This window comes from Ignavibacteriales bacterium, assembly GCA_015709675.1.
Lineage (GTDB): Bacteria > Bacteroidota > Ignavibacteria > Ignavibacteriales > Ignavibacteriaceae > H2-BAC3.
Genome location: CP054182.1, coordinates 2,537,543 through 2,595,213 on the forward strand (window position 1 = coordinate 2,537,543; position 57,671 = coordinate 2,595,213).

44 protein-coding genes (2 of these 44 running past the window's edge) are annotated in these 57,671 nt (G+C 42.0%); 28 read left to right on the forward strand and 16 right to left on the reverse strand.

Translation table 11 applies throughout. The features are described 5' to 3' along the window. The 11 genes from HRU80_09555 to HRU80_09605 all read right to left on the reverse strand — a co-directional run. Positions 1–2,780, reverse strand: partial view of a hypothetical protein gene (locus HRU80_09555; protein ID QOJ29116.1) — the 5' portion only. 256 nt of this gene lie to the left of the window's left edge; only the first 2,780 of its 3,036 coding nucleotides appear in the window; the start codon lies at positions 2,778–2,780; its stop codon lies off the left edge, out of view. Between the two features lie 3 nt (positions 2,781–2,783). After that, positions 2,784–3,044 carry a hypothetical protein gene (locus tag HRU80_09560; GenBank protein ID QOJ29117.1) on the reverse strand — a complete coding sequence of 87 codons (261 nt, stop codon included), beginning with the start codon at positions 3,042–3,044 and terminating at the stop codon, positions 2,784–2,786. Between the two features lie 81 nt (positions 3,045–3,125). Next, positions 3,126–3,980, reverse strand: coding sequence for a hypothetical protein (locus tag HRU80_09565; GenBank protein QOJ29118.1), 855 nt, complete (start codon positions 3,978–3,980; stop codon positions 3,126–3,128). After that, positions 3,914–6,199 carry a hypothetical protein gene (locus HRU80_09570; protein ID QOJ29119.1) on the reverse strand — a complete coding sequence of 762 codons (2,286 nt, stop codon included), beginning with the start codon at positions 6,197–6,199 and terminating at the stop codon, positions 3,914–3,916. Before HRU80_09570 ends, HRU80_09565 begins: the two co-directional genes overlap by 67 nt. Before the next feature lie 3 nt (positions 6,200–6,202). Then, positions 6,203–6,487: a hypothetical protein gene (locus HRU80_09575; protein ID QOJ29120.1), complete on the reverse strand. Its 285-nt coding sequence runs from the start codon at positions 6,485–6,487 to the stop codon at positions 6,203–6,205. Positions 6,488–6,506: 19 nt separating this feature from the next. Then, positions 6,507–6,863: a hypothetical protein gene (locus HRU80_09580; GenBank protein ID QOJ29121.1), complete on the reverse strand. Its 357-nt coding sequence runs from the start codon at positions 6,861–6,863 to the stop codon at positions 6,507–6,509. A gap of 156 nt (positions 6,864–7,019) precedes the next feature. After that, positions 7,020–9,746, reverse strand: a complete 2,727-nt coding sequence (locus HRU80_09585; GenBank protein ID QOJ29122.1) for a hypothetical protein — start codon at positions 9,744–9,746, stop codon at positions 7,020–7,022. A 312-nt stretch (positions 9,747–10,058) separates the two neighbouring features. Further along, positions 10,059–10,319, reverse strand: coding sequence for a hypothetical protein (locus HRU80_09590; protein ID QOJ29123.1), 261 nt, complete (start codon positions 10,317–10,319; stop codon positions 10,059–10,061). An 81-nt stretch (positions 10,320–10,400) separates the two neighbouring features. Next, on the reverse strand, positions 10,401–13,427 hold the full coding sequence (locus HRU80_09595; protein QOJ29124.1) for a hypothetical protein: 3,027 nt from the start codon (positions 13,425–13,427) through the stop codon (positions 10,401–10,403). Positions 13,428–13,440: 13 nt separating this feature from the next. Further along, positions 13,441–13,713 carry a hypothetical protein gene (locus HRU80_09600; protein QOJ29125.1) on the reverse strand — a complete coding sequence of 91 codons (273 nt, stop codon included), beginning with the start codon at positions 13,711–13,713 and terminating at the stop codon, positions 13,441–13,443. Between the two features lie 14 nt (positions 13,714–13,727). Continuing rightward, a complete protein-coding gene (locus tag HRU80_09605; protein QOJ29126.1) occupies positions 13,728–14,090 on the reverse strand; it encodes a hypothetical protein in 363 nt (120 codons plus the stop codon). Positions 14,091–14,253: 163 nt separating this feature from the next. Here HRU80_09605 and HRU80_09610 point away from each other — a divergent pair, with 163 nt between their 5' ends. After that, positions 14,254–16,599 carry a TonB-dependent receptor gene (locus tag HRU80_09610; protein QOJ29127.1) on the forward strand — a complete coding sequence of 782 codons (2,346 nt, stop codon included), beginning with the start codon at positions 14,254–14,256 and terminating at the stop codon, positions 16,597–16,599. Further along, entirely contained in the window at positions 16,599–17,411 is an 813-nt protein-coding gene (locus HRU80_09615; protein ID QOJ29128.1) for a hypothetical protein, read from the forward strand. The genes HRU80_09610 and HRU80_09615 overlap by 1 nt, the downstream gene beginning before the upstream one ends. 40 nt (positions 17,412–17,451) lie before the next feature. Here the strand turns inward: HRU80_09615 and glmM are convergent, their stop codons facing one another. Both glmM and HRU80_09625 read right to left on the reverse strand, forming a co-directional pair. After that, positions 17,452–18,801: a phosphoglucosamine mutase gene (glmM, locus tag HRU80_09620; protein QOJ29129.1), complete on the reverse strand. Its 1,350-nt coding sequence runs from the start codon at positions 18,799–18,801 to the stop codon at positions 17,452–17,454. Between the two features lies 1 nt (position 18,802). Then, positions 18,803–21,970: a hypothetical protein gene (locus tag HRU80_09625; GenBank protein ID QOJ29130.1), complete on the reverse strand. Its 3,168-nt coding sequence runs from the start codon at positions 21,968–21,970 to the stop codon at positions 18,803–18,805. Between the two features lie 382 nt (positions 21,971–22,352). Here HRU80_09625 and HRU80_09630 point away from each other — a divergent pair, with 382 nt between their 5' ends. From HRU80_09630 to HRU80_09690, 13 genes are all read left to right on the forward strand, one after another. Next, entirely contained in the window at positions 22,353–25,193 is a 2,841-nt protein-coding gene (locus HRU80_09630; GenBank protein ID QOJ29131.1) for a TonB-dependent receptor, read from the forward strand. Positions 25,194–25,205: 12 nt separating this feature from the next. Further along, entirely contained in the window at positions 25,206–28,775 is a 3,570-nt protein-coding gene (locus HRU80_09635) for a hypothetical protein (protein QOJ29132.1), read from the forward strand. A 26-nt stretch (positions 28,776–28,801) separates the two neighbouring features. Beyond that, positions 28,802–29,833 carry a PorV/PorQ family protein gene (locus tag HRU80_09640; GenBank protein ID QOJ29133.1) on the forward strand — a complete coding sequence of 344 codons (1,032 nt, stop codon included), beginning with the start codon at positions 28,802–28,804 and terminating at the stop codon, positions 29,831–29,833. Positions 29,834–29,906: 73 nt separating this feature from the next. Further along, a complete protein-coding gene (locus tag HRU80_09645) occupies positions 29,907–30,614 on the forward strand; it encodes an endonuclease III (protein ID QOJ30507.1) in 708 nt (235 codons plus the stop codon). 10 nt (positions 30,615–30,624) lie between these two features. Continuing rightward, positions 30,625–31,482, forward strand: coding sequence for an EamA family transporter (locus HRU80_09650; GenBank protein ID QOJ29134.1), 858 nt, complete (start codon positions 30,625–30,627; stop codon positions 31,480–31,482). A 43-nt stretch (positions 31,483–31,525) separates the two neighbouring features. Then, entirely contained in the window at positions 31,526–32,278 is a 753-nt protein-coding gene (locus tag HRU80_09655; protein ID QOJ29135.1) for a CPBP family intramembrane metalloprotease, read from the forward strand. Beyond that, entirely contained in the window at positions 32,275–32,994 is a 720-nt protein-coding gene (locus HRU80_09660; protein ID QOJ29136.1) for a pyridoxine 5'-phosphate synthase, read from the forward strand. Before HRU80_09655 ends, HRU80_09660 begins: the two co-directional genes overlap by 4 nt. A 76-nt stretch (positions 32,995–33,070) precedes the next feature. Further along, positions 33,071–34,636 (forward strand): response regulator, encoded by a 1,566-nt coding sequence (locus HRU80_09665; protein QOJ29137.1) that lies wholly within the window; start codon positions 33,071–33,073, stop codon positions 34,634–34,636. After that, positions 34,636–35,061: a tRNA (adenosine(37)-N6)-threonylcarbamoyltransferase complex ATPase subunit type 1 TsaE gene (gene tsaE, locus HRU80_09670; GenBank protein QOJ29138.1), complete on the forward strand. Its 426-nt coding sequence runs from the start codon at positions 34,636–34,638 to the stop codon at positions 35,059–35,061. Before HRU80_09665 ends, tsaE begins: the two co-directional genes overlap by 1 nt. Continuing rightward, complete coding sequence (tsaB, locus tag HRU80_09675; GenBank protein ID QOJ29139.1) at positions 35,051–35,710, forward strand: tRNA (adenosine(37)-N6)-threonylcarbamoyltransferase complex dimerization subunit type 1 TsaB; 660 nt, start codon at positions 35,051–35,053, stop codon at positions 35,708–35,710. Before tsaE ends, tsaB begins: the two co-directional genes overlap by 11 nt. Further along, positions 35,707–36,432, forward strand: a complete 726-nt coding sequence (locus tag HRU80_09680) for a DUF1573 domain-containing protein (GenBank protein QOJ29140.1) — start codon at positions 35,707–35,709, stop codon at positions 36,430–36,432. The genes tsaB and HRU80_09680 overlap by 4 nt, the downstream gene beginning before the upstream one ends. Beyond that, a complete protein-coding gene (locus HRU80_09685) occupies positions 36,432–37,271 on the forward strand; it encodes an acetyl-CoA carboxylase carboxyltransferase subunit beta (GenBank protein QOJ29141.1) in 840 nt (279 codons plus the stop codon). The genes HRU80_09680 and HRU80_09685 overlap by 1 nt, the downstream gene beginning before the upstream one ends. A gap of 7 nt (positions 37,272–37,278) precedes the next feature. After that, entirely contained in the window at positions 37,279–38,130 is an 852-nt protein-coding gene (locus HRU80_09690) for a pantoate--beta-alanine ligase (GenBank protein ID QOJ30508.1), read from the forward strand. Here the strand turns inward: HRU80_09690 and HRU80_09695 are convergent. After that, on the reverse strand, positions 38,119–38,844 hold the full coding sequence (locus tag HRU80_09695; GenBank protein ID QOJ29142.1) for a type III pantothenate kinase: 726 nt from the start codon (positions 38,842–38,844) through the stop codon (positions 38,119–38,121). The two genes, HRU80_09690 and HRU80_09695, sit on opposite strands and share 12 nt — an antisense overlap. Continuing rightward, positions 38,841–39,623: a biotin--[acetyl-CoA-carboxylase] ligase gene (locus HRU80_09700; GenBank protein QOJ29143.1), complete on the reverse strand. Its 783-nt coding sequence runs from the start codon at positions 39,621–39,623 to the stop codon at positions 38,841–38,843. The genes HRU80_09695 and HRU80_09700 overlap by 4 nt, the downstream gene beginning before the upstream one ends. Positions 39,624–39,847: 224 nt before the next feature. Here HRU80_09700 and HRU80_09705 point away from each other — a divergent pair, with 224 nt between their 5' ends. Both HRU80_09705 and dnaK read left to right on the forward strand, forming a co-directional pair. After that, on the forward strand, positions 39,848–40,282 hold the full coding sequence (locus HRU80_09705) for an Hsp20/alpha crystallin family protein (protein QOJ29144.1): 435 nt from the start codon (positions 39,848–39,850) through the stop codon (positions 40,280–40,282). Between the two features lie 67 nt (positions 40,283–40,349). Beyond that, entirely contained in the window at positions 40,350–42,269 is a 1,920-nt protein-coding gene (dnaK, locus tag HRU80_09710; GenBank protein ID QOJ29145.1) for a molecular chaperone DnaK, read from the forward strand. 46 nt (positions 42,270–42,315) lie between these two features. On the opposite strand, the gene HRU80_09715 is transcribed toward dnaK, so the two are convergent. After that, on the reverse strand, positions 42,316–43,212 hold the full coding sequence (locus HRU80_09715; GenBank protein QOJ29146.1) for a histone deacetylase: 897 nt from the start codon (positions 43,210–43,212) through the stop codon (positions 42,316–42,318). Between the two features lie 243 nt (positions 43,213–43,455). Here HRU80_09715 and HRU80_09720 point away from each other — a divergent pair, with 243 nt between their 5' ends. The 11 genes from HRU80_09720 to HRU80_09770 all read left to right on the forward strand — a co-directional run. After that, a complete protein-coding gene (locus HRU80_09720; protein QOJ29147.1) occupies positions 43,456–45,636 on the forward strand; it encodes a UvrD-helicase domain-containing protein in 2,181 nt (726 codons plus the stop codon). A 41-nt stretch (positions 45,637–45,677) separates the two neighbouring features. Then, positions 45,678–47,534 carry a family 10 glycosylhydrolase gene (locus tag HRU80_09725; GenBank protein ID QOJ29148.1) on the forward strand — a complete coding sequence of 619 codons (1,857 nt, stop codon included), beginning with the start codon at positions 45,678–45,680 and terminating at the stop codon, positions 47,532–47,534. Positions 47,535–47,556: 22 nt separating this feature from the next. After that, positions 47,557–48,924, forward strand: coding sequence for a 6-phosphofructokinase (locus tag HRU80_09730; GenBank protein ID QOJ29149.1), 1,368 nt, complete (start codon positions 47,557–47,559; stop codon positions 48,922–48,924). A gap of 269 nt (positions 48,925–49,193) precedes the next feature. Then, complete coding sequence (locus HRU80_09735) at positions 49,194–49,859, forward strand: GDSL family lipase (protein ID QOJ29150.1); 666 nt, start codon at positions 49,194–49,196, stop codon at positions 49,857–49,859. Positions 49,860–49,873: 14 nt separating this feature from the next. Next, on the forward strand, positions 49,874–51,232 hold the full coding sequence (locus tag HRU80_09740; protein QOJ29151.1) for a hypothetical protein: 1,359 nt from the start codon (positions 49,874–49,876) through the stop codon (positions 51,230–51,232). Between the two features lie 22 nt (positions 51,233–51,254). Beyond that, positions 51,255–52,952: an AMP-binding protein gene (locus HRU80_09745; GenBank protein ID QOJ29152.1), complete on the forward strand. Its 1,698-nt coding sequence runs from the start codon at positions 51,255–51,257 to the stop codon at positions 52,950–52,952. Position 52,953: 1 nt separating this feature from the next. Next, complete coding sequence (locus HRU80_09750; protein ID QOJ29153.1) at positions 52,954–53,190, forward strand: acyl carrier protein; 237 nt, start codon at positions 52,954–52,956, stop codon at positions 53,188–53,190. A 21-nt stretch (positions 53,191–53,211) separates the two neighbouring features. Then, positions 53,212–54,702 carry an MBOAT family protein gene (locus tag HRU80_09755; GenBank protein ID QOJ29154.1) on the forward strand — a complete coding sequence of 497 codons (1,491 nt, stop codon included), beginning with the start codon at positions 53,212–53,214 and terminating at the stop codon, positions 54,700–54,702. A gap of 39 nt (positions 54,703–54,741) precedes the next feature. Beyond that, entirely contained in the window at positions 54,742–55,890 is a 1,149-nt protein-coding gene (locus HRU80_09760) for a C40 family peptidase (GenBank protein ID QOJ29155.1), read from the forward strand. Continuing rightward, positions 55,887–57,020, forward strand: a complete 1,134-nt coding sequence (locus HRU80_09765; GenBank protein QOJ29156.1) for a dipeptide epimerase — start codon at positions 55,887–55,889, stop codon at positions 57,018–57,020. The genes HRU80_09760 and HRU80_09765 overlap by 4 nt, the downstream gene beginning before the upstream one ends. Positions 57,021–57,028: 8 nt before the next feature. After that, positions 57,029–57,671 carry the beginning of an insulinase family protein gene (locus HRU80_09770; GenBank protein QOJ29157.1) on the forward strand. It continues 683 nt past the right edge of the window, so only the first 643 of its 1,326 coding nucleotides appear in the window; the start codon lies at positions 57,029–57,031; its stop codon lies off the right edge, out of view.

Sequence of the window (57,671 nt, forward strand, 5' to 3'; positions counted from 1 at the left end):
CGGTTGGAGGCAATATACGGGTTCGGATAAACACTAATCTCTCCGGTTTTCTGCTGTGCCGTGGTCTTATCACTAAAGTCAGCAGCTTTCAGCTCAATGGTAAACTGATCTCCCTCCATCAGTTGTTTATAGGTATCTATCCTGATAACCGTACCCTCCGGAGGAAGACTGCCTCTTAGGGTAATCTCACCAAAGAGAATATCACTTTTGCTAAGCACCCCTGAGGAAGAAGCCAATGGCTCAGCATAGATGCCATCGGGTTCAAGAAAACAGTAGAACCTCTCCCAGTCCTTAGTGCTGTTGCGCTGAGTCCAGAGAGTATCTCTCGGGGTAATGTTATCATAAATCTTAATCTTCAGCCGTTTCCCCCTGGTAACATCCCACACCTCAAAGGGGACTCTGCCTTTTGCCAGGGGGTCATTGCTCAGCAGAAACTCCAGCCCGCCAGAGTAACCGGAAGAATAATACTGACTACCCTGAGCGGTGAAACGAATCTCATAGTCACTCTTGCCAATGTTGTTATACAAATCAATCAACTGGATATTATTACTGCGCAGCTCCCACCCACCCAAAGCAGCAGCCCCGGTGTTCACAATGGAATCTCTCTGCCCTGAGGGGGAAAGAGAGTAAATCTGAGAGATACCAAAAGGTCTCTGCTCAGGAGGGAGGCGGTTCATCTGTGTTCTGTCAGGGTCATTAACCAGAACCATCCACCCCTGCTGAATGGATTTCTTAAGAGTGTCAGCAGAAAAATCAGCAGAGGAGCTTAGCACCAGTTCATTGGTAGTGGTGTTGGTAACAGAGTAATAGACAGAGTCCTTAGGGTTACCGGAGAAGGTGATATGGTAAATGCCGTCCTTAACGCTTGCCGGGTCAATAATTTTGAAAGAAACCTGGGCATTGTTTGAAGAACCCAGAGTCTGCACTGCCTGGAGAGATTCTCCCTGAGAGTAAGGAGATGAAAAATCAATCTTCTTTCTTCCTGGAAAGACGGTATATACCTTAACCGGGCTTTCGGTAAAGGAGGGGGAGGAGAAGGGGTTATGAGAATAAGCAGTAACCCCGAAGTAATAGGGGAGCCCGGGGATGAGGTTACCGCCTGAGAAGATATCCTTAGTGACAGAGGTATATCTTCTGATACCGTTATCCTTACCGATAATAACAGGAGCTTTAACGGCCAGACCGTTGGCGATAATGTTATCTTCAATAACGGTAACCCCGTTAACCAGATCAAACAGGGCAATTTCTCTTGGTTCAGAGCCGAGTGAGTCAGCAAACTGCCAGACGCGGTAACCTTCGAATGAGTAGGTAGTATCGTTCAGGTTCTGCCCGGTAATCATAAAATCCTCAATATCATAACTCTCAGCGGAGTCATTCCACCAGAGAGTAACTTTTCCTTCTTCTTCATAAATTTTAACCTCCGGAGAAGCAGGAGCAGGGGGAGTGAGGAAGTTATTTTCGTAGGCACGTTTAAGGAGTTTAGCTCTTTGCCGTAACAACTCAAGACTATTCATATTATCAGTACCCTGTGCAGCAATAACCGCAAGAACAATATGAATGGTATCTGAAGGGTTGAAGGTTACGGGACCGAGGGAGTATCTAAAAGTTGAACCGATTGACCAATTTTCAATTCCTTGAGCTATACCTTGTTTGGCAAGCCATCCTTCATTTAGTTCTGGGTATCCAGTAAAAAGATGGCGTGTTTTTTTGCCAGTTATTGGATTTATAATAGGAGAACCGTTATCAAACAATCCTCTGGACATATTATAGTATTGCGTGGCAGGTTTGATACCATAAAATGAAAAATAATTTGTGTCATATACAAGCGGCATAGTAAAAGAATATAGCCCTAATTCAGTACTCGCATCCGAATTTATTTTAGAAGAGAGCACTAATAGCCCCCCCGCCGGTGGAGGAGTGCCGTAAAGATAGTGACGATTAGTTTTATTATAACCATACATAAGGTTCAGCAGAGTATCAACGCCGCAAAAGGGTTTGTTTATTGAATCATCTCTTGAATAAGTTAAAAAATGACCGGCTGATAATATAAAGCAAGAATCCAGAGGAGAAGAATCTTTATTAATATATTTTAAATCAATAATTGCTACATTATTCAGAAAATTAGAACGGTTAAAAGCATATACAAGTGTGTGCTGCTCAATTTTTAACGAAGCATCACCATAAAACAAATCGGGGAAAGGGAAAAAGGTTGAATCTGCAAAATTAGAAACATGCCAAAGTTGTTCATCACCATAATATTTTGGAAGGTCCAGGTTTCTTGTAAAAACTCCGTCATTATTCCTGTCCTCCCATGGGGCTCCAAATTCAACTGGCCACTCATTATAGTCAAGTTCAAATTGATCACGGATGGTTCCAAAAGGAAATTTTTCCCAGTTTTTTCTGACTTTATATATTCTGAATCTTGTGTCATCTGGCTTTTCACTAATAAGTTCAACCGGACCTGGTTTAAGAAATTTTCTTAATGCATATCGTGGCATAACAAAATTATTGTTGAGATTCCCAACCCACATCGTAGCATGATATCCGCTGAATAATTTATTTGCATATTCACCAGAGGGCCAAAACAACCCACCTCTATCTCCATAGTTTTTATCTGGTGCAAGAAACTGATTACCATCATTGCTTATCCATAGCTTGAACTGATTGATGCTGAGATAATTGAAGTGGTGACCATAAGAATTATATTCACCGCCCGGCTGTGATAGCAAGGCGGTGTTAAAGAATGTTAAAAGAAAAATTGCCTTAAGAGGTTTCAACATAAATTACCAACAATACAGATCAAGACAATTATTGTACTGTGGACATTTTTCTCTTGAAGTTAATCTACAACATCCTTCTGATTGATCACCTTCAAGATCCCAGCACCTGAATTCAGTTGCCTGAAAGCATTCCTGGTATGTATCCGGGCAATGACTTGCCAGCAACACTTTATCTTCTCTGAGATAGCTGATTGTGGTAACTGAGCTGAAGATTGCAAGAGCAATTACAGCACCAATTATCAGGTTGAACAATTTGTTTTTCATAGTGGTCTCCTTCTTGTTAGTTTATGGTTATTCCCGGTATTGTGATACCGGGTTAAGTCATCTTCTCTATGAACGGACAAATTAAAACTCCTTCTCCGGAATAACCGCCAGTTTGAGGACTTTAGAGCCGATACCGGGCATATCAACATGGGCGATATATATACCACCAGCCACTCTCTGCCCCTGCTCATTGGTCAGGTTCCAGTCAAGATACTGGTTATACAGATCATCATGCCGGAGTGTGGTAACTAATCTTCCAGCCACCGTATATATCCTGATAACCGCCTGCTCCGGCAGACCGGTAAAGCGCATCACTCTGCCCAGCCCCCACTCTGCCCTGTTGGAGGCGATATACGGGTTCGGATAAACACTAATCTCTCCGGTTTTCTGCTGTGCCGTGGTTTTATCACTAAACTCAGCAGCTTTGAGCTCAATGGTAAACTGATCTCCCTCCATCAGTTGTTTATAGGTATCTATCCTGATAACCGTACCCTCCGGAGGAAGACTGCCTCTGAGGGTAATCTCACCAAAGAGAATATCACTCTTGCTAAGCACCCCTGAGGAAGAGGGCAACGGCTCAGCATAGATGCCATCGGGTTCAAGAAAACAGTAGAACCTCTCCCAGTCCTTAGTGCTGTTGCGCTGAGTCCAGAGAGTATCTCTCGGGGTAATGTTATCATAAATCTTAATCTTCAGCCGTTTCCCTCTGGTAACATCCCACACCTCAAAGGGAACTCTGCCTTTTGCCAGGGGGTCATTGCTCAGCAGAAACTCAAGCCCGCCTGAATAACCGGAAGAATAATACTGACTCCCCTGAGCTGTGAAACGAATCTCGTAGTCACTCTTGCCAATGTTGTTATACAGATCAATCATCTGGATATTATTCGACCTGATTTCCCATCCGGTTCCTGCCGAACCTGCACCGGTATTAACCACAGAATCTCTCTGCCCTGAGGGGAAAGAGAGTAAATCCGAGAGATACCAAAAGGTCTCTGCTCAGGAGGGAGCCGGTTCATCTGTGTTCTGTCAGGGTCATTAACCAGAACCATCCACCCCTGCTGAATGGATTTCTTAAGCGTGTCAGCAGAAAAATCAACAGAGGAACTGAGCACCAGTTCATTGGTGGTGGTGTTGGTAACTGAGTAATAGACAGAATCCTTAGGGTTACCTGAGAAGGTGATATGGTAAATGCCGTCCTTAACGCTTGCCGGGTCAATAATTTTGAAAGAAACCTGGGCATTGTTTGAAGAACCCAGAGTCTGCACTGCCTGGAGAGATTCTCCCTGAGAGTAAGGAGAGGAGAAATCAATCTTCTTTCTTCCGGGAAAGACGGTATATACCTTAACCGGGCTTTCGGTAAAGGAGGGGGAGGAGAAGGGGTTATGAGAATAAGCAGTAACCCCGAAGTAATAGGGGAGCCCCGGAATCAGGTTACTGCCGGAGAAGATATCCTTAGTGATGGAGATATATCTTCTGATACCGTTATCCTTACCGATAATAACAGGAGCTTTAACGGCCAGACCATTGGCGATAATGTTATCTTCAATAACGGTAACCCCGTTTACCAGATCAAACAGGGCAATTTCTCTTGGGTCAGAGCCGAGTGAGTCAGCAAACTGCCAGATGCGGTAACCTTCGAATGAGTAGGTAGTATCGTTCAGGTTCTGCCCGGTAATCATAAAATCCTCAATATCATAACTCTCAGCGGAGTCATTCCACCAGAGAGTAACTTTACCTTCTTCTTCATAAATTTTAACCTCCGGAGAAGGAGGAGCAGGGGGAGTGAGGAAGTTATTTTCGTAGGCGCGCTTAATTAAATCAGCTTTTTTACGAAGTACTTCAATGCTGTTTATATTATCAGTCCCTTGTGCGGCAAGTTCACATAGAACTATATCAAGTGTATCCATATCTGCCATATAAAGGGGACCAAAGGAAAAGTACATAACAAAGGATGGACCTGAAATTCCCGCAGGAAGGGGTGTTCCTTCATTCCAACCATTGCCTGTAACCGGATCTCCGGTAAAAAAATGTTTTGTATCATTACCGGTAACCGGATTATAGAATTTTGAACCATCCGGCGCCAAACCAGTATATCTGTTCATCAGAATTTTTCTTGGGTCAAGATTCCTGATTGGGAAATAAGCAGTGTCAAAATCAAATTTTGGTCTGAATGAATAGATTTCTGAATTTTTGTAGTCGGGTATTTTCCCTGTGGTTGTCAGTGCGGAATGACCAGGAGAGTACTTCTTAGGTGATACAAGAACCAGAGTACCGTATGCAGGGGGTATATCAAAATGAAATACACTTGAACGGATGTTATAAGATATAAGCATCTGTCGGAGAGAATCGAATGATTTGTATTCCCCGACTACTCCTCCGCCAATCTGATGATGAATTCCGATAAAAAAAGAATCGAGCGCAGTCCCGGATTTATTTATGAAACGATATTCCCTGAAAATAGCATCTGCCAGAATATTGCTTCTGTTAAAACCATACCCTGACATTTGCACTTCCAGTTTAACACCTTCGTCCCAATGGTTATTGGCGGGTATCAGTGGATAAAAACTGGTGTCTGCTGTATTTCCGGAAAACCAAAGCATTTGGTCCCCTTTGATTTTTGGTTTGTCTATACCTTGTGTATATATTCCATTACCGTCAGTATCCTCCCAGGGAGCACCTTTATTTACCGGCCACTCATTGTAATCAAGTTCATAATAGTTTCTTAGCTCACCAATAGGCATTGTTTCCCAACCCCGCTGCAGCTTAAAAACTCTGACCGAGGGATTGTTTCTGTCTTCTGAGGTTCCATTTGAGGTTATAACCCCTGGTGATAGATAAATTCCTGAACTAAAACGATTTACGATAAGTTCGTCATTCATTTTACCAAAAAAGGTAAAACCTGATGGACCACCATAGTCCTTAAATGCATATCTTCCGCCTGGCCAAAACAGACCATATTGATTTGTTGGATTGTAATAAAAATGAGTACCTGAAGTTGAAAACCATGCAAGGTAATTATTGATATCAAGTTTGTGATAGTATTGTCCATTATCATCCTTGATAGTCTGTGTTAAAAGAACTTCAGAACCAGCAGATAAAATAAAAAGTATTAGTATAAGGGAGCTTTTAGCTCCCTTATAATTAATTTTCGTCATTTGCTACCAGCAGTAAAGAGTTAAACAATTGGAATATAGTCCGTCACATGTTGTAGGTTGCTGGGGTGTTCCGACATTTTTACGAACGCAACAGTCATTCTCGAGTTTCCAGCAGCCATCTTCAGTTTCTAAATATATTATTTCCTGACAGGCCTGATAAGTTTCAGGGCAGTTGCCCGTCGCCAGCAACACCTTATCTTCTCTGAGATAGTTGATTGTGGTAACTGAGCTGAAAATTGCGAGGGCAATAACAGCACCAATTATCAGGTTGAAAAGAAAGTTTTTCATAAGGAAGTCTCCTTTATTATTAGGCAATTTTTTTCCGTAATAATTTAATGGTGGGATAATTAGAAAAAAAAATAGCGTTGGCTGCGAGGAACAGAACAAAAAGGGATAATGCGGAGATTACAGAAATAAACTCAGTCGGTTTAAAAATCAGCAACAGACCGATAATAGACTCTGATGTGATAACCAGAAAACTAATTTCAGAGATAAAACCAGCACCGAAATGAATCGAAGTTGTCAGCCCGATCAGGACAGACGCCAATTCATCTGGTGAATATAATTTGAGAAAAGCAGTACCCAGCAATATCAACCCGAGGAACCTCAAAACAAGGGGTTCTGATTTTCTAAAAAACTTGTTCATAGAAGCCGTAATGGTCATTCTTCCTCCAGATTTACCAAAATTTAATAGATTCAGGGAAAAGTTTAGTCAAAAGATAACACTTTGTCAAGGAAAATCTTTCGGACCAGGCAAATTGTATTCTCCACCTTAATTTTTCTTGATGCACCGCTGAATAATGAAAAACCATGGAAATTCTTAAAACTCCTTCTCCGGAATAACCGCCAGTTTGAGGACTTTAGAGCCGATGCCGGGCATATCAACATGGGCTATATATATACCTCCCGCTACTCTTTGCCCCAGTTCATTTGTCAGGTTCCAGTCAAGATGCTGGTTATACAGATCATCATGCCGGAGTGTGGTAACTAATCTACCTGCTACCGTATATATCCTGATAACCGCCTGCTCCGGCAGTCCGGTAAAGCGCATCACTCTGCCCAGCCCCCACTCTGCCCTGTTGGAGGCGATATACGGGTTCGGATAAACACTAATCTCTCCGGTTTTCTGCTGTGCCGTGGTCTTATCACTAAACTCAGCAGCTTTCAGCTCAATGGTAAACTGATCTCCCTCCATCAGTTGTTTATAGGTATCTATCCTGATAACTGTACCCTCCGGAGGAAGACTGCCTCTTAGGGTAATCTCACCAAAGAGAATATCACTTTTACTGAGCACCCCGGAAGAAGAGGGCAATGGCTCAGCATAGATGCCATCGGGTTCAAGAAAACAGTAGAACCTCTCCCAGTCCTTAGTGCTGTTGCGCTGAGTCCAGAGAGTATCTCTCGGGGTAATGTTATCGTAAATCTTAATCTTCAGCCGTTTCCCCCTGGTAACATCCCACACCTCAAAGGGGACTCTGCCTTTTGCCAGGGGGTCATTGCTCAGCAGAAACTCCAGCCCGCCAGAGTAACCGGAAGAATAATACTGACTACCCTGAGCTGTGAAACGAATCTCGTAGTCACTCTTGCCAATGTTGTTATACAGATCAATCATCTGGATATTATTACTACGCAGCTCCCACCCACCCAGAGCAGCAACCCCGGTGTTCACAATGGAATCTCTCTGCCCTGAAGGGGAAAGAGAGTAAATCTGAGAGATACCAAAGGGTCTCTGCTCAGGAGGGAGGCGGTTCATCTGTGTTCTGTCAGGGTCATTAACCAGAACCATCCACCCCTGCTGAATGGATTTCTTAAGCGTGTCAGCAGAAAAATCAACAGAGGAGCTGAGTACCAGTTCATTGGTGGTAGTGTTCGTAACTGAGTAATAGACAGAATCCTTAGGGTTACCGGAGAAGGTGATATGGTAGATGCCGTCCTTAACGCTTGCCGGGTCAATAATTTTGAAAGAAACCTGGGCATTGTTTGAAGAACCCAGAGTCTGCACTGCCTGGAGCGATTCCCCCTGAGCGTAGGGGGAAGAGTAATCAATCTTCTTTCTTCCGGGAAAGACGGTATATACCTTAACCGGGCTTTCGGTAAAGGAGGGGGAGGAGAAGGGGTTATGAGAATAAGCAGTAACCCCGAAGTAATAGGGGAGCCCCGGAATCAGGTTACTGCCGGAGAAGATATCCTTAGTGATGGAGATATATCTTCTGATACCGTTATCCTTACCGATAATAACAGGAGCTTTAACGGCCAGACCATTGGCGATAATGTTATCTTCAATAACGGTAACCCCGTTTACCAGATCAAACAGGGCAATTTCTCTTGGGTCAGAGCCGAGTGAGTCAGCAAACTGCCAGATGCGGTAACCTTCGAATGAGTAGGTAGTATCGTTCAGGTTCTGCCCGGTAATCATAAAATCCTCAATATCATAACTTTCAGCGGAGTCATTCCACCAGAGAGTAACTTTACCTTCTTCTTCATAAATTTTAACCTCCGGAGAAGGAGGAGCAGGGGGAGTGAGGAAGTTATTTTCGTAAGCGCGTTTCAGGAGTTTAGCTCTTTGCCGTAACAACTCAAGACTATTCATATTGTCAGTGCCCTGAGCAGCAATAACCGCAAGAACAATATGTATGGTATCTGAAGGGTTAAAGGATACGGGACCGAGGGAGGTTCTGTATGCGGAGGTAATACTTGAATTGAATATTCCTTGCGCTACTCCCTGTTGAGCAATCCATCCGGATCGTGTTACAGGATCTCCTGTAAAAAGATAGCGTGATTTTTCGCCAGTTATTGGATTGATAATAGGAGACCCGTTATCAAACAAACCCCTGGAAAAATTATAGAATTGTTTTACGGCTGAGACACCTGCAAAAGAAAAATAATTAGTGTCATACCAAAGCGGAGCTGTGAATGAATAAATGTCAAAATATTCTCTTTGATTATTGTTAATTGATGTGGAAAGGAACAGATGACCGCTTGCAGGCGGGGGCGAACCATAAAAAAAGTTGTTATTGGTTTTATTATATCCATAAACCAGATTATTGAGAGTATCTATTCCTGCAAAAGGTCGATTTGATGAATCTCGGTCACTAAAAGGGACATTATTTCCATAGAATAAAATGAAAGTTGAATCTGTGGAATAAATATCTTTATTTATAAACTTTAAGTCTATTATCACCACATCCTGTAAAAAATTTGATCGGTTAAAACCATAGATCAGGGTTTGCTGTTCAATCTTCAGGTATGCATCACCAAAGAATAATCCGGCATAAGGAATAAAATTTGTATCTCCAAAATTTGAAACAAACCATAATTGTTCATCACCTAGAAATTTTGGATTGTCCAAATTTCTTGTAAAAACTCCGTCATTATTCCTGTCCTCCCATGGGGCTCCAAATTCAACGGGCCATTCATTATAGTCAAGTTCAAAATTATCTCGAATCGTACCATAAGTAATGTTTTCCCAATTTTTCCGGATTTTGTATACTCTGAATCTGGGGTCGGTAGCATTTTCATTAATTAATTCGATTGGGCCGGGTTTCAAAAATTTTGACCAGGAATAACGGGGCATCAAAAACTTGTCCTGTCTATTTGCAACCCATATTGTGCTTAACTGTGCACTTAATGGTTTATGTGCATTTTCTCCGGCTGGCCAGAATATTCCACTCCTGCCAGTAAAATAATCATCTGGTGCAGCGAATATAAGACCTGAATTACTGCACCAGATTTTGAATTGGTTAATGCTTATATAATTATAATGATGACCATAATTATTATAAACTCCGCCCGGTTGTGCAAACTGGGCGGTGCTTAAAAAAAGCAATAATGCAATGAGTTTTATAATGACCACTAAAAATTACCAGCAATACATCTCTAAACATTGATCGGAATTGCAGGTGCTGTTCTCGGTATTCTTGATACAACAGCCAACTGACTCGTCGCCGACTAACTGCCAGCACCAGTTCTCGGTTGCCTGTCTGCATGCTTCATAAGTTGTTGGGCAATGACTCGCCAGCAACACTTTGTCCTCTCTGAGATAGTTGATTGTGGTAACTGAGCTGAAGATTGCAAGGGCAATAACAGCGCCAATTATCAGGTTGAACAGAATGTTTTTCATATTGGTATCCTTTTTATTAGTTGAGGATTATTCCCGGTATTGCAATACCGGGTTAAGTCATCTTCTCTATGAACGGACAAATTAAAACTCCTTTTCCGGAATAACGGCAAGTTTGAGGACTTTAGATCCGATGCCGGGCATATCAACATGGGCGATATATATACCACCCGCCACTCTCTGCCCCTGCTCATTGGTCAGGTTCCAGTCAAGATACTGGTTATACAGATCATCATGCCGGAGTGTGGTCACTAATCTACCTGCCACAGTATATATCCTGATAACCGCCTGCTCCGGCAGACCGGTAAAGCGCATCACTCTGCCCAGCCCCCACTCTGCCCTGTTGGAAGCGATATACGGGTTCGGATAAACACTAATCTCTCCGGTTTTCTGCTGTGCCGTGGTTTTATCACTAAACTCAGCAGCTTTCAGCTCAATGGTAAACTGATCTCCCTCCATCAGTTGTTTATAGGTATCTATCCTGATAACCGTACCCTCCGGAGGAAGACTGCCTCTTAGGGTAATCTCACCAAAGAGAATATCACTTTTGCTAAGCACCCCTGAGGAAGAAGCCAATGGCTCAGCATAGATGCCATCGGGTTCAAGAAAACAGTAGAACCTCTCCCAGTCCTTAGTGCTGTTGCGCTGAGTCCAGAGAGTATCTCTCGGGGTAATGTTATCATAAATCTTAATTTTCAGCCGTTTCCCCCTGGTAACATCCCACACTTCAAAGGGGACTCTCCCTTTTGCCAGGGGGTCATTGCTCAGCAGAAACTCCAGCCCGCCAGAGTAACCGGAAGAATAATACTGACTCCCCTGAGCTGTGAAACGAATCTCGTAGTCACTCTTGCCAATGTTGTTATACAAATCTATCATCTGGATATTATTCGACCTGATTTCCCATCCTGTTCCTGCCGAACCTGCACCGGTATTGACCACAGAATCTCTCTGCCCTGAAGGGGAAAGAGAGTAAATCTGAGAGATACCAAAGGGTCTCTGCTCCGGAGGGAGGCGGTTCATCTGTGTTCTGTCAGGGTCATTAACCAGAACCATCCACCCCTGCTGAATGGATTTCTTAAGAGTGTCAGCAGAAAAATCAACAGAGGAACTGAGCACCAGTTCATTGGTGGTAGTGTTGGTAACTGAGTAATAGACAGAGTCCTTAGGGTTACCGGAGAAGGTGATATGGTAAATGCCGTCCTTAACGCTTGCCGGGTCAATAATTTTGAAAGAAACCTGGGCATTGTTTGAAGAACCCAGAGTCTGCACTGCCTGGAGCGATTCCCCCTGAGCGTAGGGGGAAGAGTAATCAATCTTCTTTCTTCCGGGAAAGACGGTATATACCTTAACCGGGCTTTCGGTAAAGGAGGGGGAGGAGAAGGGGTTATGAGAATAAGCAGTAACCCCGAAGTAATAGGGGAGCCCGGGGAGGAGTTTACCGCCTGAGAAGATATCCTTAGTGACGGAGATATATCTTCTGATACCGTTATCCTTACCAATAATAACAGGAGCTTTAACAGCCAGACCATTGGCGATAATGTTATCTTCAATAACGGTAACCCCGTTTACCAGATCAAACAGGGCAATTTCTCTTGGTTCAGAGCCGAGTGAGTCAGCAAACTGCCAGACGCGGTAACCTTCGAAGGAGTAGGTAGTATCGTTCAGGTTCTGCCCGGTAATCATAAAATCCTCAATGTCATAACTCTCAGCGGAGTCATTCCACCAAAGGGTAACTTTACCTTCTTCTTCATAAATTTTAACCTCCGGAGAAGGAGGAGCAGAGGGAGTGAGGAAGTTATTTTCATAAGCGCGTTTCAGGAGTTTAGCTCTTTGCCGTAACAACTCAAGACTATTCATATTGTCAGTGCCCTGAGCAGCAATAACCGCAAGTACAATATGTATGGTATCTGAAGGGTTGAAAGTTACCGGACCGAGGGAAAAATATTGAAAAGGCCCAAACTTACTTAAACCTGGTCCTAAGCCCTTTGATGCTGTCCATCCACTATTTGTTAATGGGTCGCCGGGAAATACAAATTTTGTAGTTTTATTAGTTACGAGGTCAATTATAGAATCTCCGTTTTCAAAAAAACCCTCGGATCTAAAAAATAATCTTTTCTTATAACCTGGATCAGTAAATTTTCTAATAGAAGTATCGTACGATGCATTTGTAGTGAATGACATAAGGGGAACAGGACTTTTATCTGAATACAATTGAGAGTCAGATATATTACTAATTTCAGAGAAAAGTAATAAACAACCTGCTGCTGGTGGTATTGTATATTCTCCGCCGTTATTATTCTGAAAATAACTGTATATAAGATTTTGAAGCGTATCAATACCCACAGAGGGATAATTATCCGGATTAACTGCCTGAAGAAATGATTGTGAAAATATAACCCTGGCATTACTAATACTATTACTGCCCTGATTAATAAGTTTTATTGACAATAAAACCACATCCTGAAGAAAGTTAGACCTGTTAAAGGCAAAAACAGAAACCTGTTCTTCAATTCCGAATGGAGGATCATTCATAAGAGGAGGCAAACGAACACTGATAGGAATAGCATCATGCGAAACATACCATAACATTTCATCCCCAAAAATCTTAGGTACATCTATTCCGGGAGTATAAATATCATCTGAGTTCCGATCTTCCCAGGGGGCACCTGATAATACAGGCCATTCATTAAAATCTTTCTCAAAATTATTTCTTATATCACCATAAGGAAGTGATTCCCATTTATTACGGATCTTAAAAACTCTGTTGTTTTGATAAGGAATACTATTATATGTACCTGGTGTAAGATACTTTAAATGAACAAAAGGCGGTAACTGAAAACTGTCGTTTACTATGCCTGCAACGAAAAAGGAAATGTTTTCAGCAATAAATCTTTTGTATGCATTCGAACCACCTGGCCAAAAACCACCAAATGTTAGATTATAGTCATCTTCATTATAGAGCCGGGATCCTATAACTCCTGCATTCGAGACCCAGATTTTGTGCTGATTAATACTAATATAATTAAAATGGTGGCCAAATGGAGAATAAAGACCGCTCTGCTGAGCAAAACAGAGCGGTGTGAAAAATACAAAAAAAAGAATAAATCTCATCAATGGAACTGATTTACCAGCATGCGGATTGGCAATTGTTCCAGTCGGGATTGTTACATGTGGTGTTAGGAATTCTGATACAACAGCCCTCTGATGCATCACCAGTCATTCTAAAACAGTTAGCTGCTCCGTTATCAAGCGCATACTGACACTCTTGGAATGTATCCGGGCAAGTTGTAGCAAGAACAACTTTATCCTCTCTGAGATAGTTGATTGTGGTAACTGAGCTGAAGATTGCAAGAGCAATAACAGCGCCAATTATCAGATTGAACAAAATGTTTTTCATATTGTACTCCCGTTTTATTTAGTGATTGTTTTTGACGGTAGTATTTTACCGGTGTAGTTATTAGTGATAAGAATAGCATTGGCTGCGAGGAACAGAACAAAAAGGGATAATGCGGAGATTACAGAAATAAACTCAGTCGGTTTAAAAATCAGCAACAGACCGATAATAGACTCTGATGTGATAACCAGAAAACTGATCTCAGAAATATAAGTCACACCAGTCTGAATAGCATTGGTCAGACTGATCAGGACAGAGGTAAACTCATCAGGGGAATATAATTTGAGAAAAGCAGTACCCAGCAATATCAACCCGAGGAACCTTAAAGCAAAGGGTTCTGATTTTCTAATAGTATTTCGCACAGAAGCCAGGGCGGTCATTCTTCCTCCAAAAGTACGATTATTTTTTTTTTTTGAAAGTTAGAAAGAATTTTTTATAATTGCAAGAGTTTTTTATCTTGAACTAAATAATTGCTGAAAATCTGATTAACAAAAACAGTTCATTTTCAGTATTAAATTCTTTGCGAAGAGGGAAGTGACCGCTATGAAAATTAGATTACCTGAGAATAAATTCGGTAACCGCAGGTTTTTACGGGTTTTTGGGCTTATTTATGTACTTTTGCTTCTTAATTCTGCTAATCTGTATGCCCAGTCAGTCGCAGGCACAGTGAAGGACAGAAGCAGCGGTGATGCTCTTTATGGAGTTAATATACTTGCTTACAGGGCCCCATCTGTTTCGGGTGCATCCCTGCTCGGTACTGCAACTGACATGCGCGGAAGATTCGAAATTACCTTCCACGAGGCCGGAGTTTATTACCTGAAAGTCAGTTATATCGGCTATAAAACGATGATTGATTCGGTAGTAATTCCAGCAAGAGGAAGTGTAACAAAGGATATACAGCTTACTGCTGATGATGTAATGCTTGATCAGGTGCTGGTTCAGTCCAAGCGGGATACCTCGCGCCAGGCAGGATTTGTGGCAATACCTGTTGAAGCACTTAATACAATACCAACATTCGGGGGTGAAAGAAACCTGTTCGGTGCTATTGTTATGCTGCCGGGGGTCGCCGTCTCATCTGAGCTTTCAAACGGATTGTATATACGTGGAAGTTCGCCGGATCAGCTGCTCGTGCTTGTGGATAATGTAATCCTCTATAATCCATTCCATCTCGGTGGCTTTGCTTCTGCATTTAACACTGATGCTGTTGAGGATATTCAGTTAATCAAAGGGGCTTTTCCTGCTAAATACGGCGGCCGGCTCTCAGGAGTGCTTGATGTTAAACTGAAGGAAAATCTGCCGGGACAGTTTAAAGGTCTGCTTGCTCTGGGAACCATTACCTCACGCGCAGCCGTTGAGGGATATATTATACCTGAATTGAATTATATCATTTCATACCGCACTTTCTATCTTGATAAGATTTTTGATCTGCTTATTCCGGAAACTACTCTCCCGTTTTATCATTTTAATGATTTGAACGCAAAAGTAAATCTGCGTGCTTCAGCAAAAGACCGGGTGCGTCTGAGCGGATATTTTGGCAGTGACAATCTTTTTACCAAAGGGAATAAGTCAGACGCCTCGTTTGACATAAACTGGGAGAATTCGATGCTGAGTGCTTCATGGCTGCATCTGAGCGGTGAGAAAAAATTCACCGAAGTTACGGCCACATATTCCGGTTATAGTTTTTCATCTCTCTTAAAAAATAATACTCCTGATGCATTCAAGAGTGATTATTATTCTTCTGTTACCATCTCTGATTTTGGACTAAAGGTGGACGGCCAGTATTTCAGCGATGAAAAACACACACTGAAAAATGGTCTTGAGGTTATTCAGCATAGTTTTACGCTTGGTTATAATAATTATTATGACAGTAAATCTGCCGGAGATGAACGGCTGCAGACTAATTTTATTGCTCCTGAAGTATCAGGATATCTGCAGGATGAATTTCAGGTGCATGCAAGACTCTTTTTAAACAGCGGACTCAGATTTTATTACCTGCCTAAATCAGATTTTATGTCAGCAGAGCCGCGTGTTTCTCTGGTGTTTGCTCTGACAGATAAGTTTTTTATAAAAGCAGCAGCAGCACAGACCAATCAGTTCGTTCATCTTCTGGTGAGGAATGATGTTGCGCTTCCGACTGATATATGGTTCCCTTCGGGTAAAAAGATACAACCCTCGAAAGCTAATCAGGGAGTACTTGGATTTGAGTATGAGTTTGCGGAAAAAGAATATCTGCTTACCGGAGAAATCTATTACAAGGGGATGAGAGATATATATGATTATGCTGATACAGCGAGCTTTTCTCCGGAGTCACCCCTTGAAGATCAGTTATCTGCGGGTACGGGAAAAGCATACGGAGCGGAGCTGTTCTTTAATAAACGCACCGGAGACTTTACCGGCTGGGTGGGATTCACACTGGCTAAGACCGAAAGAAATTTTGAAAAAGTGAATGCAGGCAGGCCGTTTCCTCCACGATATGATATACGGTTAGATCTTTCCGTTGTTGCTTCATATAAGCTGACTAAGAATATTGAGCTTGGAGCAACCTGGACTCTTAAAACAGGGCAGGCAATTACGATGCCGACTGGTATATATTATTTCCCCGGCGTATTCTCAGCAAATTCTGACCGTGATCAGATTTTTCTTAATTACTCAGGACTGAATAATTACCGTATGCCGTCTTTCCATAAACTTGATATGAGCATAAATTATTCAACTGAATGGCTGGGGAAGAAAACAAAACTGAATTTTAGTGTTTATAATGTCTATAACCACTCTAATCCGTTTGCGAGGTATCTCAGTTTTCCTGCCGGGGCTTATGGCGACCCGGAGTTACGGCAGTTTACTCTTTTTCCGGTATTTCCAAGTTTTAGCATCCTGACGGAGTTTTAATGCAAAAGAAAATTCTTTTACTTATCGTAATCACTTCTGTATATTTAACTTCATGTGATGACCTGACTGTTGAGAATAATCTTTCTTACGAAGAAAAAATGGTTGTCCGTTCTGTTGTTTCTGCAGGTAAACCTATAGAGCTCTTTTTGGCAAGAACAACACCTCCTAATTCTGCATACGACACTGCTTCATCGTATGTTTATAATGCAGTAGTTATTGTCAGTTCTCCAACTATTTCAGATACCTTAAAATATCAGGGAGCGGGTAAATATGTAAGCTCCAGGATGAACGCGAGAAACGGGGAAGAATATACGATGAATATTTTATCCGGGGAAAAAAGGGCTGTGGCAGAAACACAGGTTCCTTTCACCACAACTTTCCAGGCAGGACGGCTATTGACCAGAATAGAAGCCAATGGTGATACGTCATACTATATTGAGGGGGTGCTGACCCCAAGACCGGGCGCAGTGTATGGTGTAACATGGTCAATTATTGACGGTCTGACATCAACGGTTATTGAAGATACTGTACTCAACCAGTTAAACAGAGAGCAGGATAAAACACTGCTGGGTCATCTTGTTGTGCGAACAAGAACTCTACCTCCTGCATTAGTCAAACAATACAGGAATTCTTTGTTCATCAGAGTCCATGCGTTTGATGAAAAGTTTTATAAGTTTTTTATCACTCAGGATGCAAATAATGCATCAACCAATATATTCAGCCAATCTGGAACCGCACTCAGGTGGAATGTAAGCGGTGATGCAATAGGAATGTTTGTGGGGAAAAGTGATTTTACTGTAAGGATTCCTTAAAATAAAAGCCGGAACGGTTATTGCCGTTCCGGCATATATCTTATAAAGAATTTAGTTCTGTAAAATATTTATCAATGTATTCTTCAGCTTTTTGCTGAGTACCGGCTTCGGTAATCACACGGATAATGGGTTCCGTGTTAGACTTTCTGAAGTGCACCCAATGATCGGTGAAATCAATCCGCAGGCCGTCTTCGGTATTAATCTTTTCAGAAGCATATCGTTTTTCCAGAATTGCAAGCAGCTTGCCCGGGTCTTTTGAGCCGGTTTCAATTTTTTTCTTTGCGATGTAATACTGAGGCAGACTTGCCTTCAGTTCTGAAAGAGTGCCGCCGAATTCAAGTAAATGCTGCAACGTTAATGCAACTCCGACCAGTGCATCACGGCCATAATGAAGAGCAGGATATATCACCCCTCCGCTTCCTTCACCGCCAATGACTGCTCCGGTTTCTTGCATCTTTTTCACCACATTTGCTTCTCCAACAGCTGAGCGGTGAACTTTGCTTCCCAATGATGCAGCTATATCATCCACCGCGCGCGTTGTAGAAAGATTGACGACTGCAGAGCCCGGTGTTTTAGAGAGTACCAGCCGGGTAATATGTGCAATGGTATTTTCTTCAATAAAAGGTTCACCTTTTTCAGTTATCAGAACAAGACGGTCAACATCGGGGTCAACCACTACTCCGAGATCAACATTATTTTCTTTAACAGCTTTCATGGTGTCAACCAGATTTTCCGGCAGCGGCTCCGGAAGGCGTGGGAAGATACCTGTTGATTCGCAGTTTCTTTCAATTACGGTGCATCCAAGATCCCGCAGGAGCTGGGGGATAACGGTATATCCGGCACCGTTGACGCAGTCAAGCAGCACTTTGAAGTTTCTCTTGCGGATTGCTTCAAGATTAAGAATAGGGAGTGCAAGAACATCTTTTTTATGGCGCTCAAGCCCTTCTTTATATAAGGAGTAGGTGCCGAGTTTATCCCAGGTTTTATACACGGGATGAAAATTGCTGATGATTTCCTGCAGTTTTACATTTTCATCCGGAGTCATGAACTGTCCGGTTGAGTTGAGCAGCTTAAGAGCATTCCACTCATTTGGATTATGGCTTGCCGAAATTGCAATGCCCCCCTGGGCGTTAAGAGTCTTTACCGTGTATTGCACTGTGGGAGTAGGGCACACGGCGATATCAATAACATTGATACCTTTGGCAGTGAGCGTACCGCAGACAATGGAACGCACCATTTCGCCTGAGATGCGGGAGTCACGGCCTACCACAACCGTACCGCTCCCGATGAACTCAGCGTAAGCGGATGTATATTTAACAATAACTTCAGGTTCAAGTCCGTCGCCGATGAGTCCGCGTATTCCGGAGATGCTTACCATAAGTGTTGGCATATCAGTTCGTTTCCTTTTCGTATAGATCTAATGTAAAAGTAATTTTTGTGCCTTTGCCAGGTTCTGATTTAACAAAAATCTGTTGTCCGGAAAAATCAAGCAGTTCTCTTATAAGAAGCATGCCAAGGCCGGTGCCTTTTTCTCCAAGGGTACCGGATGCAGACCTGTTTTTTTCTTCACTGAAAATGGTCTTAATTTTTTCGCTTGTCATGCCAACCCCGCTGTCTTCCACTGAAACGTATATCTTCTGCTCTTTTGTTTCTGTGGAGATGATTATTTTCCCTCCCGGGTTGGTGAATTTGTATGCATTGTTCACAAGATTCTGCATGATGGTATTTATCATGTTCTGATCGGCTCTTGTCTGTATATCTTCCGGAATCAGGTTTAGCAGTTCTATCTGTTTATTTTTGATTGTACTTTCCAGAATTGAGTAGCTGTGTTCAACGGATTTTTTCAGGTGAATAATTACCGGGTTAAGACTGATCCGGTTTGTCTGAATCTGAGTCCAGTGAAGCAGATTAAGCAGCAGGCTGTATGTTTGTCTGCTGAGACGCCCGAGTTCATTTATCATTTTGGAGACCTGTTCCTTTGGCAGCGATTCAAGATCGTCCGAAAGAATTTCCGTATATCCTAATAAAGCAGTAAACGGACTTTTTAAGTCATGCGCCACAATGGAAAGGAATTTATTTTTTATGGTAAGAGCTGTTTGCAGTTCATCATTCAAACCGGCTATTTCGCGATTCTGATTTTCCAGTTCCAGAGTCCGTTCCTTAACTGCCGCTTCCAGTTCTGCTTTCTGTCTGGTTAGAAGCTTCTCGCGCCGCTCTGCCCAGATAAAAGCCGTAACTACGAAACCGGTAAAAATAAGAAAATAAAACACCCAGGATTCAGTAAAAGGAGGTTTGATGATAATGGTCAGCTTGAGGGGATTAAGCGCCCAGACTCCATCTCCATTGGTTCCGGTTATTGAAATGGTATAGGTGCCGTTATCAAGTCCGTTCAGTTGAAGGATATCGTTATCATCCAGACTTATAAATTCTGAATGAATTTCTTCAATTTTGTATGCATACCGGATGCTGTTTCTTGAACTGTAACTGAGTGAGGCAAAAGAAATGTTGATGTAGTTGCTGTCATGCGGCAGCATAATCTGTCTGTTTACAGATGTAAAAAATCTGTATGTATAATCGGTATTATTTACCGAGAGTTTAACAAGTCCTATACGGGGAGGAATCGTGTTTGTTCTGATTTGTTCAGGCTTGAAAGAGGAAAAGCCGCTGATTCCGCCGAAGAACAAAGTTCCGTCAGAATCAATAAAAGAAGCTCCGGTATTAAACTCATTATCAACCAGTCCGTCAGATTTATTAAATATCCGGATTGTTTTATCAGCAGGATTCAGCCGGAAGATACCAAAGTTTGTTGCTCCCCAGATATTGCCCTGTTTGTCATTCAGGACAGAATAAATGGTATTATTGGGCAGTCCGTTCTGAGTAGAATAATGAATGATCTTTTTCCCGGCATTGTCTATTTGAAAGAGTCCGTAGCCGCGTGTTCCTATCCACTGATCTCCGTTACTGTCGGTGATCAGGGAAGAGATTAATTCTTTTGATATATCGGTGCCATCATAGCCGGAAAAACTAAAGGGACGTAGACGGCCAGTTTCAGGAGCGATTTCATAAAGACCATGATTTATAATAGCAGCGACATATTTTCCATTAATTTTTCGAACCAGGGTTACATCACCTGATAACGGCCCGGTCTGCTCTGTACTCCGGACGGGTATATAAAGTGTTTCAGAGGTTTTTCTGTTATAGCGTACAATAGTCCTTGATATGCTGAACCAGAGAAACTCATTTTCTTCCCATATATCATAGAAGGTATGGTGTCCCTCTCTAAGTTCAGGAAACGAGAGAATACCTGTCTTTCCCGAATTTATATCATACCAGTCAACACTATTGGTTTCGGTTTCACTCCCGAGCCAGATAATATTTTTACCTCCCCATGAAGAGAAAAGACCGCTTCGCTTGGGTACTCTAGGAAAAATGACATTCTGAAGTGAAAAATTTTCATCAAGAATTGCGAGGCCATCGTAGCCGGAAATATACGTTTTATTCTGTTTTCTTGTAATAAAGCGAAGGCTCCTGACACCGTCAGCATCCGGATAAAATCTGTCGTGGGAGAAATTGGAAAAGTATTTATAGTTATCCGAAAGAAGGAAAAGTCCGTAACCAGTTGATCCGAGCCATGCATTTTTTTCATCATCAATAAAAAAAGAACGCAATCCGGCATTAATAATATCTCTTTGTCTGAGTCTGGAGAAATCAGGTTTGCCGTTTTTACCGGGTACAAAAGAAAACTGGCCGAACTGGTCAATCAACCAAAGATTTGCGGAACTGTCTGCAAAAAAGGAGTTTAATTTGTCTGCCCGGATTCGGGCGATGTAATTGTCCTTGTCAGCGATTTTGATGAAAACCATTTTCTTGTCATCAAACCTCCATGCCTCAGCGAGCGCAGTAATCACAAAAACCTCTGTAGGCTTTGACGTGAGAGAACGGGAGGGCTTTGCTACTGCTCCGAAGGAGTGAATAAGACTGACCTGATCATTTTTGGCGTCAATCCGGAATACTCTTCCGAATGTTGTGGTAACGAGCAGATCAGTGGAAGGAACTTCAGTTATGAAGTGGATTTTCTCTTTTTTATTGCCCGAAGTTTCCAAAGGAAGGCGGATCTGATCAGTTTCATACGTTCTGATGTCAACTTTAATGAGATAACTGCTGTGCCAGTAATTCAGATAGATATTGCCCTGGCTTGCGGAGAACAGAAAGTTGAATTCAATTTCCTGCGGTTTATCCATCGGTTCAACAGGTATTCGTTTAACCTGAAGATTTTTGGGATCAATTACATCAACAGCAGTTTTATTCAGGTTGCCGACCCAAATATTCCCGATTATGTCTTTTTGCATTCCGAAAAGTTTATTTGAGGAGATGGAATGCGGATTATGCTGGCTGTGGAAAAATGAGGTAAAATTTTTCCCGTCAAAACGATTGAGTCCGTCGTTGGTGGCTATCCAGATAAAACCGGCGTTATCCTGGGTGATGCCGCTGATGTAACTATTGGAAAGACCGTCATTGGCAGTGAAGTTTTTCGGAATTCCTTCAAGACTCTGCGGCAATATCCTGAAGGACATTATTAATAGAAGAAAAACGGTGAAAACATTGGTCATATCTTCGTCATACAGCCTTTAAAGTTAAAAAAAGTTAACTTGTAATATAGTAATTAAGTACCTCTTTTACTCTCCTGAGTAACTGCGGAATGATTCAATAACCTTCCGGCAAAAGGCAAACAAGTTTCTGCTTTACCAAAAAATCCGGCTCTCTGAAATGGGGCGATAAAAGGGGATAGGCACTCACCCCGGAAAACTATATTCCGCCTTATATAACAGGTCGCGTGGATAAATTAGGCTCTTTTTAGCCGAAACTGCTTTTTTAGCCCGTACTACATCGTTATATTTAAAATTTAAATCTTATTGTAAAATCATATTCAGGAGTTATCGAATGCCTACGATTCGACAAAACTTTTGGGTGATTTTTCTCCTCCTCGCGGCTCTTGTTCACGCGCAGACAGGCGGAAAAGTAACCGGAAAGATAACAGATAAAGACACCGGAGAACCTATTCCCTTTGCAAATGTGTTCGTGGAGGGCACATCTGTTGGTTCTGCCTCAGACCTTGACGGAAACTATGTCATTCTGAATCTTCCTCCCGGTTTATATTCTATAAGTGCATCAGTGGTGGGGTATCAGAAAGTTACCACAAAAGATGTACGGGTGAATGTTGATTTTACGACAAAGCTTGATTTTGTTCTCTCAACCGGGGCGGTTGATCTTCCCGCGATTGTGGTGCAGGGTGAACGTAACCCATTGATTCGTAAGGACTTAACTAACCCCACTGCCTCAATTAACGCAGAATCCATTCAGGAACTTCCCGTAGACCAGATTTCGGATGTCATAAGGCTTCAGGCAGGTGTGGTCACCGGTAATGACGGTTCTCTGCACGTACGTGGCGGCCGTTCTAATGAAATAGCCTTTACTCTGAACGGGATTTCTCTGAATGATCCCTACGGTAATTCAAATCCGGTCGGAATAGCTACAAACGCTGTCCAGGAAGTCTCCGTTTCAACCGGTACTTTCAGTGCGCAGTACGGCAATGCACTCAGCGGTGTGGTAAACTACGTCACCAAGGAGGGGGGAGAGAAGTATTCACTTAGTCTCCGTTCTTACATGGGTGACTACATCACCGGAAGAGAGTCCCTTTATCCAAATATTGATGATATTGATCCGTTAAACCGTGTAAGAGGGGAGTTTACCCTCGGCGGTCCTATTCCGGAACTGAAGGATGCAAAATTTTATCTTTCCAGCGTGGTTGAGACTTTTAACGGCCGGCTTTACGGTCAGCGTCTTTACAGACCAACTGATGCGTTTTTATCTCCTGATAACTTCAGATCAACCGACCCCCGCTCAGGCGGTTCAAACGATCCCTACTATTTTAATCCATTCCTGAATAACAGCAACGGACTGCCTACCGGCGACGGTGCTTTTGTTCCGATGAATACTTTTACTTCTTATAATATACAGGGAAATCTGAGTTATAAATTCACTCCGACCATTAAACTGAAATATGAAGTGGTTTTTGATCAGGGTGAGTCAAAAGGATACAGCAATTCTTACAAGTATAATCCTGACGGAATCGGTACCAATTACAGCAGTGCTCTGGTTCAGTCCCTGGATTTCACTCATACGCTGAATGATAAGATGTTCTACACCTTAAAGCTCTCGATGGGTGAAAATGAGAGCAAATATTACCTGTTTGAAGATCTGAATAATCCGGGTTACCTCCCGACACTCTATCAGCGTACCGTTGGTAACACATTTTTCCTTGCAGGCGGAACAGACAATTTCAGATCTTTCCGTACAACACAGACCACAGGTATCAAGGGTGATCTGGTACTGCAGGCCTTCGAAAATCATGAACTAAAAGCTGGTTTCGAAGCAAGACTGCATGACCTTTCAGTTGAATCATATTCAGTTGAAATCGGAAAACTGACCAGCACCGGCGGATTCGGAAATCTGGTTAATGATGACCTTCTCTATGATACAACTCTTACTCTTATCAGAAGAAAACCCACCTCGCCCTCTTTATACACCAACTATAATAAGAAACCGGTGAGTTTCTCTGCTTACATGCAGGATAAAATGGAGTTCGGATCTGCGTTTATTCTTAACGCAGGTGTGCGTTATGAATACTTTGATCCGGCAACTTCTTATAATCCGGAAATTTCAAGAAATCTTACTGATTCACTTTTTGGTTTTATCACCGCTTATAATGAGCCGGCTGAAATAAAACATACTCTCTCTCCGAGAATCAGCATGTCCTATCCTATTACTGATCAGGCAGTTATCCGTTTATCATACGGACATTTCTATCAGATCGGATCGCTTTCAAGTCTCTATTCCAACAGCCAGTATTATGTTACCAATGTGGGCAGCATTCCTACCTTTGGAAATCCGAATGTGCAGCCGCAGAAATCAGTGCAGTATGAAATTGGTCTGCAGCAGCAGCTTACTGAGGACTTCAAGTTTGATGTTACCGCCTATTATAAAGATGTAACAAATTATATATTCACTCAGGGAGTGTTCACCGCAACCGGAAGAGAATATAATGTTCTTACCAATCTTGCTTACGCCAACTCACGCGGTGTTACATTTTCATTCCTGAAAAGGAGATCACCCGGTTCCATGTTCTCGGCATCTCTTGATTATACTATCAGCGTTTCTGAGGGCAACAGAACCGAACCTGCTGATGAAATTTTCTTCAGCGAACTTTCCGGCAAGCAGACCGAAACCTTCCTGGTACCGCTCAGTTTTGACCGTACTCATGTAATCAACGGCAGTATATCTATTACTGATCCTGATAACTGGACACTTGGGGCGATTGCAACACTGGAAACGGGTACACCTTATTCAGTCAGTCTGCCTTCAAACCTGGTTCAGGTGCGTTACAATCAGAACAGCGATAATCAGCCGATGAATCTGAATGTTAACATGAAGTTTGAAAAATATTTCAATCTCTTTAATGTTCCGATTACTGTTTTTCTTCAGGTTGAAAATCTTTTTGATATTGAAAACGAACTGGTTGTTTACTCAAGTTCAGGCCGTGCTCTTTCAAATGTTGAGCAGATTCAGAACGCAGTGCAGTTCAGTGATATCCGCAGAAGAATTGAAAGAAAAGATCCGGGGCTGTTTGGTATGAGCCAGATTGATAATTATTATTCACAGAGACCGGAGAGAGTCGGCGCGCCAAGAGAGGTTCGTTTTGGATTCTCCCTGTTATTTAATTAAGCGGCAGAGAATATGAAAATTAAATTAATCATTACATTCATACTCTTTTCAGTGGTTCTGAGCGCTCAGGATCAGTATTTAAATTTAAACAAAGAAGTTAAGCGTTTTAGCTATGAGGACATGGTTCGTGTATTCGGGGAAAACTACCAGTCCGGCAAAATATATAAAACCGCCGGTGATCCGAGGGAAATCCGTGAGGTAATTGTCCGCGGAAACGCAATCACCACTGTACTCTTTAATTATGGTTCCATAACAAAGCCGAATTATCTTGGAAACAGGGCAGACCTGGTCTGGAAAAATCTTGGATACGGATTTGAATTTGGTCCTCTTGCTGCAGCTGAACTCCTCAGACCCAATGGCAGCGGAGGGTTTGATACACTTCGCATAACCAGTGACTCCTTTGTGCTTGCTTCACAGGGGGACTATTCACCAGACGGAACCCTTAAGTGGGGATGGCTTCCAAAGTCGGGCTATGCTGATCCTAACTCAAACGAGATCGCAAGACTTAACGCTCCTGATACTGACGGAGACGGCAAACCGGATTCATGGCCTGAAAGATGGTATTCTCCCGGGGCAGGGCGTTATATATGGCCGGCTTTCCTTGGAGATCAGGCAACCGCACCGGATGAAGAAGTCTATTTCGTTGTAGATGATTATACCAATCAGGAGTTTAATTACTATCCATTCCCTTCCGATTCTTCGAAAAGGGGAATTGGTCTTGATATGGAAGTAAGAAATCTTCAGTTCAATAATCCTCTTGCTAAAGATATATTCTTCCTGGTTTATCAGGTAACCAATGCATCAGAAAAAGATATAGATAAAATATTCTTTGGTATGCAGGGTGACCCGCATGTAGGCGGTCCTGCTGATTATGCAGATGACCGTGCATATTTCATTCCAGCATCTGGTCCATTAGCTGATCCTTATGTACAGCGTGCAAGAAACATGGTCTATGCCTGGGATGATGATATGAAAGGTGACGGCGGACTCCCAGCCGGTTATTTTGGATGGAAATTCCTTGAATCACCTACATCATCAGCTGATGGTATTGATAATGATGATGATGGAATTATAGATGATACGCCATTTAATTCGAAGGGTGTATTTATTGATGGTGTTACTATCCCCCTTAATACAGGTATTACGGATGTTGCAAAATATACTGCAATCTATGGTGCACCGAGACAAAGATGGGCAGGTGACGAGGACGGCGACTGGGATATCACTAAGGATGATATTGGTATAGACGGTATTGGTCCGGACTCTCCAAACTATCCCGGCCCCGATTATGGTGAAGGCGATGGTGTGCCTTCGCAGGCATTTTATTCTGATGTAAATCAGAATGGTGTATATGATGTCGGGGAGCCATTGTCAGATAATCAGCTTCCGGGTTATTTCTGGGCTGGGTCAGAGCCAAACTTTGGTGTCCGTGATATCACTGAGTCAGATCAGATCGGTCTTTCCTCATTTACGGCAGAAGCCTATGGTGCGACATTTCCGAGAGACGATGCTAAAATGTGGGAGTGGCTCTCGAAAGGTACCATTGATCCTAATCAGGAGCTCTTAAATGAACCAGGTGATAATATTTTCAACTTCGGTACAGGCCCACTTGGTCTTCATCGCGGCGAAACTCAGCGTTTCTCGATGGCAATTCTTTTTGGAAACAATCTGAATGATCTGGTACTCAATGCTGAAACCTCAACCCGTGTGCTTGAGTCTGACTATCGCTTCGCAAAACCACCAGAAAAACCTGTCGTTAAAGCTGTTGCAGGCGACAAAAAAGTTACTCTTTACTGGAATACTGAGTCTGAGAACTCATTTGATCCGTTCCTCAGAGCGTTCGATTTCCAGGGATATAAAATATACAGAAGCCGGGATTATACATTCTCGGATGTACTAACCATCACCGATGGTAATGGTGTTCCTTTCTTAGGACAGCCGTTGTTTAATTCCAATACCGGCAAGAATGCTCAGTTTGACCTAAAGGACTCACTGAGCGGCTTCCATCCTGTTGAATATGCAGGACGCGGAGTTAAGTATTATCTCGGTGATAATACAGGACTTGTGCACGAATATGTTGATTCCACTGTACAGAATGGTGTCCGCTATTTCTATGCGGTTGTTGCCTATGACGGCGGTTCAATCCTGTTTACTATACCTCCGACTGAAACCCAGGCGGTAATTGACCGTGATCCGATAACCGGTAAGTTCAAGTTCGATGTAAATACGGTTGAAGTTACACCTAACGGACTTTCAGCAGGTATCATCGGAGCGGAAGTAGGTATCGGCGGACTTCTAACACCATTAAGCGGCACTGTATCTACAGGTCAGGTGTCTGCAAAAGTTTTAGAAGATCTTCAGGTTCAGGATAAGTTGTTTTATCTCCAATTTGATGATGCAGTAACGTATACACTGCTCGATTCAACGGGGACCTCTGAATCGTTCAGGTCAAAAGATACGATTTTTGTTAATCTTTCAAATACCCGTATTCAGGCGGAAAGTTTCATCCTGAAAGATGCTGCGGGTAATACCATCGCTTCATCTAAATATATACTCAATCCTGAAGAAGGAAAGATCCGCAGTGCGGCGTTTGGTGATCTTCCGTTTAACCAGACATTCACCGCTACATACCGTTATTATCCTGTTTACAGGAGCAAGAATATTAAAGGTGAGGATGGCAACCATACCTTTAACGGCGTGAGAGTATATGTAAAAAATGACTCATTAAATCTTAATCTTTCAAAAACCAAATTCTCAAACAGTGACATTAACCTGAGAGCCAGTGTAACGCATCTGCCGGTTACCGTTGGTAACCCTACACTGCGCAGCAAGTACAGAGCTGACTGGGAAATCCGCTGGAATAACCTTGATACGGTTATGACCGTTACAGGTTCAGACACAACTTATAAGTGGGTTAATGTTGGTGATTCTGCACGTTCAGCTACAGGCGCTCTCCGGGTGCTTGCTCCGTTCACCATCTGGAATGTTACTGATAACCTTCCTGCGACCTATATCATTCGTGATGCGAATGATAAAAACCGCGGCCGCTGGAACTGGGGAGAGACGATAATTCTTCAGCCGCAGGGCGAAACTGGTCTTCGTACGAGTTACGAAATCATTATACGTGAACCAGCAGATTCGATTTCTCCGAAGATATTCCCTAAGGCAGGTGATATCTTTACGGTATTTAATAATAAACCGTTTGTAGCGGGAGACAGATATATTCTTGAGACAAAGAAAGCCTCTTTCAACAGCAGTGCAGCCAAGACCGGTCTTGAGAATGTTATTGTAGTACCAAATCCGTATGTTGGTTTCTCAACACTGGAAGAACCCGGCAACTCACCGACTGCAAGAGGTGACAGAAAAATCGAGTTCCGTAATCTGCCGCAGCGCGCAACGGTCAGAATATACACAATCTCAGGTGAGCTTGTTCAGACCATTGAAAAAGATGACATGACAAATTATGCTGTATGGGATCTTCTCTCCTACGAAGGTCAGAGAACCGCTTATGGTATTTATATTTATCATGTGGATGCACCTGGTGTTGGTGAAAAAATCGGCCGTCTGGCTTTAATAAAGTAACCGGGTAAGACAGGAGAAAATCAGATATGAAAAAGTATATTGTAAATGTTTTAGTATTACTCGCGCTTTTAAGTTCTGCTGCAGAAGCACAACTGCTCAGAAGTACGGCTAAAGTAGGAACCACAGCCGCTAACTTTCTTAAGATAGGTGCCGGTGCAAGAGCGCTTTCCATGGGAGGCGCTTATGCAGGAGTAAGTGATGATATATATTCTGCTTACTGGAATCCTGCCGGTATTGTTAATATGCCGGGAAGCGGCGGAGTTACCTTTAATCATGCAGACTGGCTTGCTGATATCAGTTATGATTATGCCGCGGCTGCACTGCATCTTGGTGACCTTGGTTCCATGTTCTTCACCTTAACATCACTTGGAGTTCCTGAGGAGCAGGTAAGAACTGTGGCTTATCCGGAAGGAGACGGCCGTTACTGGGATGCTTCCATGATGTCACTTGGCATAGGATATGCCCGCAAACTTACTGACAAGTTCTCAATCGGATTCCACTTTAAGTATATTCATGAATCAATCTGGAATACCAAATCATCCGGTGTTGCGGTGGATATAGGTACTTATTATGTTACTCCGTTTAATGATATGATCATTGGCGCCAGTATTTCAAATTTTGGCACAAAGATGCAGCTTGACGGACGTGATATTCTGTTTAATTACGATCCGGATGGTGATCCTTCAACCGGACCGGGTAATGTTCTCTCAAAGACAGATATGGGTACATTTGATCTGCCGCTGACTTTCAGACTCGGACTGGCTATGGTTGTATACCGTGACAGATATTTCAAGGTTACTGCCGCGCTGGATGCAACCCATCCAAACGATAATACTGAATATCTTAATTCCGGTCTTGAAGTTGGATATGATAACATGTTTTTCGTCAGAGGAGGTTACAAATCAATTTTCCTCAGGGATTCCGAACAGGAACTCACCTTTGGCGGAGGTGTCAGATATCCGGTAAGTGATCAGCTTTCACTTGAGCTGAATTACGGTTTCGCTGATTACGGACGTCTGAAAAATGTGCAGTATTTAGATCTCAGTCTCCAGTTCTGACAAAGAATTGTGGCTGTGATGTTATTGCTGAATGAATAATATCCCTCCTAAAAAAAATACATCTGTTTCCCAAATTCAGAAGAGAATCCTTAAAACGGATTCTCTTCTGATTGATTTTTATGGAATTCCAGAACAAAATAAAAAACCTCAGCCGGCCCTTGATGTGCTTATCGGTACGGTTCTCTCCCAGAATACCAATGATAAGAATTCTTATAAAGCATTCATTAATCTTAAAGAAAAATATCAGACCTGGCGCGAGGTAAAAGAACTGCCTTTAAAAAAACTTGAAAAAGAGATTAAGATTGCAGGGCTTGCTCAACAGAAAGCAAAAGCGATAAAGAGCATTCTTGAATTTGCTGACAAAAGGGGAGAATACTCCATGGAGTTTGTAAAGGAGATGGATCAGAGAGAGGCAATTGAATTGCTGACTTCTTTTGACGGTGTTGGTGTTAAGACTGCTTCATGTGTACTCCTTTTTTCTCTCAAGCGTAATGTCTGTCCTGTTGATACACATGTTAACAGAACACTGAACAGAATCGGGATTGCAGAATCATCTAATCCTGAGAAAACATTCTGGTATTTATATGATATACTGCCTGAGGGTATTGCTCACAGGTTTCACACAAATCTGATCCGGCTCGGGCGGGAATTCTGCATTCCGACGAATCCTTCATGTATGATATGTCCCGTTAAAAAAGTTTGCAAGTACGAAGGCAAAAATCCGGCAAAAGATGTAAAGCGCCGGTTTAACGATTTTCTTTTATTAGATAATCTGCATTAGGCAAGCGGCCGTGTGGTTAGTTTATGCTCTACTGAATCCGGTTGTGGATGCCTCAAGGAATGTATTCAGCAAGCGTGCATCCAGAACTATTGATCCTCTGCTTGTTACCTGGTTCAACAATCTTATTCCTGCTATTGTTTTTTCACCCGTAATTTTCTTTATTGAGATAAATTTTAACCGTGATTTTGTAACTGCTATTATCATTTCCGGTCTGAGCAATATCGCCACAGCGACGCTCTATCACAGGGCTATTTCAAAGGGAGATATCTCGGAAGTAGTACCGATGCTGAGTTTTACTCCACTTTTTTTACTGCTCAGCTCACCATTTCTTGTAAATGAAATACCTGATGCTGCAGGGCTGACCGGAATTCTCCTGATTACTGCCGGATCGTATATCCTGAATCTGAAGGATTACAAAAAGAATTTCCTTGCTCCTTTCCGGTCACTTTATAACAATAAGGGTACGCGATATATGCTTATTGTGGCTGTAATATGGAGCATCTCAGCTAATTTTGATAAGAGAGGTATTCAGTCTTCCTCAGTCTGGCAGTATGTGTTTTTTATCAATTTATTTGTTGTAACTGGTACAACCTTAATCCTTCTTATTAAGCGGAAATTACAATTTTCAGAAATCAATAAAGAGAGATACAATCTTTTTATGGTAGGTATTCTTACGGCTTTGGGATTTTTTTTCCATATGCATGCACTATCACTGGCCCTGGTTGCATATGTCATCGCGTTAAAAAGAACTGCCGGTTTGATTTCAGTTTTTCTCGGACATTTTTTTCTTGATGAACCTCATTTAAGAAAGCGGTTTGCCGGCGCCTTTATCATGTTTATCGGAGTTGTGATACTTGTTTTATTCTGAAATTGTAAAAGATATCAGACGGTTTTTCTCAGCTGCTGGAGGATTGGACAGAAAACCCGTTATTGTTTTTCTCGCTGTCGCCGTTTTACAGACGGTATCCTGGTACTATACTTCCCGCAGTTTCTTCATAAGAAACCTTCGGGAGCATTTTATACACTCAGAGGCTGATTTACTATCACTTCTTGAGTATTTATACTGGTTCATCGGTGACTTTTTTACAAATTTCGTAGTTCCTGTCCTTATCATCAGGTTTCTTTTCCAGGAAAAAGCTAAAGACTTTGGAATTACGACAGGTGATATCAAAAGCGGATTAGGATATACCGGAGTTTCTCTCCTGATAATGCTTCCGCTGGTCTGGTATGCCTCTTCAAGGCCTGAGTTTCTTTTGGTCTATCCGCATCTTCTCCCGGCAAGGGATTCCTGGGAGTTGTTTTTGTGGTATGAAACAGGCATGCTCCTTTATATGATATCCTGGGAGTTTATCTGGCGGGGATTTATGCTTTTTGGGCTCTATCCCAAATTCGGGTATTACGCTGTTCTGATTCAGATGATTCCATTTCTGATTCTGCACAATGGCAAACCTGCTCTTGAGACGTTTTCTGCCATTGCGGGGGGAATTGCTCTGGGAGCAATAGCACTCAGGACCGGTTCTTTTATCTATGGGGTAATTATTCATTTTGCCATCATGTTCGCGATAGATATTTTGGCGGTTTTAAGGTATAAAACGGGGGATTATGGATTAACCCCTGCATCTTTTGTAAATTTGATTCTTGAGTTATTTAAAGGTTTGAAATGAGATTTTGTATAAATGTTGATCATGTAGCCACCTTACGAAATGCCAGAAATGAGCGTGAGCCGGACCCGGTTACCTACGCGCTGATGGCCGAACTGGCAGGTGTTGACGGAATTGTAGTACACCTTCGGGAAGACCGCCGGCATATCAATGAACGGGATCTGGCTATTTTGAAAAGAACAATCAAAACAAAACTTGATCTGGAAATGGCAGCTACGGAGGAAATTATCCGGATTGCCTGTGAAATTAAACCGCAGCTTGCAACCATCGTCCCGGAAAAACGGCTGGAGTTAACAACAGAAGGGGGTATTTCTGTGGTTGATAATATCCAGCTGCTGAGTGATGCTATAAAAGAGCTTCACAAATATGAAATACCAGTATCGCTTTTTATTGAACCGGATATTAATCAGATAGACGCTAGCGCTGAGCTCGAGGCGGATTTTATCGAGATTCATACCGGAAACTTTGCGAACGCAAAAAAGGAAGAGGAGCAGTTTGACGAACTGGATAAAATACGGGTCGGGGCTAAGCATGCAAAAAAACTTGGTCTTGGCGTTAATGCCGGGCATGGTTTAGACTATAATAATATCAGAATTTTCCGGGAGCTGAAGGATATTGATGAGGTAAGTATTGGACATGCGGTTATTGCCCGCAGTATGTATGTTGGTGTTAAGCAGGCAGTTGAAGAAATGACCGGACTTATTAAAGGTCTGCGCTGATAAAACTGCTACTGAAATTTGACCTTAACTTTAAGGCAGAACGGCTGTCTAACACAAAATAAATAAAGAATATCAGATGAAAAAGAATATTTTATGGGTTGACGACGAGATTGAACTCCTCAGATCTCATATCATCCTGCTCACCGAAAAGGGTTTTAATGTATCAACCGTTACCAACGGAATTGATGCGATCGCCTCGATTAAAAGTTCGAAACCGGATTTAATGTTTCTTGATGAAATGATGCCGGGCATGGGGGGATTAGAAGTGCTGAGCAGGGTAAAAGAGGACTTCCCTGATATACCGGTGGTTATGGTCACCAAAAATGAGGAGGAGGGCATTATGAATGAGGCAATCGGATCTAAAATTGCCGATTATCTGACAAAGCCGGTTAACCCGAGCCAGGTATTCCTCGTCTGTAAAAAAATCCTTGATTCCAAGAAAATTGAAAGTGAATACGTTCAGAAGGACTATCTTCAGGATTTTAATCAGATCAATATGCTCCTTACTGAACGGCTTAATCATGAGGACTGGATTGATATATATACCAAACTCACGAACTGGGAAATTGAACTGGATAAATTTTCCGAAATCGGGCTGCATCAGTCACTTGCCGAACAGAAGAAAGAATGTAATAAAGAGTTTTCCAGGTTCATTGAAAAGAATTTCACGAAGTGGGTGAACACACTTTCAGTTTCTGATCGTCCGTTACTTACACCGGATATTATACCTGAATACGTGCTGAAACATGTTAAAGAAAGCCAGGCACCGGTATTTCTCTTTGTAATTGACTGTCTCCGCCTTGATCAGTGGCTTATCATGGAAAAACATCTTAGCCAGTACTTTGATATAAAGAAGGATTATTATTATTCTATTCTGCCCACCGCTACCTCGTATGCGCGAAACTCCCTTTTTGCGGGGCTTTTTCCTTCAGAAATAGAGAAATATTATCCTGATCTCTGGAAGGGGAGTGATGAGGATGAAAAGAGCATGAATAAATTTGAAAAGGATTTTCTGCAGTTATTACTTGACAGAAAGCGAATCAAACTCCGCAGTGATCTTAAATATATAAAGATTATTGATCCTGAAGTAGGCAGGAATTTTGAGCAGAACATACTTTCGTACAAGAACAGTCACTTTACCGCAATCGTGGTTAATTTCCTTGACATGATGGTCCACGGCCGTTCAGATTCCGAACTGCTAAAGGAAATTGCTCCGGATGAACCGGCGTACAGATCTTTGACTGAATCCTGGTTTATACATTCATCACTTTTTGCCACATTTAAGGCTATTTCCAGAATTAAAGGAGCTAAGATTGTGATTACTACTGATCATGGAAGTATCAGAGTGCAGCGCGGAGCCAAGGTTCTCGGTGATAAAGAGACTTCTACTAATCTCCGCTTTAAATACGGCAGAAATCTGAAAGTTGATGAAAAAAATTCCATCTTCATCAAAGACCCGGCCGAGTATAAACTGCCGCGGAGAGGGGTTACGATTAATTATATCATCGCCAAAGAAGATTATTATTTTGTTTATCCTACTGATTACCACCGTTATCTGAGTTATTATAAAGATACATTTCAGCACGGCGGTATTTCCATGGAAGAGATGCTTCTCCCGGTAATTTCAATGGATGCAAAGTAATGTACTCAGCAAGAGAAATTGAGATTCATTCATTTGAGTTACTCAGAAAGTTTGCGGATGAGTTCAGACAGAAACTCAGGCCGGGCGCACTCATTTTTCTAAACGGTCCGCTTGGTTCCGGGAAAACCACTTTTGTGAGAAATCTGGTTGCCGGATTTGGTATTAATGAAACTGCGTCTCCATCATTTACTCTGATTAATGAATATAAGGGAGGCGGTTTACGGTTCGCTCATGCAGATTTTTATCGCCTGAAATCAGCTTCTGAACTGTTTGAAATTGGTTTTCATGAGTACCTTGAGAGCGAGGATATTTTGATAATCGAATGGGCTGAATTGTATAAGGACTCTCTTCCGGAACCGGACTTCATCCTTCAGTTTTCCAATGAGAGTGATGCCACAAGAAAGGTGACTCTGTATGAACACTAAAAAGCCGGTACTTGCCATTGAGACCTCCGCAAAACTTTGCGGGGTATCGGTTTATTTCGACAGCCAGAGGTATTTTACCATGCACCGGCTTGAGGAAAGAAGCCATGCCAGAAAACTTGCCGGAATGATTCAGTATGCTCTGGAAAGCCAGTTGATAACTTCTTCTGACCTTGCATTTGTGGCAGTATCCGGAGGCCCCGGCTCGTTCACCGGGCTGAGAATCGGGTTTTCTGTGGCAAAAGGACTTTGCTTAGGAGCTGGAATTCCGCTTAAGAGAGTTAATACCATAGAAGCGATAGCCTTTGAATCTCTTGATTTTATAGAAAATGAAGAGACTTTTACCGTTGCTCTGAAAGTAAACAGGAATGAGGTTTTTTTTAGAAGGTTTCAAAAAAAGGGGGATTTTTATAAATTTGCAGGTGATTTGCTCACAATTGAGAACAGCCGGGTTACCGATTTAACTCAGAAAGGTGAGTTAATTATATGTAACTTTGAACTTGAAGAGCGAAGGTTTTTACGGCGGGAGTACCCGTCTCCTCAGAAAATTGCTGAACTGGCTCTGTTATCAGATGTAGAGGCTGAGGAAGAAATTGATTTTTTAGAACCGGAATATGTTAAAGATTTTCAGATTGTAAGGAAGGATAAATGAAAAGAATATTCATTTTTGTCTTATTAATGCCGCTCATGATGTTTGCTCAGCTGAGAGGCCCGAAAATTAAAACGAATGCAGATATTCATGATTTCGGAGAGGTTGAACAGGGAGCAGCCGTTAAATATAATTATATGATTTCAAATGACGGTGACGATACCCTCAAAATAGCAGGCGTTCTGACTTCTTGCGGATGTACCGTTGCGGAATTAAGTAAAAAATTCCTTTTACCGGGAGAGACCATTCCGCTCGCAGTAGATTTTAATACAAAAGACAGGGTGGGTCCTCAGTTAAAATATATAACGATTACATCAAACGATAAGGATAAACCGGTTCTAAAACTGACCATAACCGGGAAGATTAAAGAATCAAAAACAGTCGTTAAAAACTCCGACGGCCCGAAAATTCAGTTCACCAGAGATCAGCATGATTTTGGTATTGTTCAGGAAGGCAAAGTTGTGGACTTCACTTTTGAATATACCAATTCAGGGAAAAAAGACCTGGAAATAAAGGATGTTAAGACTTCCTGCGGCTGTACGGCAGCAGTAGTTAGCGGCAAAAAACTAAAGCCGGGTGAAAAAGGAACATTAAAAGTTGAACTGGATACTTCAAACCGTATGGGACGTATGAGCAGGGTAATAACCGTTTCAAGTAATGATCCCGATCAAAGTCAGAAAATTCTGACCATATATGCGGAAGTAGTCAGGAAAGATAACAAATAATGGCTTGGTTTAAAAGGAAAACAGACAATATATCAGGGGATACACAGAAAAAGGATCTCCCGGAAGGTATGTGGGAAAAATGCCCCGGCTGCGGAGAAATACTTCATAAGAAACAGCTTGAAAATAACTACTGGGTCTGCCTGAAATGTGATTATCACTTCAGGATCGGAAGCAATGAGTATATAAAAATACTTCTTGATGAAGGCAGTTTCAAAGAGATCAATAAGAAAATGAGATCCGCTGATCCATTGCAGTTTACGGACTCTAAAAGATATACTGACAGGATTGATACAACTATAAAGTCCACAGGTCTTTATGATGCTGTCAGAACCGGTATTGGGGAGATTGAAGGCAAAGAAGTTGCAATCGGCATTATGGATTTTAAATTCATCGGCGGCAGTATGGGATCTGTTGTCGGAGAAAAACTTGCCCGGCTGATTGAAAAAGCAATAAAAAACAAATGTCCGCTTATTATCATCTCTGCCTCCGGTGGGGCGCGAATGATGGAAGGGGCACTCAGTCTTATGCAGCTTGCCAAAACAAGCGCCCGACTGACCCAGCTCCATGAAGCCGGACTTCCTTATATATCCATTATGACCGATCCTACCACCGGCGGAACTACTGCTAGTTACGCGATGCTTGGTGATTTTAATATAGCGGAGCCGAAAGCACTGATTGGATTTGCCGGCCCGAGAGTGATTAAGCAGACAATCGGTAAAGATCTTCCTCCCGGATTTCAGACCTCTGAATTTCTGATGGAGCACGGCTTTGTTGATCTCGTGATAAGCCGTAAGGAAATGCGTTCAACACTTGCCAATCTTATCAATCTGATTTCCTGAGGAGTATATCCGGATTATAAGAAATGCTTCTGATTTTCAGAAGCATATGGGTTCATTTTCCTCAGCCGGGAAACGTGTTGGTTTTGTCCCCACGATGGGCTATTTGCACGAAGGGCATCTATCCCTTATCAGGCAGTCTGTTGCTGAAAATGATGTTACTGCCGCATCTATATTTGTAAATCCGGCACAGTTTGCAGCGCATGAGGATTTATCGACGTATCCGCGTAATGAGCAGCGCGACCTTGAATTGCTTGAATCTGCGGGATGCGATATAGTATTCATTCCGGTACCTGAGGATATATATCCTCCCGGATTTCAAACCTATGTAACCGTTACTGAGATAACCAGTATTCTGGAGGGGGAATTCAGACCGGAACACTTCAGGGGAGTAACAACAGTGGTCACAATCCTTCTTAACCTTTCACGCTGCAATAACACCTACTTTGGCAGGAAAGATGCCCAGCAGGCTGCTGTAATAAGCAGAATGGTTAAAGACCTGGCTATTCCTGCTGCTGTTCATGTTTGTCCTATTGTCAGAGAGACTGACGGGCTGGCGATGAGTTCACGCAATGTATATCTGAATACTGAGGAAAGAGAAGAAGCGCTTACGCTGTTTAAGTCACTTCGAATCGCTGAAGACTTAGTATTACAAGGGGAGAGAGACACAAAAGTTATCAGGAGTGCAATGACTGATTTATATGCGGGTCTTCGTGAATATGAGCTTCAGTATATTGCCTTTACTGACGCAGAAAGCTTTAAGCTGATAGATATTGTTAAATCTGGGCAGCCGTTCTATATTTTGATAGCCTGCCGGATCGGGAAAACCCGGCTGATAGATAATTTCCTGTTAACTGTTTAGTTTTACAAGCATCCGGATTCCCAAAGCAACCAGATTTTCTTTATATATAGCATCAAGCTGAAGCACATCCTTTAAGAATAAACCGTTACCTCCCGTTATAAAAATCTTCGCCTTTCGGGCATAATGTTTAGCATTAAGCTCCAGATACTGTTCTATGCCCTTCAGTAAGATGATAACTCCTGACATCATGGCATCTCTGGTATTTCTCCCCTGAATGTATTCAGGCATATATTTCTCAAGAAGGGGGAGTGAACCGGTGTAATCGTGCATTGATTTAAGCATAGTGTCAATACCAGGTGCTATTATCCCGCCTTTATATATCTTATCAGCAATAATGTTAACAGTTATGCAGGTGCCTGAGTCAATTACAAAGATGAGATCATCAAACGGAGCAAGGTGCAATGCCCCCGCGGCAGAGCATATTCTGTCATTGCCGAGCGTTTCTGGAGTGTCGTATTCAAGATGAAAGTTCATCCGGCTTGAGGAGCTCACCTCAATCACCACTTGAGCATATTTTTCAGGAATACTGAGTTTTATTTTATCAGTAGCTATCGGATTTACGCTGCATAGCCCGATTTTTTCCGGATTTGTTTTCTTTAATAATTCCGGCAGATCTTCAGCTTTTTCAAGAATACCAGATGATGTTATTGCATCGCTGTCAAACAGGTGATATTTTGTTCTGGTATTACCTGCATCAAGTGTCAGAACTTTCACGAGATACTAACTTCACCAAAATTATATTTGAAAACTCTGCCCCCTTCATTAAGCATCAGTGCACCGCTGAGGTCAACATCTTCAAAAATTCCTTCATAGACATTGGGCCCGTTTTTTATAACAATCCTTTCGCCAATAAGACTGCAGCCGGACTTCCATTTTTTCAGGATGGACTGCGGGTTTGAATCAATCTCAATAATTAATTCTTCAAGTGAATTGAGCACGTGAGCAAAGAGCTTTTCGCGCTCAACCGGTGATTTTGCCTCAAGTTTGATTGAAGTAGGGGGTACAGGATGCTTCCCGGCAAATTCGTTTTGGTTAACATTTATTCCCGCGCCTAAGATTGCATGCTGAAATTTATTTCCTGAAAACGAGGTTTCCGTCAGAATTCCCGCCACTTTTTTTCTGTTCAACAGAACATCGTTGGGCCATTTAAGATCGGTTTTAAGAAGGTAAAGACTCTCAATGGCTTCACCGATATAAACAGCTGACCCCATATTTAAGAGATTCAGATGTTCAGGAGCTATAACATCTTTTTTTAAGAGTACTGAAAAAAGGAGATTTTCTCCTTTATTGCTCAGCCAGATTCTGTCTTGTCTTCCCCTTCCTGAAGTCTGGAATTCAGCAAGCACCGTAGTCCCGCTTTCACTTTGCGGGCTTTCCTTCAGGAAAGTATTTGTTGATTCAATTTCTTCAAAGTAGAGAAATTTTCTTCCAAGCCATTCTGTATCAAGCCGCAGGGAGAATGCTTCAAAGTCAAATAGTGATTCGTTTTTCATGATTTGTCAAAATGATACTAAAATTTGTCAAAAAGTATTCGAGTGTGCCAGATGTGCATATTGTACGACAAAATTAAACACTCTTCATAAATTTGGAATAAAATCATAAGTTATTGTAATATAAGGACTTATGAAGATTATCGAGTTTGGCACATGCTTTGTATTAATAGGGCATGAAGTTAATAATAAATAAAAATAAACAAAATTATAAAGGAGATACAACAATGACACTCGTAAGATTTGAACCTTTCAAAGAACTCGAATACCTCAATAACCGTCTGAGAAGGATTTTTGATGAGACTCCGGTTACTGTAAAGGAAACTCCGGGAATCTTTAATCCCAGACTGAATGTTTTCGAAGATAATCAGAATCTTTACATTGAGGCTGAAATACCTGGTGTAAACAAAGAAGATCTGAAAATCAGTTTGCAAGATAACACAATCACTATCAGCGGTGAAAAGAAGTTTGAGGATGAAAAGAAGGAAAAGAACTACTACCGCGTTGAAAGACGGTATGGAAGTTTCCGCCGCAGTTTCTCCCTGCCTGTTGAGGTGAATGACTCAAAGGTTGAGGCAAAATTCGAAAACGGTGTGCTTAAGGTATCACTTGAAAAAGTGGTTGAACAGCAGCCGGAAGAAAAAGTAATAACTATTCAGTAACATATCACATCAGTAACCGAAGGACGGCAGTAAAGCCGTCCTTCACATTTATAGACAGGAGCAGCCAATGGGCAAAATAATAGGAATTGATCTTGGAACCACAAACTCGTGCGTTGCAGTACTTGAAGGCAACGATCCGGTTGTGATTCCTAACTCGGAAGGAGGGAGAACCACTCCGTCCGTTGTAGCATTTACCAAATCAGGAGACCGCTTGGTAGGTCAGCCGGCAAAACGCCAGGCAATCACTAATCCCCGGAATACCATTTTTTCCGTAAAGCGCTTTATGGGACGCAACGTCAACGAAGTGAGCGATGAACAGAAAATGGTTCCGTATGAAATCGTTACAGGAGACAATGGTTCAGCACGTATTAAAGTGAATGACCGTGTTTATTCAGCACCGGAAATCAGCGCGATGACTCTTCAGAAAATGAAGAAAACAGCAGAAGACTACCTTGGGCAGGAAGTAACTGAAGCTGTTATTACCGTTCCGGCATATTTTAACGATGCACAGCGTCAGGCAACAAAAGATGCTGGTGAAATTGCAGGTCTTAAAGTCCGCCGTATTATCAACGAGCCGACTGCGGCAGCATTGGCCTACGGTCTGGACAAAAAGAATAAAGAACAGCTTGTTGCAGTTTATGACCTTGGTGGCGGAACATTTGATATTTCCATTCTTCAGCTCGGTGACGGTGTCTTCGAGGTAAAATCTACCAATGGTGATACACACCTCGGTGGAGATGACTTCGACCAGAGAATCATCGATTTTCTTGCTGATGAGTTCCTGAAATCTGATGGTGTTGATCTCCGTAAGGATGCAATGGCCCTTCAGAGATTGAAGGAAGCCGCAGAAAAAGCAAAGATTGAGCTTTCATCTTCAAATTCAACTGAGGTAAGCCTTCCGTTTATCACTGCAACCCAGGAAGGTCCTAAGCACCTGAATATCAATCTGAGCAGAGCTAAGTTTGAACAGCTTGTTGACGACCTTATTGAACGCTCGAAAAAACCCTGTATTCAGGCGATGAAAGATGCAGGAGTGAACGCAAGCGAGATTAACGAAGTGATTCTTGTCGGCGGTTCAACCCGTATTCCAAAAGTTCAGGAAGTTGTTAAACAGCTCTTCGGTAAGGAGCCGCATCGTGGTGTTAACCCTGATGAAGTTGTTGCAATCGGAGCTGCTATTCAGGGTGCAGTACTGACCGGTGAGGTGAAAGACGTTCTCCTTCTCGATGTAACTCCTCTCTCTCTCGGAATTGAAACCCTGGGCGGAGTAATGACAGTGCTGATTCAGGCAAATACTACCATCCCGACGAAGAAGAGTGAAGTATTTTCAACTGCGAGCGATAACCAACCCTCAGTTGAAATTCACGTACTTCAGGGAGAAAGACCAATGGCTTCTGACAACAGAACTCTTGGGAAATTCCACCTTAATGAAATTCCGCCTGCACCAAGAGGCGTTCCGCAGATTGAGGTTTCTTTCGATATAGATGCGAACGGCATTCTGCATGTATCTGCAAAAGATAAAGCTACCGGTAAAGAGCAGAGTATCAAGATTACTTCTTCGAGCGGACTGGATCCTGCTGAAGTTGAAAAGATGAAGAGAGAGGCCAAAGAGCATGCCGCAGAAGATAAAGCGAAAAAAGAACTGATTGACACAAAAAATCAGGCCGAAAGTCTGATTTTCCAGACTAAAAAGCAGATTGATGAACTCAAAGATAAAATAGCTCCGGATGTTAAAGAGCGTCTTGAATCTGAGATAAAGAAACTGGAAGATGCAGTTGCTTCAGGTAATCTTGAAACCATGAAGTCAGCTCTTGAGTCAATGAATAAAGTATGGAACGAAGTAGCACAGCAGCTTTATAGCCAGCCTGGTGCCGGAGCTCCCCCTCCTCAAAATGGCCCTGCACAAGGAGGTGGCAGCACAGAGAAAGATAAAAAACCTGATGTTCAGGATGCTTCTTACGAAGTAGTTGATGACGATAAAAAGTAACTGATGTGCCCCGAAGGAAGCCCGGTTTTCAAGTGCCGGGCTTTCTTCATTTATAAAGCTCCTTAACGACCCGGTAGGTATTAATATGCGCCTCAACTGTAAGTGAGATAGGAACAGCATATCCTCCCCCCATAGCCAGCGAAACCGGTATTCCTCTTTTTTTACATTCTGATAACACCATTCTGTCACGCTCTTTTAAACCCGCGAAGGAGAGGTCAAGGCGGCCAAGCCGGTCTTCCCTGAGGGGATCAACACCTGCCTGATAAAGTACGATATCAGGATTTTGATCAAAGAGGGAGGGGAGATGCTTACCCAGAATACCGAGGTATTCATCGTCTTCCATATTATCTATGAGGGGGATGTCCAGATGAGAGTTCACCTTCTTAAACGGATAATTTTTTTCACCGTGCATGGAGAAGACAAATACATCCTCACTGTCCGAAAATATGTCAGAAGTACCATTTCCCTGATGCACATCGAGATCTACGATGAGCACTTTTTTTACCAGTTTTTGACTGAGAATCAACTGCGCGGCCACTGCCTGATCGTTAAAAACGCAGAAACCCTCTCCTGATTCCCTGAAAGCATGGTGTGTACCTCCGGCAAGGTTTCCCGAAATTCCAGTTTTTAACGCTTCAAATGCCGCAGAAATTGCTCCTCCGACTGTTGCGAACGATCTGACAGCTAGCTCCGGGCTCCACGGGAAACCGATTTTTCTGATTTGCATTGGGGTCAGGGTTCCGTTTGAAACCGATTTTATGTAAGCCGGGGAGTGTACCGAGGCGACTTCATCTTCGGAGGCTATCCGGGTCTGGTGCAGTTCGGACAACTGTAATACCCCTGCTTCAACAAGCCCCTCTCTGAGCAGACGGTATTTCTCCATTGGGAATCGGTGTCCTTCCGGAAGTGGTATGGTATAGTGGTCGGAGTAAAATATTTTCATAAAGTAAAGTTAATTATGCATTTTATTCAAAAGGCAGAGAAGCAAAAAATTGAGTGTCCGGCCTGATTTATCTTATTATACCGCTAATTCTCTATTGTTCACATATTTATGAAAAAGAGGGAATATTTACAGTTTTCTCTCTGAAACGGTGAGAAGCGGAAAAAATTTCGGAAAATTTTTAGATTTACTTTTCGGGGTGGTTTCCGTATATTTGCACTTTAATTTTTCAAAAAATAGGTCGGCATGTTAAATCTTAAGTCTCTTAACAAAAATCAGAGAGAAGCAGTTGAATATGTACAAGGACCGGCGTTAGTAGTTGCCGGCGCCGGCTCGGGGAAAACTAAAGTTCTTACTTATAAAATTGCCCACCTTATCGAGAATAATTTCAGCCCCGAAAACATTCTTGCGCTGACTTTTACCAATAAAGCAGCAAAAGAAATGAAGGAACGGATACACGGGCTGATCGGTGAAAGTGCACAGCATCTCTGGATGGGAACGTTTCACTCAATTTTTGCCAGGATTCTCAGAACAGAGGCTGCCAGCATTGGATATACCTCCAATTTTTCTATATACGATACAGAAGATACCCATTCAGCGGTATCAAATATCATCGAAGACCTTCAACTGAACAGTGATGTAATAGTTGCATCCAAAGTCCGCAGGCGCATCAGTTATCTGAAAAACCTGATGATTTTCCCTGATGAGTTCAAGAAGGATCACATTAAAAACCCAACTGACGAATATATCGCGCGAATTTATGAGGTGTACCAGCAGCGCCTTATTGAAAACAACGCGATGGATTTTGAAGATCTCATCCTTAAACCGCTTGAACTGTTTCAGAATGACAAAATTCTGAAAAAATATAAAAAGAAATTCCTATATATCCTTGTGGATGAGTTTCAGGATACCAATAAAGCGCAGTATGAAATCCTTAAAAGACTCTGTTCAAAAGAGGGTCACATTACTGTTGTAGGTGATGATTCACAGAGTATATATTCATGGAGAGGGGCTGAAATCGGAAACATACTCAGTTTTGAGTCTGATTTTACCAAAGCGAAAGTCTTTAAACTGGAGCAGAACTACCGTTCTACGCAGATGATTCTGCAGGCGGCTGATTCGGTAATCAAGAAGAATTCACGCCAGATTGAAAAAACTCTCTGGACGGAAAATCCAATAGGTGAACAGCTTTCACTGCTGAAATCCTCCGATGAAAAAGAAGAGGCTATCAGAATTGCTAAGCTGATAAAGGAAGAAATCACACGCCATAAATACGCTCATAGTGATTTTGCCATCCTTTACAGAACGAATGCCCAGTCACGCACGTTTGAAGATGTATTCCGTAGAGAAAGAATACCTTATGTAATTATCGGAGGTATTGAATTCTACAAACGCAAGGAAGTTAAAGACCTGATCGGTTACCTTAAAGTCCTGACCAATCCTCGTGATGAAGAAAGTCTGCTGCGTATCATGAACTTCCCGCAGCGGGGAATCGGCATGACCACTATTAAGCGGATGATCGGTTTTGCCAGGAAGCATGAAATAACCCTTTTTGAAACAATGACCCGTGTATTCGAGGTTATTGATATAAAAGAGCGTATTCAGAAGAATGTGAAGAATTTCAAAGGACTTCTGGATAAATATATTGTTTTACGGGAAAAACTTTCACCCGGTGAACTGACGCGTGCACTGATAGATGAACTGGGTATTGTGCAGATGTTCAAAGAGGATGCCACACATGAGTCCATGGAACGTCTTCGCAACGTTGAAGAACTGCTTTCCGCGATAACCGAATATTCTTCGGCTAACCCTGAATCTACCTTGGATGACTATCTCCAGGAGGTAGCTTTAGTTACTGATCTAGAGATGGTGGACGACAAACAGAATGTGGTAAGTCTGCTTACCGTTCACAGCGCAAAAGGACTTGAGTTCCCGCTGGTTTTTGTCAGCGGACTTGAAGAGGATATATTTCCGCTTTCAAACCGTTTCAGTTCTGAGGCGACAGAAGAGGAAGAGAGAAGATTATTCTATGTGGCAATAACCAGAGCCCAGAAGAAAGTATATCTTTCTCATGCACGTTCACGTTACAGATTTGGCGAGGTTGCATATCAGAACCGCTCTAAATTTATTGATGAGGTAAACCCTGCAACCATCAATTTTGATGATCCGCTTGCTAACAAACGCCTTGAGCGGAAATCAAAGAAGGAACTGATGGAGGAAACCTTTGCCACGATGGATTATATTGATCCGGTAATTATCAATTCAATGATAAAGATTGGAAGCAAAGTGTATCATGATACCTTCAAGATGGGCAAAGTAACTCAGATTATTGGTACCGGAGATAATCAGAAAGTTACGGTGCAGTTTGACGGTAATAACATTAAGCACCTTATGCTGAAATATGCCAAATTAAAAGTTTTGCATTAATTTTGAGGCGGGTTATTCCCGCCTTTTTTATTGGAGTTTCGATGACCAAATTTTTTGTTGTACTTTTTCTCACACTAACTTCCTTATCATTCACTCAGGAGTTCAGGGGAACCTGGATCGCCCGCAATACGCTTTCATCCAAAGAATCGCTTGCCTATGCAATGGATAGCCTTGCTAACAACAATTTTAACGTTGTGTTTATCAACGTATGGAGCAGGGGATATCCGCTCTGGAAAAGTGATGTATTCAAGCGTGAAACAGGAGTTGAAATTGACCCAACTTATGCCGGTAGAGATATCCTGGCTGAGGCAATTGCAGAGGGGCATAAACATGGTCTTCAGGTAGAAGCATGGTTTGAGTATGGATTTGTGGGAGGGTGGACTGGAAATCAGCCTGCTGGTGCAAAAGGACCGATATTTAACGCACATCCTGACTGGGTAGCAAAAAAGCAGAATGGCGAAGAAATTGACGGCAGCAATTTTTACTGGATGGTTCATACGAGAAAAGATGTTCAGGATTTCATGATTGAAATGCTGACTGAAATGTGCCGTAAATATGATCTTGATGGCATTGAACTGGACCGGATCAGATATTCAAGTACTGATTACGGATATGATGTCTACACGGATAGTTTATACCGCGCCGAGAATAACAATAATCCTCCGCCACAAATTGGTTCGGATCCTAACTGGATTCGCTGGCGGGCAGATAAACTGAATGAATTTGTGGCACGCGCTTACGATTCAATAAAATCAGTCTCGGAGCATATCAATGTTTCAAATGCTCCCTCACTCTATAGTTCCAGTTCTTATACGGCCTATAACAGTTTCTGTCAGGATTGGGTCTGGTGGGTAAATAACGGTAAGGTTGATAACGTACAGGTACAATCTTACGTCACCTCCTCTTCATCTTTTAGCGCCATACTTGACTATATATCAGGCAGCTTAATTACTGATAAATCAAAGGTTTACCCTGCGTTAGCTGTCAAACCAAATAATACACAGCTTTCCAATACCGTGATCGAAAGTATGATTCAAACAACACGGAGCAAGGGATTTAAGGGAAATGCCATCTGGTATTACACAGATCTTGTGGGTATTTTTCCTTTTATAAAGAGTTCCTTGAATCAGAATAAAGCCTACGTGCCTCACTCTTCACCAGACTGGAGGGAGCATTATGGGATTATTAATCATACCGATACTGCATTTGTAGTTAAAACGGGAGCATGGTATAGTAATGGATTAGCAGGTAATCAGGGTTTTTCACTTTCAGCTAACGGGGGTGCTCCGGCTGCAATTGATTATTATGCTGATATAGATGTGGCTGGGTACTATGATATTTACTCATTCAATGTTACAGCAACAAACAGAACAGATTCGGCTAAGGCAATCCTGACTGATACATCAGGTATGAACAGTGAATACTTTATACCTCAAAATAATCCTCTTCTTAAAAGATGGTATAAAATAGGTACGGTATTTCTCAATAACGGGAGAAAAAGAATCGTCAGGATGGAAAACTCGAACCTTTCGATCGGTGAAATAATGAATGCAGATGCTGTTTATTTCAAACTAAACCGGCTGCTTTCCCCGGAGCCTGTAACCGGAATTCATGATAAAAAAAAAGATAAATCTGAACTGAATTTCCGCCTGGGTGCATACCCAAACCCCTTTAATTCGGCCACCAGACTGCGTTTTAACCTGCCAAAAGCATCTGATTTCCGGATTAAGATTTTTGATATTCTGGGTAATACCGTGAGTAATATTAATTATGTCAATGCTGAATCCGGTGAGAAAGAATTGTCAATTACGATGAACAATTTTAGCAGTGGCATATATTTTGCTAATATCAGACAGGAAAATTTTTCACAATCAGTAAAATTAGTCTTGCAGAAATAAAAGAGAACGGAGAATAAAGAAGATGATCGCACCTAAGAGACTTGCGATACTTGTAGGCGGAGGTCCGGCGCCGGGAATAAATAGTGTTATCGGAGCAGCAACTATCCGGGCTGCAATTGAAGGAATAGAAGTTATTGGTATCAGAGACGGATTTCAATGGATAATGGAGGGGGATATTTCACATGTAAAAGAATTGACCATACAAAATGTTTCACGGATTCATTTCAGGGGCGGATCCTACATTGGCATTTCAAGAGCGAATCCTACAAAAAATCCTAAACATCTGGAAAATACCGTTACGTCGTTGTTACGCCTTAATGTTGATAAACTGATAACCATCGGCGGAGATGACACCGCTTTCAGCGCCATGAAAGTGGAAGAAATGGCCAACGGCAGGATAAAAGTGGTTCACGTGCCAAAAACCATTGATAATGATCTGGATCTGCCGCTCGGAATTCCGACTTTTGGATTTCAGACTGCACGTCATCTCGGCGTTGAGATAGTAAAAAGCCTGATGGTTGATGCCCAGACTACCAGCCGTTGGTATTTTGTGGTAACCATGGGAAGAAAAGCCGGTCATCTGGCTCTCGGGATAGGAAAGGCAACGGGTTCAACCCTGACGCTTATTCCTGAAGAGTTCCCTGAAGGTGTCAGTAAACTTTCACATGTTGTGGATATCCTGGCTGGTGCTATTATAAAACGCCTCAGCTACGGTAAAACTGACGGTGTTGCTGTTCTCGCTGAAGGATTGGTTGAGCATCTTGATCCCAAGGATCTTGACGATCTGGTGAATATTGAGCGTGATGCCCATGACAATATCAGAATAGCCGAGATAAATTTTGGAGAAATCCTGAAGGCGAAAGTTCAGAAAAGACTTAGGGACTTCAATCTCAAGGTCACTATTGTGGCTAAAAACATAGGTTACGAACTCAGATGCGCGGATCCCATTCCTTATGATATGGAATATACCCGTGATTTAGGATTCTCTGCCTCCCAGTTCATTCTTGGTGGCGGAAATGCAGCTATGGTTTCAATCCAGAGCGGTCATTTTGTGCCGCTGTATTTCACCGATATTCTGGATCCAAAGACGAAGAAAACTAAGGTTAGAATGGTTGATACCACGTCTGAGTCTTTCTACATAGCCCGCCGTTATATGCTCAGACTGAACGAGGGGGATTTTGAGGATCCGCATGAACTGGCCAAATTTGCAGCCACCTGCGGACTTTCCCTGGATAAATTCCGGGAGCAGTTCTATTATCTTATCGAAAACGATATGCTGTATCGTCACATGAAGGATGGAAAGATTAAGCTGAAGGGAACGGAGACCAATCTGGCACATCAATCCCAGCCTTACAGCGGGGATGACGACGATCATCCGATGAATATCTGATGTTATAAGGCTGTCATTAACCTGACAGCCTTTTTTTTTCTGGTCAGGAATTACTTTTATTTGTCAGAATCTTACCAAAAGTAAAGACCAGAATGGAAAGAATAATTAACCAGGCTGCTGAAAGGAAGAGAATTCCTCCTGTGCTCATTTGATCTCCTTATCTTCTTTTAGGTAAAAATACGTCAATTCCCCTAAAATTCAAAGAATTCTTTGATTTATGGGGGTATATGGATATTTTTGTTCTGTAATTTTTAACCTTATGGAGATACATGAGAACAATAATTGTTCTATTCCTTTTCGTGTGTACAGTATTTTCCGCGCAGGGTTTTCAACAGGATTCTGCATTTTATAAGAAGAATCCTAACTACAACCTAGAAACAGATTTTTATAAAATTTACAAGAAAAAACAGGCAGATATAGTCTTCCTTGGTAATTCAATTACCAAAGGAGTAAGCTGGCCGGAACTGCTTGGAAGAGATAATGTTGCCGGTCGGGGAATCCCCAGTGATGTTCTGGAAGGAATGCTTGCCCGGACAGAGACCGTTCTTAGTTTACGCCCCAAAATTGTTTTTATTATGGCAGGAATTAACGATATCTACAACTGGCTGCCAGTTGAAACTATATCTGAACAATATACCAGGCTGATTTCTGAATTCCGGGAGAAGGGCATCAGAGTTGTTGTTCAGTCCACACTTTATGTATCCCCCCGCTGGCCAAATGCCGCTGACAGAAACCGTGAGGTTGAAAAACTTAATACGCTCATGCAATCCTGGTGCAAGCAGAACGGGGTTGATTTTTTAGATCTGAATCCTGGACTCTCAATAAGTAAATTTCTCAGGGAAGAACTTACCTATGACGGCATACATCTAAAGGCAGAAGGTTACAGACTTTGGGGCAGAGAGATTGAAAAATTATTAATTAAATACGGAATATAAGGAGCGGTATCAAGGTGGTAGAAAACAAGAACGCAGTTAAACCATTTTTACTGGTAGCGATTGCGCTGGTTTTAGTTCTTTTTACTCAGTATATCCCTGAAGGAACTAAGATTTTCTTTTACGAAACAAAGGAAGTTGATTTTTTCAGCGATGTGAGGGTTGATGAAGAAGAGACTTTATTAATTGATGAATTTCCGGATAACATGACTGTTTCAGCCGGAGTTATGTCATTTTTAAACAACCCATTAAGTACTTCGTTTGTCAATACACTTGCTTATTTCCCTCCATCGGAAAAGATCGGGGGTAATACTCAGATGCTGAAGAAATTTACCGAAGCGCTCACACAATCCAAAACAAAGAAAATTCGTATAGCTCATTTCGGTGACTCGGTAATTGAAGGGGATCTCATCAGTGCTGATCTGCGTAAGAATCTCCAGTCAAAATACAGCGGTCATGGCGTTGGGTTTGTTGCAATTAATTCCATGGATATAGCATTCAGAACTACAACCAAATTGTCTTATTCTGACAACTGGAAATTCGGAGCGGTTTTCGCGCAGAATCCGGATAAACTGCCGGTTGGAATTAATGGCGCAGTCTCCTATACAAACGGCGGATCATGGGTGCAGTACGAAGTTACTAACCTTTATGGCATTAAACATTTCGTAAATGCAAAATTATATTATCAGTCTGATGCAGGCGGGCAGATTAGCATTTCAGTTAATAACGGTGCCGAAAAATCGTTCACTCTGAAGGGTTCGAAAAAAATTGAAGAACTTGATTTTTACCTGACAGGGCGGAACAAAAGTTTAAAAATTAATGTGCCCAATGGTACCAAAGGAAACTTTTACGGCGTCAGTTTTGAAGAGAATACCGGTGTATATGTAGATAACTTTCCGCTCAGGGGAAACTCTGGCATAGCATTGCGTGATATACCAGAATCGATGCTTAAAGATTTTTCAAAGTATTTAGATTATGATCTTATCGTTCTGAATTTTGGTCTTAATATGTTAGACCAGGATACAAAAGATCTGAGCTGGTATATAGCCGCGATGAATAAAAATATTGCTGCTCTGAAGGCTGCTTTTCCTGAAGCCGGAATTCTCATTATCGGAGTTCAGGATAAGGGTATTAAGAAAGGGTCAAAGTTTGTGACTGATCCTGCCGTGCTTAAAGTGCTTGATGCTCAGAAGAAGATCGCTGAACAATCAAATGTACCGTTCTGGAATCTCTATGAAGCGATGGGGGGAGAAGGCGCCATGGCTAAGTGGGTTGCTGAAAATAAAGCGTCAAAGGATTATACTCACCTGAATACTGAAGGTGCCAGGGAAGTAGCTAATCTGATTTCAAAAGCATTAGAAGATTTAAAAAACTAACACAAGATTTGTGAGTTAAACTATGGAAGCCCGGAATATTTGGGATCTTTGGAGTAAGCACGGAAGTGAGACTCCGGAGAAAGATGCTATTGTTGTTTGGAAGGCCGGAGAAGAACCATTCAGGTGGTCATTTTCTTCCATTATATCACAGGCGGAACGCTATACGCTCCACCTGAAAAAGACCGGTATTAAAAAAGGTGAAGTCGTAGCGATCATCATCCGTCATAATAAGGAATTCTTCCCATTATATATGGGAATAGTCGGGCTCGGGGCAATACCAGCGGTACTTGCTTATCCCAACCCAAGATTACATCCTGATAAATTCAGGCAGGGTATTATTGGCATGTCACACCGATCCGGCCTGGACTGGATTATGACGGAACGGGAAATTCACCCCATACTTGAACCGCTTATTTCAGAAGGTACGGTAAAAGGTGTGCATTTTCCGCTTGAATTTCCAATGGCAGTTGATTTTTCTGATGAGGAATTTAGGGCTATCCGTAATACACGGAGTCTGGTAACACCGGATGAACCGATGCTTTTACAGCATTCATCCGGTACAACAGGATTGCAAAAGCCGGTATTGCTTTCTCACGGCGCTGTGGTAAGACATGCTGATTATTATGGAAAATCCATTCAGGTTACAGGAGAAGATAAGGTGGTCTCCTGGCTTCCTCTGTATCATGATATGGGACTGATTGCAGCATTTCATATGCCTTTGGCATTTGGCATACCTTCCATTCAGATTGATCCATTTGAATGGGTGCTAGCACCGGTGCTATTATTTGAAGCATTAAGTCATGAAAAAGCTACATTAACCTGGCTTCCGAATTTTGCTTATAACCTTATGGCAGATAAAATTCATGAAGAAGAATTTGAAGGAATGAGGCTTGATTCACTGCGTATGGTCATAAATTGCAGCGAACCTGTCAGATATCAGAGCCATGAACGTTTTAAGAATCATTTTAAAGCATACGGATTTCGCGAAGAAGCACTCGCTACCTGCTATGCAATGGCTGAAACAACATACGCAGTTACGCAGTCTGAGCCGGGGAAAACTCCTGCTGTGATATACACCGACCGGGAAAAACTTGGTCAGGGAATCCTCACGTATGTGAACTCACCTGATAATGCAAGAATATGTGTTTCATCAGGAAAAGTAATTGAAGGCTGCAGGGTTGAAATAGTAGATGATCAGCGGAAACCGCTTGGTGATAATAAAATAGGGGAGATTGCAATTCAGTCAGTCTCCATGTTTGACGGGTACAGAAATTATCCTGAGAAAACCGAAGAAGTTCTTAAGGACGGATGGTATTACTCAGGCGATTTCGGATTCATGAAAGATGGTGAGTGTTTTGTTATCGGACGAAAAAAAGATATCATCATCGTTGCGGGAAAAAATATCTATCCTGAGGATGTTGAAGATACTCTGAATAAAGTACCGGGAGTACTGCCCGGCCGTGTTATTGCCTTTGGCGCGGATGATGCGGAAGTAGGAACCGAGGTGCTGTGTGTGATTGTAGAATCAGAAGCAGCAGATCAAAAGGGAAAATCTGATCTGCGGGTAAAGATACTTGAACATGCATTGGCTAATGATCAGAGTATTTCAAGGATTTATATAGTACCACCACGCTGGCTTATTAAAAGTTCAGCAGGGAAACCGAGCAGAAAGCACAATAAAGAGAGAGTTTTAGAATCAAACGAATATTTAGTGGCATAAAATGATAACACCAGAATTCAAAGCTTCAATTTTAAAGGAATTACACCTTGATGATTATGATATCAAGGATGAAACTCTTGCAAACCAGATTCCCGGATGGGATTCCATTAATCACATTAATGTGATTTCTGCAATTGAGAAGGACTTCAATGTTCGTTTTAAAAGTATAGAAATACTGAAGTGTAAAAACATTGGCGATCTGCAAAATCTGCTCACTTCAAAACTTTCGAAAAAATAAACGGATATATGCAGGTACTTCGTGTTCATTGACATAAATAAAGTTTCCGTATTATTCAAGTATGATCAGTATGATCCGCTGCTGTTTGCTTCATCCTTTTTTCTGTTTCTATTCCTGGGTCTGCTTTTAATTCTGTCGGTAATCAGAGACAGAAAAATTCAGACTTTTATTCTGATAGCTTTCTCCGTTTTCTTTTATTATAAAGCATCAGGAGATTTGCTGGGCCTGCTGATTGCGGCAGGAATCGCGAATTATTTCATCGGAAAAGGAATTTACCGGACGGAAGGCCAGGGTGGCAAGCGTGCTTTATTGCTGCTGGGTGTATTAGTAAATCTCGGTGTGCTCGTTTACTTTAAATACACAAATTTCCTGATCGAGATTTACAACTCCGCGATGAATGGATCCATTGAGGCATGGGATATCATACAGCCGCTGGGTATTTCATTTTATATTTTTAAGGCACTCAGCTATCTTTTTGATATTTATCTGGAGATGCATGAACCGGAAGAAAGCTTTTTTGATTTCTTTTTGTACCTCTCCTTTTTTCCGGCAGTTTTATCCGGACCGATTGACCGGGCTGGTGATTTCCTTACGCAAATAAAAAATCCTCTTCCTTTTACGAATGCTACCATTGCCAAGGCAGTTTTTCTGATTTCAATGGGTCTGCTTAAGAAAAATCTGATTGCAGATTATATCAGCATAAATTTTGTGGAAAGAGTCTTTGACGAGCCGGCGAGGTTCACCGGAGTTGAAAATCTTCTAGCTGTTTACGGATATACTCTTCAGATTTACTGCGATTTTTCAGGATATACCGATATGGCGATAGGGATCGGTATGCTCATGGGCTTCAAGATGATGGATAACTTTAATTATCCTTACAAAGCCGTGAGTGTAACTGATTTCTGGAGAAGATGGCACCTTTCACTTTCTGCCTGGCTGCAGAATTATTTATTTAAGCCTATTCAGATCGGTCTGCGTTCCTTTAAAATCTGGGGGAATGCTGCTGCAATTCTGATTACTTTTACGCTTTGCGGACTTTGGCATGGTGCCAGTTACAATTTTATTATCTGGGGTCTTCTTCATGCATTCTTTATGGTTTTTTCCCTTTTTACTAAGAATATCAGAGAGAGTATTGCATCGTTCTTAAGAATAAAAGACACACGGTTTCATAAGTTCCTGAAGGTTTTTATCACATTCCACCTTATTGCATTTGCCTGGATATTTTTCAGAGCATCATCCTTTGAGAAGGCTGAGACCGTTTTGAAACAGATTGCAACTTTTTTTCAGCCGGAAGTATTCCCTCAGTTTGTTGATGCATTTTTTCCTGTCTTTATCCTTATGTGCATCGGATATATAATACATTTTCTTCCATCCCGTCTGGAAAATGTTCTGCAAACATTTCTTGAGAAAATTACACTTCCCGGGCAGGCGGTTGTACTGGCCATTGCGATTTGGATTTCAGCTCAGGCCCGCTTCGCTGATCTTCAGCCATTTATATATTTTCAGTTCTGATTTATGAAAACACTTCTTCTCATTTTTTTGTGCAGTATTATGTACGCAGATTCAACCAAAGTGCTGGAGATTATTTCCAGCGTTAAAAAGAACCACGCTCCTGACAAAAGGACTGCAATATTTACGGTAGATGCGGATTTCACTAAAAGCACTCCGCTTCTTTCGGGTGAAACAAACATTCCGGATGCACTCGAAGAACTCCGGTCTAAACTTAAAGATGCAAATATAGCTTCAGATTTTGCGATTGAAGTTCTGCCCCAAAAGAACCTGGGTGAAAATACCATGGCTGTTGTCTGTATATCAGTGGCTAATCACAGAACAGACCCGAAACATTCGGCAGAAATGGCCACACAATCATTAATGGGCACTGTTGTAAAAGTATGGAAAAAAAGAGGTGAGTGGTATCTGGTTCAGACTCCGGATAATTATCTCGGATGGGTTGATGATGATGGCATCCAATTGATGAATCAGAGTCAGATCAGAGACTGGCTTGCTTCTGAAAGAGTTATAGTTACGGTTCCTTATGCACTGCTGAGAAGTGATGCTTCTGAAAAGAGTCCGGTTATTTCAGATTTAACCGCAGGCAATTTGCTGAGAAAAATCGGAATGAAGGGAGATTACTATCATCTCCGGACTCCTGACGGAAGGGAAGGCTATCTTTCAGTCAGCAATTCTGCTTCATTCACTGATTGGGTAAACGGAACTGAACTGAATGGTGAAAATATTCTTAATTCGGCAGCGGAATTTATGGGTTATCCGTATCTCTGGGGCGGAACTTCAACCAAAGGAGTAGATTGCAGCGGATTCACTAAATCCGTTTATTTCATGAACGGACTGATTACGCCCCGCGACGCTTCACAGCAGGTTTATTCAGGCATACTGGTTGATACGAAAGATGGTTTCTCGAAACTTGAACCCGGGGATCTGCTCTTCTTTGGCTTTAAGGAAACGGATACCACAAGAGAAAGAATAACTCATGTTGGCATCTATATCGGGAACGATGAATTTATTCACTCAAGCGGAAAAGTTAAAATTAACAGTCTGAATAAAACAAAACCCAACTTCAGTCCTTTCAGATTCAATACGTTTATAAGGGCCAAAAGATTTTTTATCAATCCTGAAGCAAACGGACTTACTTTCATTAAAAATAGCCCGGCTTATTTTCTGAAGGAGAATCTGCCGCAATGAGCTCATCACGCAGAGATTTTATAAAAATAGCATCTATGAGTGCAGGAGCACTGATGCTCAATCCGTTAAGTTCGATTGCTTCAGCAGCACAATCATCCATTTTTTCCGGAAAGAAAATGAAACTTCGATTCAGACCTTATACATTAGAGTTAAAACACGTTTTTACCATAGCAACAAGTTCAAGAACCACCACACCGGTGATGCTCACTGAAATTGAATATGAAGGTATAACAGGTTTTGGTGAGGCATCTATGCCGCCATATTTGGGTGAATCTCAGGAATCAGCCGCGGCATTTCTTTCTAAGGTTGATCTGGGACAATTTTCTGATCCCTTTGATCTTGAAAATATCTTAACGTATGTAGATGGAGTTGCACCTGGAAACCCTGCCGCCAAGGCATCGGTTGATATTGCTCTGCACGATCTCATAGGAAAGCTGCTTAATGCTCCTCTTTATAAAATATGGGGATTTGACAAAACAAAAACTCCGTATACCTCTTTCACCATTGGTATAGATAAACCGGATGTTGTCAGACAGAAAACTAAAGAAGCTGCTGAATTTAAGATTCTTAAAATTAAACTTGGCAGAGATACTGACAAGGAGATGATTGAGACGATACGCTCAGTTACTGATCAGCCGCTTTGCGTGGATGTAAATCAGGGATGGAAGGACAGGAACTTTGCACTGGAAATGATTCATTACTGCCAGGAACAGGGAGTTGTTTTTATAGAGCAGCCAATGCCTAAAGAAAATCTTGACGATAATGCGTGGCTTACGGAAAGAAGTCCTCTGCCTACCATTGGCGATGAAGCAGTACAACGGCTTCCTGATGTCCTTAAGGCCCATAAGATATATTCCGGAATTAATATTAAATTAATGAAAAGCACCGGGCTTCGTGAAGCTCACAAAATGCTTACTCTGGCAAGAGCTCTTGATATGAAAGTAATGCTTGGCTGCATGACAGAAACTTCATGCGCAATATCGGCCGCGGCACAAATTTCACCAATGGTTGATTGGGCGGATCTGGACGGTGCTCTTCTCATAGGTAATGATATTTATAAGGGGACTCAAATAATTGACGGCAAAGTCACCCTGAGTGACGGACCCGGTATCGGTATTTCAAAGATATAGGAGCTGCTATGTTAAAAATTTTATTGTTTTTTGTAATGTCTGCGATGATGATAACTGCAAATGATGGCGGAAAGATTTTTCCGTATAAATATGAAAACTATCTGCTTGATAACGGACTGAAAGCGATACTAATTCCCATGAAGGGAAGCGGCATAATTGCGTATTACTCCGTTGTGCGCACAGGAAGCAGGGATGAGTGGGAACCCGGTAAATCAGGATTTGCTCATTTTTTTGAACATATGATGTTCAGAGGAACAGAAAAATTTCCTGCTGATATGTATGATAGTATTGTCACCAGTATTGGAGCTGATGCAAATGCCTATACCAGTTCCGATCTGACAGTCTATCACATGAAATTTGCCTCTGATGATCTGGAAACGGTTATCAGCATTGAATCTGACCGCTTCCAGTTTCTGCGTTACACCCTTGAGCAGTTTCAGACTGAAGCAGGTGCCGTTTATGGCGAATACCGCAAAAACAGAACAAACCCCTGGTCAGTAGTTTTTGAGGAAATGGCTGATCTTGCTTATGATAAGCACACGTATAAACATACCACCATGGGTTTTGAACGGGATATAAAAGATATGCCCAATCAGTATGAATACAGTCTTTCATTCTACAACAGATACTACCGCCCGTCTAATGTAGTCC

What these genes read in the sequence shown, in the direction of transcription:
- glmM (QOJ29129.1), bottom strand. Translation starts at nt 18,801, where the DNA reads ATGCCAACACTTATGGTAAGCATCTCCGGAATACGCGGACTCATCGGC.
- HRU80_09685 (QOJ29141.1), top strand. Translation starts at nt 36,432, where the DNA reads ATGGCTTGGTTTAAAAGGAAAACAGACAATATATCAGGGGATACACAG.
- HRU80_09760 (QOJ29155.1), top strand. Translation starts at nt 54,742, where the DNA reads ATGTACGCAGATTCAACCAAAGTGCTGGAGATTATTTCCAGCGTTAAA.
- HRU80_09735 (QOJ29150.1), top strand. Translation starts at nt 49,194, where the DNA reads ATGAGAACAATAATTGTTCTATTCCTTTTCGTGTGTACAGTATTTTCC.
- HRU80_09635 (QOJ29132.1), top strand. Translation starts at nt 25,206, where the DNA reads ATGAAAATTAAATTAATCATTACATTCATACTCTTTTCAGTGGTTCTG.
- HRU80_09580 (QOJ29121.1), bottom strand. Translation starts at nt 6,863, where the DNA reads ATGACCATTACGGCTTCTATGAACAAGTTTTTTAGAAAATCAGAACCC.
- HRU80_09610 (QOJ29127.1), top strand. Translation starts at nt 14,254, where the DNA reads ATGAAAATTAGATTACCTGAGAATAAATTCGGTAACCGCAGGTTTTTA.
- tsaB (QOJ29139.1), top strand. Translation starts at nt 35,051, where the DNA reads ATGAACACTAAAAAGCCGGTACTTGCCATTGAGACCTCCGCAAAACTT.
- HRU80_09765 (QOJ29156.1), top strand. Translation starts at nt 55,887, where the DNA reads ATGAGCTCATCACGCAGAGATTTTATAAAAATAGCATCTATGAGTGCA.
- HRU80_09600 (QOJ29125.1), bottom strand. Translation starts at nt 13,713, where the DNA reads ATGAAAAACATTTTGTTCAATCTGATAATTGGCGCTGTTATTGCTCTT.
- tsaE (QOJ29138.1), top strand. Translation starts at nt 34,636, where the DNA reads ATGTACTCAGCAAGAGAAATTGAGATTCATTCATTTGAGTTACTCAGA.
- HRU80_09750 (QOJ29153.1), top strand. Translation starts at nt 52,954, where the DNA reads ATGATAACACCAGAATTCAAAGCTTCAATTTTAAAGGAATTACACCTT.
- HRU80_09730 (QOJ29149.1), top strand. Translation starts at nt 47,557, where the DNA reads ATGATCGCACCTAAGAGACTTGCGATACTTGTAGGCGGAGGTCCGGCG.
- dnaK (QOJ29145.1), top strand. Translation starts at nt 40,350, where the DNA reads ATGGGCAAAATAATAGGAATTGATCTTGGAACCACAAACTCGTGCGTT.
- HRU80_09705 (QOJ29144.1), top strand. Translation starts at nt 39,848, where the DNA reads ATGACACTCGTAAGATTTGAACCTTTCAAAGAACTCGAATACCTCAAT.
- HRU80_09720 (QOJ29147.1), top strand. Translation starts at nt 43,456, where the DNA reads ATGTTAAATCTTAAGTCTCTTAACAAAAATCAGAGAGAAGCAGTTGAA.
- HRU80_09700 (QOJ29143.1), bottom strand. Translation starts at nt 39,623, where the DNA reads ATGAAAAACGAATCACTATTTGACTTTGAAGCATTCTCCCTGCGGCTT.
- HRU80_09590 (QOJ29123.1), bottom strand. Translation starts at nt 10,319, where the DNA reads ATGAAAAACATTCTGTTCAACCTGATAATTGGCGCTGTTATTGCCCTT.
- HRU80_09630 (QOJ29131.1), top strand. Translation starts at nt 22,353, where the DNA reads ATGCCTACGATTCGACAAAACTTTTGGGTGATTTTTCTCCTCCTCGCG.
- HRU80_09640 (QOJ29133.1), top strand. Translation starts at nt 28,802, where the DNA reads ATGAAAAAGTATATTGTAAATGTTTTAGTATTACTCGCGCTTTTAAGT.
- HRU80_09615 (QOJ29128.1), top strand. Translation starts at nt 16,599, where the DNA reads ATGCAAAAGAAAATTCTTTTACTTATCGTAATCACTTCTGTATATTTA.
- HRU80_09715 (QOJ29146.1), bottom strand. Translation starts at nt 43,212, where the DNA reads ATGAAAATATTTTACTCCGACCACTATACCATACCACTTCCGGAAGGA.
- HRU80_09745 (QOJ29152.1), top strand. Translation starts at nt 51,255, where the DNA reads ATGGAAGCCCGGAATATTTGGGATCTTTGGAGTAAGCACGGAAGTGAG.
- HRU80_09660 (QOJ29136.1), top strand. Translation starts at nt 32,275, where the DNA reads ATGAGATTTTGTATAAATGTTGATCATGTAGCCACCTTACGAAATGCC.
- HRU80_09570 (QOJ29119.1), bottom strand. Translation starts at nt 6,199, where the DNA reads ATGACGAAAATTAATTATAAGGGAGCTAAAAGCTCCCTTATACTAATA.
- HRU80_09595 (QOJ29124.1), bottom strand. Translation starts at nt 13,427, where the DNA reads ATGAGATTTATTCTTTTTTTTGTATTTTTCACACCGCTCTGTTTTGCT.
- HRU80_09575 (QOJ29120.1), bottom strand. Translation starts at nt 6,487, where the DNA reads ATGAAAAACTTTCTTTTCAACCTGATAATTGGTGCTGTTATTGCCCTC.
- HRU80_09605 (QOJ29126.1), bottom strand. Translation starts at nt 14,090, where the DNA reads ATGACCGCCCTGGCTTCTGTGCGAAATACTATTAGAAAATCAGAACCC.
- HRU80_09680 (QOJ29140.1), top strand. Translation starts at nt 35,707, where the DNA reads ATGAAAAGAATATTCATTTTTGTCTTATTAATGCCGCTCATGATGTTT.
- HRU80_09665 (QOJ29137.1), top strand. Translation starts at nt 33,071, where the DNA reads ATGAAAAAGAATATTTTATGGGTTGACGACGAGATTGAACTCCTCAGA.
- HRU80_09725 (QOJ29148.1), top strand. Translation starts at nt 45,678, where the DNA reads ATGACCAAATTTTTTGTTGTACTTTTTCTCACACTAACTTCCTTATCA.
- HRU80_09560 (QOJ29117.1), bottom strand. Translation starts at nt 3,044, where the DNA reads ATGAAAAACAAATTGTTCAACCTGATAATTGGTGCTGTAATTGCTCTT.